At 74.5% G+C, this 57,062-nt stretch carries 29 protein-coding genes and 1 tRNA gene; 22 read left to right on the top strand and 8 right to left on the bottom strand.

Annotated elements, in window-relative coordinates:
- Positions 1-119 precede the first annotated feature (119 nt).
- The 5 genes from AWW66_RS11460 (at position 120) to AWW66_RS11440 (ending at position 4,295) form a co-directional block, all read left to right on the top strand.
- Entirely contained in the window at positions 120-830 is a 711-nt protein-coding gene (locus AWW66_RS11460; RefSeq protein ID WP_067364010.1) for a pseudouridine synthase, read from the top strand.
- A 166-nt stretch (positions 831-996) separates the two neighbouring features.
- Positions 997-1,677: a (d)CMP kinase gene (gene cmk / locus AWW66_RS11455; protein WP_067363986.1), complete on the top strand. Its 681-nt coding sequence runs from the start codon at positions 997-999 to the stop codon at positions 1,675-1,677.
- A gap of 112 nt (positions 1,678-1,789) precedes the next feature.
- Positions 1,790-3,193: a ribosome biogenesis GTPase Der gene (der, locus tag AWW66_RS11450; RefSeq protein ID WP_067363983.1), complete on the top strand. Its 1,404-nt coding sequence runs from the start codon at positions 1,790-1,792 to the stop codon at positions 3,191-3,193.
- Positions 3,194-3,396: 203 nt separating this feature from the next.
- A tRNA-Pro gene (locus tag AWW66_RS11445) sits at positions 3,397-3,470 on the top strand.
- A 441-nt stretch (positions 3,471-3,911) separates the two neighbouring features.
- The gene (locus tag AWW66_RS11440) at positions 3,912-4,295 is read left to right on the top strand and encodes a VOC family protein (protein ID WP_067363980.1); all 384 of its coding nucleotides are present in this window, start codon (positions 3,912-3,914) and stop codon (positions 4,293-4,295) included.
- 7 nt (positions 4,296-4,302) lie between these two features.
- On the opposite strand, the gene AWW66_RS11435 is transcribed toward AWW66_RS11440, so the two are convergent.
- Genes AWW66_RS11435 through AWW66_RS11425 form a run of 3 tightly spaced genes read right to left on the bottom strand, consistent with a single transcriptional unit; the run spans position 4,303 to position 7,096 of the window.
- Positions 4,303-5,031 (bottom strand): tryptophan 2,3-dioxygenase family protein, encoded by a 729-nt coding sequence (locus tag AWW66_RS11435; protein WP_067363977.1) that lies wholly within the window; start codon positions 5,029-5,031, stop codon positions 4,303-4,305.
- Positions 5,031-6,293, bottom strand: coding sequence for a pyridoxal phosphate-dependent aminotransferase (locus AWW66_RS11430; RefSeq protein WP_067363974.1), 1,263 nt, complete (start codon positions 6,291-6,293; stop codon positions 5,031-5,033). Before AWW66_RS11430 ends, AWW66_RS11435 begins: the two co-directional genes overlap by 1 nt.
- Before the next feature lie 41 nt (positions 6,294-6,334).
- Positions 6,335-7,096 (bottom strand): SDR family NAD(P)-dependent oxidoreductase, encoded by a 762-nt coding sequence (locus tag AWW66_RS11425; RefSeq protein ID WP_211271916.1) that lies wholly within the window; start codon positions 7,094-7,096, stop codon positions 6,335-6,337.
- A 303-nt stretch (positions 7,097-7,399) separates the two neighbouring features.
- On the opposite strand from AWW66_RS11425, the gene AWW66_RS11420 reads away from it, so the two are divergent.
- A complete protein-coding gene (locus AWW66_RS11420; RefSeq protein ID WP_067363971.1) occupies positions 7,400-8,614 on the top strand; it encodes a cytochrome P450 in 1,215 nt (404 codons plus the stop codon).
- A gap of 114 nt (positions 8,615-8,728) precedes the next feature.
- Here AWW66_RS11420 and AWW66_RS11415 read toward each other — a convergent pair whose 3' ends face one another.
- The gene (locus tag AWW66_RS11415) at positions 8,729-10,315 is read right to left on the bottom strand and encodes a (2,3-dihydroxybenzoyl)adenylate synthase (protein ID WP_067364004.1); all 1,587 of its coding nucleotides are present in this window, start codon (positions 10,313-10,315) and stop codon (positions 8,729-8,731) included.
- 240 nt (positions 10,316-10,555) lie between these two features.
- Between AWW66_RS11415 and AWW66_RS11410 the strand changes: the two genes are divergently transcribed.
- Positions 10,556-12,316, top strand: coding sequence for a non-ribosomal peptide synthetase (locus AWW66_RS11410; protein WP_067363968.1), 1,761 nt, complete (start codon positions 10,556-10,558; stop codon positions 12,314-12,316).
- Here the strand turns inward: AWW66_RS11410 and AWW66_RS11405 are convergent.
- A complete protein-coding gene (locus AWW66_RS11405; RefSeq protein ID WP_067363965.1) occupies positions 12,303-12,737 on the bottom strand; it encodes a VOC family protein in 435 nt (144 codons plus the stop codon). The two genes, AWW66_RS11410 and AWW66_RS11405, sit on opposite strands and share 14 nt — an antisense overlap.
- Positions 12,738-13,152: 415 nt before the next feature.
- Between AWW66_RS11405 and AWW66_RS11400 the strand changes: the two genes are divergently transcribed.
- The 15 genes from AWW66_RS11400 to AWW66_RS11330 all read left to right on the top strand — a co-directional run bounded on the left by AWW66_RS11400 (position 13,153) and on the right by AWW66_RS11330 (position 53,886).
- Complete coding sequence (locus AWW66_RS11400) at positions 13,153-14,946, top strand: non-ribosomal peptide synthetase (protein WP_169807095.1); 1,794 nt, start codon at positions 13,153-13,155, stop codon at positions 14,944-14,946.
- The gene (locus AWW66_RS11395; protein WP_067363959.1) at positions 14,943-25,157 is read left to right on the top strand and encodes a non-ribosomal peptide synthetase; all 10,215 of its coding nucleotides are present in this window, start codon (positions 14,943-14,945) and stop codon (positions 25,155-25,157) included. The genes AWW66_RS11400 and AWW66_RS11395 overlap by 4 nt, the downstream gene beginning before the upstream one ends.
- Positions 25,114-25,872 (top strand): FkbM family methyltransferase, encoded by a 759-nt coding sequence (locus AWW66_RS11390; RefSeq protein ID WP_067363956.1) that lies wholly within the window; start codon positions 25,114-25,116, stop codon positions 25,870-25,872. The genes AWW66_RS11395 and AWW66_RS11390 overlap by 44 nt, the downstream gene beginning before the upstream one ends.
- 99 nt (positions 25,873-25,971) lie before the next feature.
- Complete coding sequence (gene dpgC, locus AWW66_RS11385; protein ID WP_067363953.1) at positions 25,972-27,252, top strand: (3,5-dihydroxyphenyl)acetyl-CoA 1,2-dioxygenase DpgC; 1,281 nt, start codon at positions 25,972-25,974, stop codon at positions 27,250-27,252.
- A 162-nt stretch (positions 27,253-27,414) separates the two neighbouring features.
- Positions 27,415-29,892, top strand: coding sequence for an ATP-binding protein (locus AWW66_RS11380; RefSeq protein WP_157527385.1), 2,478 nt, complete (start codon positions 27,415-27,417; stop codon positions 29,890-29,892).
- A 108-nt stretch (positions 29,893-30,000) separates the two neighbouring features.
- The gene (locus AWW66_RS11375; RefSeq protein WP_067363947.1) at positions 30,001-31,047 is read left to right on the top strand and encodes an N-acetylneuraminate synthase family protein; all 1,047 of its coding nucleotides are present in this window, start codon (positions 30,001-30,003) and stop codon (positions 31,045-31,047) included.
- 13 nt (positions 31,048-31,060) lie between these two features.
- The gene (locus tag AWW66_RS11370) at positions 31,061-31,864 is read left to right on the top strand and encodes an SDR family oxidoreductase (protein WP_067363944.1); all 804 of its coding nucleotides are present in this window, start codon (positions 31,061-31,063) and stop codon (positions 31,862-31,864) included.
- Positions 31,865-31,887: 23 nt separating this feature from the next.
- Positions 31,888-33,834 carry a transketolase C-terminal domain-containing protein gene (locus AWW66_RS11365; protein ID WP_067364001.1) on the top strand — a complete coding sequence of 649 codons (1,947 nt, stop codon included), beginning with the start codon at positions 31,888-31,890 and terminating at the stop codon, positions 33,832-33,834.
- A gap of 4 nt (positions 33,835-33,838) precedes the next feature.
- Positions 33,839-34,513 carry an RraA family protein gene (locus AWW66_RS11360; protein ID WP_067363941.1) on the top strand — a complete coding sequence of 225 codons (675 nt, stop codon included), beginning with the start codon at positions 33,839-33,841 and terminating at the stop codon, positions 34,511-34,513.
- A complete protein-coding gene (gene ilvE / locus AWW66_RS11355; protein ID WP_211271915.1) occupies positions 34,510-35,493 on the top strand; it encodes a branched-chain-amino-acid transaminase in 984 nt (327 codons plus the stop codon). Before AWW66_RS11360 ends, ilvE begins: the two co-directional genes overlap by 4 nt.
- Positions 35,494-35,509: 16 nt before the next feature.
- Positions 35,510-36,478, top strand: coding sequence for a quinone oxidoreductase family protein (locus AWW66_RS11350; protein WP_067363938.1), 969 nt, complete (start codon positions 35,510-35,512; stop codon positions 36,476-36,478).
- A gap of 106 nt (positions 36,479-36,584) precedes the next feature.
- The gene (locus AWW66_RS11345) at positions 36,585-50,453 is read left to right on the top strand and encodes an amino acid adenylation domain-containing protein (protein ID WP_342671919.1); all 13,869 of its coding nucleotides are present in this window, start codon (positions 36,585-36,587) and stop codon (positions 50,451-50,453) included.
- Positions 50,454-50,526: 73 nt separating this feature from the next.
- Entirely contained in the window at positions 50,527-52,191 is a 1,665-nt protein-coding gene (locus AWW66_RS11340; RefSeq protein WP_067363932.1) for an AMP-binding protein, read from the top strand.
- Positions 52,188-53,228: a GSCFA domain-containing protein gene (locus tag AWW66_RS11335; RefSeq protein ID WP_211271914.1), complete on the top strand. Its 1,041-nt coding sequence runs from the start codon at positions 52,188-52,190 to the stop codon at positions 53,226-53,228. Before AWW66_RS11340 ends, AWW66_RS11335 begins: the two co-directional genes overlap by 4 nt.
- Positions 53,191-53,886, top strand: coding sequence for a hypothetical protein (locus AWW66_RS11330; RefSeq protein ID WP_211271913.1), 696 nt, complete (start codon positions 53,191-53,193; stop codon positions 53,884-53,886). Before AWW66_RS11335 ends, AWW66_RS11330 begins: the two co-directional genes overlap by 38 nt.
- A 76-nt stretch (positions 53,887-53,962) precedes the next feature.
- Here the strand turns inward: AWW66_RS11330 and AWW66_RS11325 are convergent, their stop codons facing one another.
- From AWW66_RS11325 to AWW66_RS11315, 3 genes are all read right to left on the bottom strand, one after another.
- Positions 53,963-54,484, bottom strand: a complete 522-nt coding sequence (locus tag AWW66_RS11325; protein ID WP_067363929.1) for a hypothetical protein — start codon at positions 54,482-54,484, stop codon at positions 53,963-53,965.
- A complete protein-coding gene (locus tag AWW66_RS11320) occupies positions 54,481-55,707 on the bottom strand; it encodes a cytochrome P450 (RefSeq protein WP_342671918.1) in 1,227 nt (408 codons plus the stop codon). Before AWW66_RS11320 ends, AWW66_RS11325 begins: the two co-directional genes overlap by 4 nt.
- The coding region (locus tag AWW66_RS11315; protein WP_157527382.1) for a non-ribosomal peptide synthetase at positions 55,704-57,062 on the bottom strand (1,359 nt) is incomplete at its 5' end. The genes AWW66_RS11315 and AWW66_RS11320, both read right to left, overlap by 4 nt.

Here is a 57,062-nt window from a genome sequence, read left to right as displayed (position 1 = left end):
GCCGGCCGGTCGGGCGCTCCGAGCGGCCGGTCCGCTCCGCCCTCGGCGTCGCCGGCCGCCCCGGCGCGGTCGAGCGGCGACCCGCCGAGCCGGTCGAGACCGCCGAGGGCGCGCAACGCCTGCAGAAGGTGCTCGCCGCCGCGGGGATCGGTTCCCGGCGGGCCTGCGAGGACCTGATCTTCCACCGGCGGGTCACCGTCGACGGGCGGGTGGCCCAGCTCGGGGACAAGGTCGACCCGACCACCGCCGTCATCTTCGTCGACGGCGAGCGCCTGGTCACCGACACCCGGCTGGTGTACCTGGCGATGAACAAGCCCCGGGGCGTGGTCTCCACGATGGCCGACGAGAAGGGGCGCACCGCGCTCGCCGACTTCCTCGACGGCCGGGTCGAGCAGCGGGTCTACCACGTCGGGCGGCTCGACGCGGAGAGCGAGGGTCTGCTGCTGCTCACCAACGACGGCACCCTCGCGCACCGGCTGATGCACCCGTCGTTCGGAGTGATGAAGACGTACCTGTGCGAGGTGCCCGGCCCGATCCCGCGCAACCTGGGCAGACGGCTCACCGCCGGCATCGAGCTGGAGGACGGCCCGGTGAAGGTTGACTCGTTCCGGGTGGTGGACACCCTGGGACGAACCGCCCAGGTGGAGATCACCCTGCACGAAGGACGCAAACACATCGTCCGGCGATTGCTGGAGGAGGTCGGGCACCCGGTGTCCCGGCTGGTGCGTACCTCGATCGGTCCGATCCGCCTCGGTGACCTGCGCCTCGGGCGGACCCGCCGGCTGACCCACGCGGAGGTCGCCGCTCTCTTCCGCGAGGTGGGTGACTGACCCACCGTTCGGGGGTACGGGTGCCGGTAGGCTTCCGTGCGGCCCGGACCCCGGGACGGCCCCGGGTCATCCCGCGCGGAGGACGGCGGGGACGCCGGGCATCATTGACGACGGACAACCGCTCGCGGGGACGTGACCCGTGGGATACGGGCTGAGGAGGAACACGGTGGTGGAGAACGTACCGACCGGGCGCTGTGTGGTCGCTGTGGATGGGCCGTCCGGTTCGGGTAAGTCCACCGTGTCCCGGCGGCTCGCCGTCGGGATCGGCGCGCGGTACCTGGACACCGGCGCGATGTACCGGGCGATGACCTGGGCGGTGCTGCGCTCCGGGGTCGACCCGGCCGACGCCGAGTCGGTGGCGAAGGTCGCCGGCGAGGCCGACCTGCGCATCGGCACCGACCCCCAGGGGTACGGCGTGACCGTCGACGGCACCTCCGTCGACGCCGAGATCCGGGGCCCCGAGGTGACCGCGGCGGTCTCCGCGGTGGCCGCCGTCGCGGCGGTACGGGCGCTGCTGGTCGCCCGGCAGCGGGACATGATCGCGAACGCCGGCCGGATCGTGGTCGAGGGCCGCGACATCGGCTCGGTGGTCGCCCCCGACGCGGACCTGAAGGTGTACCTGACCGCCTCCGAGGCGGCCCGTGCCGCGCGGCGCAGCGCCGAGGACGCCACCGACGTGGCGGCCACCGCCGCCGACCTGGCCCGGCGGGACCGGCTGGACTCGACCCGCAAGGCCGACCCGTTGCAGCAGTCCGCCGACGCGGTCGTGCTGGACACCACGGAACTGGGCATCGACGAGGTCGTCGACCGGCTGCGTGACCTGCTCGTCGAGCGGGGTGTGGCATGAGGTCGCGCCCGGCGCGGTCGCGGGCCGGCACACCACGCCCGCTGGCGGGGTACGACGTCGACCCGTGCCCGCCGGTCCGGTGGGGCGGCGACCTGCGCGGTGGGAGTACGGCATGAGCGACAACGGTGGGTGGGTCGAGCTGCGCGAGCCGGAGGTCGACGTCGACCAGCCGGCCGGCCCGATGCCCGTGGTGGCCGTCGTCGGTCGGCCCAACGTCGGCAAGTCGACCCTGGTGAACCGGATCATCGGCCGCCGCCAGGCGGTCGTGGAGGACGTGCCCGGGGTGACCCGGGACCGGATCCCCTACGACGCGCAGTGGTCCGGCCGGGCGTTCACCGTGGTCGACACCGGCGGCTGGGAGCCGGACGCCAAGGACCGGGCCGCCGCGATCGCGGCGCAGGCCGAGTCGGCGGTCGCCACCGCCGACGTGGTGCTCTTCGTGGTCGACGCGGTGGTCGGTTCGACCGATGTGGACGAGGCGGCGGTGAAGATGCTGCGCCGCAGCGCCAAGCCGGTGATCCTGGTGGCGAACAAGGCCGACAACGCCTCGATCGAGATGGAGGCGACCGCGCTGTGGTCGCTCGGTCTCGGCGAGCCGTACCCGGTCTCCGCGCTGCACGGCCGGGGCTCCGGCGAGCTGCTCGACGTGATCCTGGACGCGTTGCCGCAGGCTCCGGCGATCGTGGAGAACCGGCCGCGCGGCCCGCGCCGGGTGGCCCTGGTGGGTCGGCCCAACGTAGGCAAGTCCAGCCTGCTCAACCGCTTCTCGGGGGAGGAGCGGGCGGTCGTCGACTCGGTCGCCGGCACCACCGTCGACCCGGTGGACAGCCTGGTCAGCATCGGCGGCGAGACGTGGCAACTGGTGGACACCGCCGGCCTGCGCAAGCGGGTCGGCAAGGCCAGCGGCACGGAGTACTACGCCAGCCTGCGGACCGCCTCGGCGATCGAGGCGGCGGAGGTGGCGGTGGTGCTGCTGGACGCCAGCGAGGTGATCAGCGAGCAGGACCAGCGGATCCTGTCCATGGTCACCGACACCGGCCGGGCCCTGGTGATCGCCTTCAACAAGTGGGACCTGGTCGACGGCGACCGCCGGTACTACCTGGACAAGGAGATCGAGCGGGAGCTGCGCCGGATCCCGTGGGCGCTGCGGCTGAACCTGTCGGCGAAGACCGGGCGGGCGGTGGACAAGCTCGCCCCGGCGCTGCGCAGGGCCCTGGCAAGCTGGGAGAAGCGGATCCCGACCGCGCAGCTCAATGCCTGGCTCACCGCGCTGGTGCAGGCCACCCCGCACCCGGTCCGTGGCGGCCGGGCGCCGAAGATCCTCTTCGCCACCCAGGCGGGGGTGGCGCCGCCCCGGTTCGTGCTGTTCACTACGGGTCCGTTGGACGCCGGATACCAGCGGTTTGTCGAGCGCAAGCTCCGTGAGGAGTTCGGCTTCGAGGGCAGCCCGATCGAGATCTCGGTACGCCCGCGTAAGAAGCTCGGCCCGGGCGGTCGGGGCAAGGCCCACGGCTGACCGGCCGGGGCCGGATGGTGCCGCCCCACCACCCGGCCCCACCCCGCACCCCACCCTCCTAGGATGCTCTAGGCGGTGTGCGGAGCTGCACGATCCCGCGCCGGCCACGGCGCGCTCGGCACGGGGGAGGGGCCTGCGGCAGTCGGGAAGATCCTGCGCTAAGCTGTACCGGCTGCCGCAGGGGAAACCCGAGCGGTCAGCATCGGGACGTGGCGCAGCTTGGTAGCGCACTTGACTGGGGGTCAAGGGGTCGTCGGTTCGAATCCGGCCGTCCCGACAGTTGCTAAGGAAGCCGCTGACCAGGGCATATGCCCTGGTCAGCGGCTCTTTTCATGTCTCGACAACGGGCCGGGGCGTGCGCCTAGACCGCGCGTAGCTGGGGACCACCTGGGGGCCGGCGGACCTTCACGTGCGCGCTGAGATCGATACCAGTTACGACCAGGCCGCACGCTCGTTGCTCGCCGTCGAGGGGCCAAGCTCGATTCATCCGCCTGCCGCCCTGTCCCGCCCTCTGGTACGCCGTGACGATCACGAGGCTGGGGAGCGGTCAAGGTCCGTCGGTTCGCCTCCGGCGCACACCGTCGCAGGCCGGTTCGGCGGCACCGCGGTGGATATAGTCAGCACCGACGATCTCAACGACGCCGCGTCGGCCGGCTCGCTGTCCTTGTGGACGAGCGCCCGCCCGGACGACCCGTACCACGACGGTGGAAGGGACGCGATGAGCGACGACACGGCAGGCACGATCGCGGGCTTTGACCTGACCGTCCAGGACGCGAACGGTGTCCGCGACTTCTACGCGGACGTGGTCGGCTGGAAGCCGGAGCCGCTGAGCATGGGCGACTACGACGACTACATGATGCTCGCCCAGGACGGCAACCCGGTCGCCGGGATCTGCCACGCCAGGAGCGGCAACGCCGACCTGCCGCCGCAGTGGATCGTCTACGTCGCGGTCGACGACCTGCCAGCCAGCCTCGCGCGGGTGGTCGAGAAGGGCGGCGAGGTCGTGCGGCAGCCCACCGGCCCCGGCCCTGGCGGGTTCGCGTTGATCAAGGACCCCGCCGGTGCGGTCCTCGCGCTGATACAGAACTCCCGCACCGGCTGAGCCGACCTCACGGGATGCCAGTGGGCTGGTCTTCCGCCGTCGGCCCCTGGTGGACCTGCGCCCGGAGCTGCCGTAGCCGGGGGAACGGCAGGGTGACCCGGCGGGCCAGGTGGTCGACGCCGGTGCTGCCGCCGGTGCCGTCGCGGTTGCCCACCATCTTCGAGACCAGCGCCAGGTGGGTCACCTTCCACCGCCAGTAACCGTTGGCCACGTCGAGCAGGCTGTCGGCGAGGCGGTTGAGCACGCCGGCGCCGGGGCCGCGCGCGCAGACCTCGGCGACGCTGCTGCCGTGGTGCCCGGCCAGCCGTTCGAACGCCCGGTAGAGGCGGCCCTCCTGCCGGTTGCCGCCGAGCAGCCGCGCGAGGACCCGGAACTGCGCCGACTGCGCCCCGCTGGCCCCGTCCAGGAACGGGCGGAACTCGGCGAAGTGGCGCAGCGGCAGCTTCTCCAGCGCGACCACCTGTTCGTGCAGCACCCGGAGCAGGTCGGTGGTGCGCTGGAGGAACTCCAGCGCCAGTTCGTCGTCCTCGGGCCCGTAGGGCGGCGTCATGGCCTGCGCGGCGGCGTCCAGGTCGACCGTGATCTGCTTGAGCCACAGCTCGCTGGCCTGGTGGGTGACGATGAAGAAGTGCTCGGCCAGGACCACGGACCGGCTCGCGGTGTCCGGGGTGCGGGGCTCCTGTAGGGACAGCAGCGTCTCGACGTGCAGGTAGTCGGCGTAGGTCAGGGTCGTCATCAGGCGGCTCCACGGCCGTTCCGGGCGAAATCGAGCAGCTCGCGTACGCCGTCGCGGAGCACCTGCGGCGCCACGCACATGGCGATGCGGATCAGGTGCCGGGACCAGGGCGCCGGTTCGGCCGAGGTGACCCGTCCCCGGGCGTCCAGGCGGGGCATCAGGGCGAACCCGGTGCCGGGTACCACCGCGACGTTCCTGGTGGCCAGCAGGCCGGCGGCGAACTCCTCGGCGGACAGGCCGGTCGGGGCGACGTCGAGCACGGCGTACCAGCCGCCGGCCGGCAGCTCGGGCAGCAGGCCGGCGTCGTGGACGGCGGGCAGCACCTCGTCGCGGTTGGCGCGCACCATCGCGTGGTTCTGCCGCACCACGTGTCCCCACCGCAGTGCCTCCAGGCCCGCGTACTGCACGGGGGTCGACATCGCGATGAGGTTGGCCTCCTGCACGATCCGGACGGCCCGGGCGGCGCGGTCGGTGGCGGTGGCGAGGTATCCCAGCCGGTAGCCGGTCATCGCGAGGCTCTTCGAGAAGGAGTAGGAGCTGTGCACGATCCGCTCGGGGACCGGCACGTCGCGTTCCAGTGACGCGGTGGAGACGTGTTCGCCGTCGAAGACGAAGTGCTCGTACGCCTCGTCGCTGATGATCTGCCAGCCCCGGGCGCGTGCCATGTCGATCAACGCGCGCAGGGTCGGGGTGTCGAGGACGGCTCCCGTGGGGTTGGCGGGTGAGTTGATCAGCAGCACCCTGGTGTTCGCGGTCGCGGCGGCCAGCACCGACTCGGGGTCGGTGCGGTAGTCGCGCCCGAGTGGGTAGAACACCGGGCGGAGGCCGGCGAGCAGGGCCTGCTGCAGGTGGATGGGCCAGTGCAGCTCCGGCAGCAGGATCTCCGCGCCGGGTTCGGCCACGGCCTGCATCAGGGCGGCCAGGCCCTGGCAGGAGCCGGGCGTGACGAACAGCCGGGAGACGTCGGTGTCCACACCGTTCTCGTCGGCGAGTTTGCGCACCAGGTGTTCGCGGAGTTCCAGCAGGCCCTCGACCGCGGTGTACTCGGTGCGCCCGGTGGTCACCGCCCGCGCGAGGGCCTGTGCGACCTCGGGCGGCGGAGTGAAGTGGGGCTCGCCGACGTGCAGTTTGGTCACCGGGACACCGCTGACGCGCTCGCGGTCGTCGGCGTCGCGGAAGACGCGGTGCAGTTGGGAGGAGGGGATCGTCGATGCGACCGGGGCGCCGTCCAGCAGGTGGGGTTGAGGGCTCGGCAGGGGCATGACCTCTCCGTTTCGGTCGTGGTGGCGGCGTGCGGAGGGCATCAGGAGGTGCGACCGCCGTCGACGGGAATCAACGCTCCGGTGATCCAGCCGGAGAATTCCGGGTCGAGCAGGCCACACACCCAGCCGGCGACCTCGGCGGGCTGGCCGAAGCGGCCCAGGGGCGTCGCCGCGAGCAACGACGAGCGCAGCGCGGCGGACGCTGCGGTGTCCAGGCCCATGTCGTCCCACATCGGGGTGTCGACCGGTCCGGGGAGGACGGCGTTGACGCGGACGTCCGGGGCCAGTTCCCTGGCCAGTGATCGGGTGAGGCTGTTGAGGGCGGCCTTGCTGGCGCCGTAGAGGGACCGTCCCGGCATGGCCAGCACCCCGCCGACGGACGACACGTTCACCACGGCGCCCCGATGCTGACGCAGGTGGGGGAGCGCCGCGCGGATCAGTGCGGCGGGGGCGCGGACGTTGGTGGCCAGCAGACGGTCGAAGTCGTCGTCCGTGGCGGTGTCGAGCGCCGCGAAGCGGGCCAGGCCGGCGTTGTTGACCAGGCCGTGCACCGTACCGAAGCGGGCCGTGGCGGCGGCCACGATGTGCTCGGCCGCGCCCGGCCGGGTGATGTCGGTGGCGATCACCTCGACGCGGTGGTCACCGGCGGCGGTCAGCCGGCGCAACGCCGCCTCGCGGCGTCCGACCGCGACCACGGTCGCGTCGCGTGCCAGCAGGTGCTCGGCGATGGCGCGTCCCATTCCCGTGCCGGCGCCGGTGACGATCACGGTGCGGCCGGCGATGCCGTCGCCCGGCTCAGCCACGGCCGGTCACGCCCGCGCCGGGGTGGGGGACCGCGACGACGTGACCGGCCGGGGCGGCCGGGTGCTGCGGCGGGTGCGGCCGGGACGCGGGTCCGGTGACGCGATGAGCGGTAGCGAGCATGACCTCCGCCTCGACCGGGCTGGTGTGTGCGGTCCAATCTGTCGGCCGGCGGGCGGGTCGGCATCCGTTCCGACAGAACTGCGCCAGATGCGGACCGGCCGGCGCGGCGGCCGGTGACGATGCGGGGACGGTACGGCCTGTCGCTGCGCCGGTGTCCGGATCCAGGACGGAAGGTGTTGCCGATGAGTTCGCCCACGGCCGGCGCCACGGCGCTCGACCTCGCCGACCCGACGACGTTCGTGCGCAACGACCCGCTCGCGTTCTGGTCCGAGGTCCGTGACCGCAGTCCCGTGTACTGGCACGACGGCCGGGCGGGCCGCCCTGGGTTCTGGGTGGTGTCGCGGTACGCCGACGTGCTCGCCTCCTACGCGGACGCGGCGCGGCTGAGTTCGGCGCGCGGTACGGTGCTGGACGTCCTGCTGCGGGGTGACGACTCCGCCGGTGGTCGGATGCTGGCGGTCACCGACCGGCCGCGTCACCGCGAGCTGCGGAGCGTCATGCTGCGCGCGTTCTCTCCCCGGGTGCTCGGTGAGGTCGTCGGGCGGGTCGAGCGGCGCGCGGAGGAGCTGGTCCGGCGGGTCACCGGGGTCGGAGGTTTCGACTTCGCCACCGAGGTCGCCGAGCATCTTCCGATGGGCACGATCTGTGACCTGCTGTCCGTCCCGGCGGCGGATCGGGCGGACCTGTTGCGGTGGAACAAGAGCGCGCTGTCGTCCGACGAGGCCGACGTCGACCCGTACGCCGCGGTGGAGGCCCGTAACCAGATCCTGCTGTACTTCGTCGACCTCGCGGAGCGGCGGCGGGCCCGTCCCGGTGACGACGTGGTCAGCATGGTCGCCACCGTCACCGTCGGTGGGAAGTTGTTGTCCATCGAGGAGGTCGCGCTGAACTGCTACAGCCTGATTCTCGGTGGTGACGAGTCGTCGCGGGTGTCGGCGATCTGCGCGGTCAAGGCGTTCGCGGACTTCCCCGATCAGTGGCGGGCCGTGCGTGACGGGGCCGTCGCGGTCGACACCGCCGTCGAGGAGGTGGTGCGGTGGGCGACGCCGGCCATGCACTTCGCCCGGACCGCCACCACGGATCTCGAGCTGGGGGGTCGGCAGGTCCGCGCCGGTGACATCGTCACCTTGTGGAACCTGTCCGCGAACTTCGACGAGCGGGAGTTCGACCGGCCGGGCCGGTTCGCCGTGGCGCGTACGCCGAACAGGCACGTGTCGTTCGGCCACGGGCCGCACTTCTGTCTCGGGGCTCATCTCGGGCGGGCCGAGTTGCGGGCGCTGCTCACCGCGCTGGCCGGTGCCGTCCGTGGCATCGAGATGACCGGCTCGCCGCAGCGGGTCTACTCGAACTTCCTCAACGGCTACCGCACCCTCCCGGTCACCTTCGTGGGCCGCTGACCGGCACGGCGGCAGCGGGGCGGGCTGCGGGGGCGGCCCGGCCCGCCGACGCTCGACCGGTGCGTCGGCGGTCGGGTGCCAGCGTGGCCGGGGCGGTCTCCGGTGGCCCGGTCGCTACGCCGACGCCCGCAGCGCGACCTTGTCGACCTTGCCGACGGCCGTGCGCGGGAACTCGTCGAGCGGCACCACCCGGTCGGGGATCTTGTAGGTGGCCAGGCCGCGTTCGCGGAGGAACGACTTGACCGTCGCCGAGGTGACCGGTTCGTCCCGGAGGATGACGAAGGCGACGGTCTTCTCACCGAGCGTGGGGTCGGCCACGCCGACCACCGCCGCGTCCCGGATCGCGGCGTGGGTGAGCAGGTGCTCCTCGACCTCCTCGGCGGGCACCTTCTCCCCGCCCCGGTTGATGACGTCCTTGATGCGTCCGACGACGACGATGCTTCCGTCGGGCCGGCGGCGGACCAGGTCGCCGGTGCGGAAGTAGCCGTCGGGGGTGAACGAGCGACGGTTCTGCTCCTCGGCGCGGTAGTAGCCGCGGATGGTGTACGGGCCGCGTACCAGCAGTTCACCCTCGACGCCGTCGGGGACGGGCCGGTCGTCGGGGTCGACGACGAGGATCTCGTCGTGCGGGGCGAGGGGGCGTCCCTCGGTGGTGAGGACGATCTCCTCCGGGTCGTCCAGCCGGGTGTAGGTCAGCAGCCCTTCGCCGACGCCGAACCACTGCGTCAGCCCGGCGCCGAGGCTGGTGCGTACCTCGGCGGCGCGGGCGGGATCGAACTTGGCGCTGCCGACCTGGAGTGTCAGGTGCGGCAGCCGGGTACCGGACCGGCGGGCGGCGTCGATCCAGAGCCGTACCACGGGTGGCACGAGGGTCGTGAGGGTCACTCGTTCCCGTTGCACCAGGTCGAACACCTCGTCGGGGCGGACGCTGGAGGTGAGTACGGCGGTGCCGCCGACCAGCAGGGTGCCGAGGACGCCGGGGCAGCCGAGGGCGGAGTTGTGGCCGATCGGGTTGACGGCCAGGTAGACGCCGTGCTCGTCGAACCGCAGGGCCTGCGCCGTGGCGCGCATGTTGTAGGCGTAGTCGTCGTGGGTCCGGGGGATGAGCTTGGGCAGGCCGGTGGTGCCGCCGGAGAGCAGGAACAGCGCGGGTTCGCCGGGGTCGACGGCGGGCAGGTCCGGCCCCGGCCGGTGCAGGTCGGTCAGGGCGGTGAACTCCTCGGCGTCACCGCAGACCACGACGTGTTCCAGCGTGGGGACGTCGGCCCGTACCTGTCGGGCCAGTGCGCGGTGGTCGAAGCCCTTGACCTGGTCGGCGACGACCAGGGCGACGGCCTGCGAGTGGGCGCAGAGGTGGGTGAGCTCGACCCTGCGGTGTCCCGGCAGGGCCATGACGGGTATGGCGCCGATCCGCAGCAGCGCGTGGACCACCACGACGAACTCGGGCACGTTGGGCAGTTGGACGACGACCCGGTCCAACGGCGCGATGCCCAGGTTCGCCAGCCCGCCGGTGACGGCGCGGGCCTGCGCCGCCAGGTCGGCGTAGGTGATCCGCCGTTGGCCACACACGAGTGCGGTCCGGTCGGCGTGCCGGGCGCAGGCCTCGTCGAGCAGGTCCCCCAGCGGTCGTCCCTGCCAGTAGCCCTCGCGGCGGTAGCGGGTGGCGAGGTCCTCGGGCCAGGGCACACATCCATCGAGCATCGCGTCCACCCCACAGGGTCGGTGAGCTGACCAGCACGGCGTGTCGACGCCGACGCTCCAGCGTGGCCCGGGTCGTGACGCCGGTGCCGGCCCGGTGACAGGGACCGGAAAGGGATCGTCCAAGGGCGTCCGCCCTGTCGTGATCCTTTCGCCGTCGGGCACCGGCGCGTCGGCGGAGGCTAGCGTCGGTCGCCGGGCAGCGCCCGCGTACCCGGGGACCGCAGAGGACGGAGTGAGCAGGTGCCGACCGTTCCGGAGTTGTTCGAGTCCGTGGTGGCGCGCGCCGGGGACGACCCGGCGGTGATCTTCGGTGCCCGCGTGGTCACCTACGCCGAGCTCAACGCCCGCGCCAACCGGTTGGCGCGGGCGCTGGTCGAGCGGGGCGTCGGCGCCGACACCACGGTGGCGGTGGCGATGCCGAAGTGCGACGAGCTGATGGTGGTGCTGCTGGCCGTGCTCAAGGCCGGCGGCGCCTACCTCCCGCTGGACCCGCAGTATCCCGCCCGGCGGCTGGCGCACATGGTCGACGACGCCCGGCCGGTGTTGCTGGTCCGGTCGGCGGGGGTGTCGCTGGACCTCGGGGCGCCGGTGGCCGAGCTGGTGGTGGACGACCCGGACGCGGTGCGGGACATCGGGTCGCGGCGGGGCGACGACCTGACCGACGGGTGCCGGGCTGCTCCGCTGGACCCCCGGCACCTGATGTACGTCATCTACACGTCGGGTTCGACGGGGACGCCCAAGGGTGTCGCCGTGACCCACCAGGGCGTCGCCGACATCGTGGCCGCCCAGTCCGCGTCGATCGCGCCCGGACCGGGTGACCGGGTGCTCCAGTGGGCGTCGATCAGTTTCGACGCGGCGTTCTGGGACTGGTCGGCGGCGTTGCTGTCGGGGGCGGCGCTGGTCGTGGCCCCGGCCGAGGAACTGCTGCCCGGCGAACCGCTGCGCGCCACGCTGCGCCGTCACGCGGTCACCCACGCGGTGCTGCCGCCGGTCGCGCTGAGCGTCACCGACCCCGACGGCGTGCTGGTCGGCGGCACGCTGATGTCCACCGGTGACGCGTGCACGCCCGCCCTGGTGGCCAGGTGGTCGCCGGGGCGGCGGATGTTCAACGGGTACGGGCCGACCGAGACGACGGTCGGGTCGACCATCGCCGGTCCCGTCACCGTCGCCGACGAGATCACCATCGGGACGCCGTGGTCGGGCAACAGCGTGTACGTCCTCGACGAGCGGCTGCGTCCGGTCCCCGACGGCCGCGACGGTGAGCTGTACCTGGCCGGTAACGGTGTGGCGCGCGGATACCTGAACCGGCCGGGGCTGACCGCCGACCGTTTCGTGCCGGACCCGTTCGGGCCGCCGGGCAGTCGCATGTACCGCTCCGGTGACCGGGGCCACCGCCGCGCGGACGGGCAGGTGGTCTTCTCCAGCCGGGGCGACGGCCAGGTGAAGGTCCGTGGTTTCCGCGTCGAGCTGGGCGAGGTCGAGGCGCGGTTGGCGGCGCACCCGGCCGTGGACGTCGCCGCCGTGGTGGTGGTCGGCGACCTCGCGGGCGCGCGCCTCGCCGCCTACGTCAGCACCGTCGACGGCGTCGAGGTGCCGGCTGCCGAGCTGCGCGCCCACTCGGCGCAGACCCTGCCGGAGCACATGGTGCCGTCGTCGGTCCGGGTGCTGCGACGGCTCCCGGTCACCGCCAACGGCAAGATCGACCGTACGGCGTTGCGGGATCTCGCCGCGTCGGCGGCGTACCGGGCGGGGGAGCGCGGCGGTGAGGCGTCCGCGTCGGTGGAGCGCCGGCTGTGTGCGATGGTCGGGGAGCTGTTGGCGGTGCCGGAGGTCGGGCCGGGCGACAACTTCTTCACGCTGGGCGGTCACTCGGTGCTGGCGACCCGGTTGGCCGGTCGGATCCGCGACGAGTGGGGTGTGACCCTGCCGATGCGGACGGTGTTCGAGAAGGGCACCCTGGCCGAGCTCGCCTCGGCGGTGCGGGAGGCTACGGCAGGGTGACCGCGCCCCACTCGTGCGGGGGCACGTCCCGCAGGTGCCGGGTGAACTCCCACAGGTGGCCTTCGAGGTCGCGGACCAGGTACTGGCGCAGCCCCCACGGCTTGTCCGTCACGGGCGCGACGATGTCGGCGCCGGCTGCGGTGGCGCGGACGAAGTGCGCGTCGACGTCGGGCACCCAGACGATGACCTGTTTGCAGGTGTGCCCGCCGGTGCAGGCGCCGGTGTGCCGTCCGCCGGCCGACCGGACCATGACGATGCCACCGCCCGTGTCGAGGTCGGCATGGCGGATGGTCCCGGTGGCCGGCTGCCGGAGGAGCAGGCGGAATCCGAAGACGCCCACGAGCCAGTCGACGGCACGGTCGGGGTCGGCGTAGGCGAGTTCGACGACCACGTGGGGAAAGCCGCGAGCCGGGTCGTACACGGGGTCTCCTTCGTTGCGCGATTCCTTCCGGGAGGCTAGCCACCTCCGGTTGCCACCGGCGCGCGTGACGAAGCATCTGTGACAGACGGCTGGGAGAAGGGCCGGAGTCGCGGCCCGCGCCGAGCGGGAAGTGTGCGCCCCGGGTCGTCGTCATCCGCGGGGTGACGGCTGTAACGGTGGTGATTGCAGATGCCGCCGGTTCGGTCCGGATCCGAGCATTGGGCACCGAGACAGCCGTACCGCGAGATCCGTCAACGACCGTGAGTGGGGAAGACATGCGCACCATCGGCGGCCCCGAGATTGCCGACAGCACGCGGGAATGCGTCGCGACGTCGGTCGGTGCCACCGCCACGAGCTTGTGCGGGCGCGCCGGCCACGGGTGCCGCTGTCCCGTACCCGGCCCGGGCTGTCCCTCGTGACCACGCCCGGGGACGGCACGGCCCACGACACCTCGGTCCCGCCGCGTCTCGACGACGCCGGGTGTCGGCGGATGCTCGCCCTGGGGCACGGTGGCCCCGCCGTCGCAGCCCCGACCACGGTGCCCGAGATGTTCGCGGCCGTGGCGCGGCGTCTGCCCGGCGCGCTCGCCGTCGTCGACGGTGCGCGGGAGCTGACCTACGGCGACCTGGACCGCCGCGCCAACCGCTTCGCGCACCTGCTGGTCGACCGTGGCGTCGGTGCCGACGACGTCGTCGCGCTGCTGCTGCCCCGCTCGGTCGACCTCGTCGTCGCCGTCCTCGGCGTCCTGAAGGCCGGTGCCGCCTACCTGCCCGTCGACCCCGGTCACCCGGCGGCCCGGATCCAGCGGCTGCTCGCCGACGCGAGACCCGCGCTGGTCGTTGACGACGCGCGGACGGTGACCGGGGCCGGGGACCGGCCCGCGACCGCGCCGCAGGTCCGGCACCGGCCGGAGCAGGCCGCGTACGTCATCTTCACCTCCGGCTCGACCGGTGCGCCCAAGGGTGTGGTGGTCAGCCATCGCGGCATCGCCGACCTGGTGGCCGCCCAGCGCCGGCACCTCGGTCTGGGGGCGGGCAGCCGGGTCGCCCAGGTCTTCTCGCCGGCCTTCGACGCCTCGGTGTGGGAGATCCTCGGCGCGCTGCTCACCGGCGCCACGCTCGTCGTCGGGCCGGCAGACAACCCGTTCGGGGTGCTGACCGGCCCGGCGGCGCTCACCCATGCCACGGTCACGCCGTCGGTGCTCGCCGCGCTGCCCGTCGCCGCCGTCCGGGTGCCGACCCTGGTCGTCGCCGGGGAGGCGTGCCCGGTCGAGCTGGCCGCCGCCCTGTCCCCGGGCCGCCGCATGATCAACGCCTACGGTCCGACCGAGACGACGATCTGCGCCACGGTCAGCGACCCGTTGGCCGGCGCGGGCCCGGTGCCGATCGGCCGGCCGATCGCCGGCACCCGGGTGTACGTGCTGGACGACCGGCTCCGGCTCGTCCCGCCCGGCGTTCCGGGCGAGCTCTACGTGGCCGGCACCGGGGTGGCGCGCGGGTACCTGCGCCGCTTCGGGTTGACGGCGGGCCGGTTCGTGGCGGACCCGTTCGGTGCCGGGGAACGGATGTACCGCACCGGGGACGTGGTGCGGTGGTCGGCCGGCGGGCAGCTCGAGTTCGTCGGCCGCGCCGACGACCAGGTCAAGATCCGCGGGTTCCGGGTCGAACCCGGCGAGGTCGAGGCGGTCGTCGCGGCCTGCCCCGGGGTCCGCCGGGCCGCGGTGGTGGTGCGCGAGGACGGCCCGGGTGGCAAACGGCTGGTCGCGTACGTGGTCGGCGACGGGGCCGGGGTGCGGGACTTCGCCGCCGGGCGGCTGCCCGAGCACCTGGTCCCCGCCGCGGTGGTGGAGCTCGACGCGCTGCCGGTGACCGGCAACGGCAAACTCGACCGGGCCAGGCTGCCGGCGCCGGTCGACGCCCGGACCGCCCGCGCGGCGCCCACCCGCTACGAGACCGCCCTCTGCGCGATCTTCGCCGACGTGCTGGGCCTGCCCACGGTCGGCGGCACGGACGACTTCTTCGCCCTCGGCGGCCATCCGCAGCTCGCGATCCGCGTCGTCGGCCGGGTCCGCTCGACGCTCGGCCGCGAGGTGTCCCTGCAGTCCCTGTCCCGGAACCCGACCGCCGAGGGCCTCGCCCGCATCCTCGACTCGGCTCCCCAAGCCCGGCCCCGGCTGCGCCGGATGCCCCGTCCGGAGGATGCCTCGTGATCCCGTTGTCGTTCGCGCAGCGCCGGTTGTGGTTCCTGCACCAGATCGACGGTGGCAGCGCCTACAACAGCTCCATCGCGCTGCGGTTGACCGGTGACCTCGACGTGGCGGCGTTACGGGCCGCGCTGCGCGACGTCGTCGCCCGGCACGAGGTGTTGCGCACGGTGTTCCCGGCAGTGGACGGGGAGCCGCACCAGCAGGTGCTCGCCGTGCCGGACACGGTGGAGCTGACGCGGATCACCGTCGACGAGGTCGCCTCCGCCGCGGCGTACCCCTTCGATCTGGCGCGGGAGGCGCCGCTGCGGGCGTCGCTCGCGGTGGCCGGTGACCGGGAGCACGTGCTGGTGCTGGCGATGCACCACATCGCCGTGGACGGCTGGTCGATGGGTCCGCTGGCCCGGGACCTCGCCGTGGCCTACCGGGCGCGCCGCGCCGGCGAGCCGCCCGGCTGGGCACCGCTGCCGGTGCAGTACGTCGACTACACCCTCTGGCAGCGGGAGCTGCTCTCCTCCGGCGGGTTGCTCGACCAGCAGGTCGCCTACTGGCGGCGGGCCCTGGCGGGCCTGCCGGAGGAGCTGGCGCTGCCGGTCGACCGGCAGCGACCGGCGGTGGCGTCCTTCGCCGGTGGGGTGGTGGCGGTCGAGATCCCACCGGAGCTGCACGCCCGCCTGGCCGCGCTGGCCCGGTCGCACGGGGTGACCCTGTTCATGGTGGTCCAGGCGGCGGTGGCGGTGGTGCTGTCGCGGCTCGGCGGCGGGGACGACATCCCGTTGGGCACCCCGACCGCCGGACGGATGGACGAGGCGCTCGACGAACTGGTCGGCTTCTTCGTCAACACGCTGGTGGTGCGGACGGACCTGTCCGGCGATCCGACCTGCGCCGAGCTGCTGAGCCGGGTCCGGGAGACCGGCCTGCAGGCCCTCGACCATCAGGACGTGCCGTTCGAGCGGCTCGTGGAGGAGCTCGCGCCGGCCCGGTCCACGGCCCGGCACCCGCTCTTCCAGGTGATGGTCGCCGTGCAGACCACCGGCGTGTCCCCGGTCGAGCTCGGCGGGCTGCGGATGGAGCCGGTGCCCACCGGCCCGCCACCGGCCCGCTTCGATCTCAACCTGCAGCTCGTCGAGCGGCCCGGTGCCGGCGGGGTGCGCGGCGGCCTCACCTACGCCACCGACCTGTTCGACGAGTCCACCGTGCGGGGCATGGTGGACTGCCTGCTGCGGGTGCTGGCGGCGATGGCCGCGGATCCGTCCGCGCCGGTCGGCCGGATCGACGTGCTGGGGCCGGCGCGGCGGCGGGAGCTGCTGGCGGCGGGTGACGGTGGCGCCGCGGCGGTGCGGGACGTGTCGCTGGGGGAGCTGTTCGCGGAGCAGGTGGCGCGGACCCCGGACGCGGTCGCGGTGGTCGACGGCGAGCGGCGGCTGACGTACGCGCAGGTGGACGTCGCGGCGGGCCGGCTGGCGTCGTGGCTGCGGGGTCGGGGGGTGGGCCCGGAGTCGCTGGTGGGTCTGTGGCTGGACCGGTCGGCGGAGCTGACCGTGGCGATGCTGGCGGTGTGGAAGGCCGGTGGCGCGTACCTGCCGTTGGATCCGGACCATCCGGTGCGGCGGGTGCGGGACATGGTCGAGGACGCCCGGCCGGTGGTGGTGCTGTCGTCGCGGCCGGCGCCGGGGTGCGTGGTGCTGTCGGATGTCGAGCTGCCGGAGGCGGTCTGCGCCGGGGTCGGGGTGCGCGCGGAGCAGCCGGCGTTCGTGATCTACACGTCGGGGTCGACGGGCCGGCCGAAGGGTGTGGTGGTGCAGCACCGGGCCGTGGTCCACCGGCTGGCGGCGTTGCAGCGGGAGTTCGGGTTGTCGGCTGCGGACCGGGTGCTGGTGAAGACCCCGTCCGGGTTCGACGTGTCGTTCTTCGAGTACGTCTGGCCGTTGTTGCAGGGGGCGGTCCAGGTGGTGGGGCGGGCCGACGGGCACCGGGATCCCGACTACCTGGCCGAGGTGATCGTCGCCGAGCGGGTGACGGTGGTCCAGTTCGTGCCCTCGATGCTGCGGGTCTTCCTCCAGTCGTCGAAGGCGGCGGCGTGCACGGGCCTGCGGGTGGTGATCTGTGCCGGTGAGGCGTTGCCGCAGGACCTGGCCTGGGAGTCGGTGCGGGTGCTGGGCGTGCCGCTGGCCAACCTGTACGGGCCCTCCGAGGCGGTGCTGTACTGCACGTCGGCGCGGATCGACGCCGGTGACCCGGTGACGATCGGTGGGCCGATCGCGCACACCCACGCGTACGTGCTCGACGACCGGCTGCGGCTCGTCCCGCCCGGCGTCGCGGGTGAGCTCTACGTGACGGGTGCGGGGCTGGCGCGCGGGTACCTGCGCCGCTTCGGGTTGACGGCGGGTCGGTTCGTGGCGGACCCGTTCGGTGCCGGCGGGCGGATGTACCGCACCGGGGACGTGGTGCGGTGGTCGGCGGGTGGGGCGCTGGAGTTCGTCGGCCGCGCCGACGACCAGGTGAAGATCCGCGGGGTCCGGATCGAGCTGGGTGAGATCGAGGCGGTGGTCGCGGCCTGCCCCGGGGTGCGCCGGGCGGCGGTGGTGGTGCGCGAGGACGAGCCCGGTGAAAAGCGGCTGGTCGCGTACGTGGTCGGCGACGGCGACGGGGTGCGCGACTTCGTGGCCGAGCGCCTGCCGGAGAACATGGTGCCGGCCGCGACGGTGGAGCTGGAGTCGCTGCCGGTGTCGGTCAACGGCAAACTCGACCGCGCGGCGCTGCCCGCGCCCGTCTTCGACGCGACCGGGCGGGGGCCGCGGACCCTCCGGGAGGAGATCATCGGCGCGGAGTTCGCCGCCGTGCTGGGGCTGGCCTCGGTCGGTGTCACGGACAGCTTCTTCGACCTCGGCGGCCACTCGTTGCTGGTGGTCACGCTGGTCGAGCGGTTGCGGGCCCGCAACGTGGCGGTCGACGTGCGGACCCTCTTCGAGGCGCCCACCGTCGAGCGGCTGGCGGCGGTGGCCGGTCAGCCGGAGGTGACGGCTCCGGAGCCGGCGGTGCCGCCCGACGCCACCGTGCTCACCCCCGAGATGGTGCCGATGGCGGGGCTGCCGGCCGACGAGGTGGCGGCCGTCGGCGCCGCGACCTGCGGCGGCGTGGGCAACGTCGCCGACGTCTACCCCCTGGCGCCGCTGCAGGAGGGCCTGTTCTTCCACCACCGGCTCGGCGACGCGGCCGGGGGCGACCCGTACGAACTGCGGCTCGTCGTCCGGTTGGGCTCCGCCGCCGAGGTCGCCGACTTCCTCGCCGGCTGGCAGGCGGTGATCGACCGGCACGACATCCTGCGCACCGCCCTGGCCTGGGAGGGGCTGACCCATCCGGTGCAGGTCGTCCACCGGCACGCGACCCTGCCGGTCACCGAGCTCGGCCCGGACGACCTCACCCGCGTCGCCGACCCGGCCGACCGGGACCTGCCGCCGCTGGACCTGCGGCGGGCGCCCCTGATGGACGCGCACGTCGCCGGCGTCCGGGTGCTCCTGCGGGTGCACCACCTGATCCTCGACCACACCGCGCTGGGCGTGGTCCTCGACGAGGTGCGCGCGGTGATGCGGGGCGAGTCCGCCGACCTGCCGGCGCCGCTGCCCTACCGGACCTTCGTGGCCCAGGCGTTGTCCGGGGTCAGCCGGGCCGAGCACGTCGCGTACTTCCGGCGGCTGCTCGCCGACGTCACCGAGCCGACGGCGGCCTTCGGGGTGCTCGACGTGCGCGGGGACGGCCGGGGCGCCACCCACGCCCGGGCCGTCCTCGACGCGGGCGTGGCCGTCCGCGTCCGGGAGGCCGCCCGTCGTCGGGGGGTGACCCCGGCGACGTTCTTCCATGTGGTCTGGTCGCGGGCGCTCGCCGCCATGTCGGGCCGCGACGACGTCGTCTTCGGCACGATGGTCTTCGGCCGGCTCCGGGCCGGTGCCGGCGGTGACCGGGTACCGGGCCTGTTCCTCAACACCCTGCCCGTCCGCGCCCGGGTCGCCGGGGTGGCGGTGGCCGACGCGCTCGGCGCGATGCGTGCCCAGCTCGCCGAGGCGATGGTGCACGAGCACGCCCCGCTCGGGCTCGCCCAACCGGTCAGCGGCGTGACCGCGCCGACGCCGCTGTTCACCACCCTGCTCAACTACCGGTACGGCGGGGACGCCGCCCCCGTCTTCGACGTGGTCGCGGGCCGGGAACGCACGAACTATCCCCTGGACGTCTCGGTCGACGACCTCGGCGAGGCGGGCTTCCGGTTCAGTGTGCACGCCGTCGCGCCCATCGACCCGCAGGTGGTCTGCGCCGTGCTGCGCACGACGACGCTCGGTGTCGTCGAGGCGGTGGAGACCCTGCCCGGGCAGGACCTCGCCCTGGTGGACGTGGTGGCCGCCCCCGGCCCGGCCGACCCGGGCCGGCGGGGGCGGGCGGTGACCCTAGGGGAGGTGTTCGCCGCGCAGGTGGCGCGGTCGCCGGAGGCGGTGGCGGTGGTCGACGGCGAGCGGCGGCTGACGTACGCGCAGGTGGACGTCGCGGCGGGACGGCTGGCGTCGTGGCTGCGCGGTCGGGGGGTGGGCCCGGGGTCGCCGGTCGGCCTGTGGCTGGACCGGTCGGCGGACCTGGTCGTGGCGATGCTGGCGGTGTGGCGGGCCGGGGGCGCCTGCCTGCCGCTGGAGCCGGACGATCCGCACGGGCGGGTGCCCGACGTGGTCGCCGGGGCCCGGCCGGTGGTGGTGCTGTCGTCGCGCCCGGCGCCGGGCTGCACGCCGCTGTCCGAGGTGGACCTACCGGCGGTCGGACCCGTCGGGGCCGGGCGCCCCGGGGCCGGGGTGGCGGCGGAGCATCCGGCGTATCTCGGCCACCCGGCGACGCCGGGTGTGGCGCTGTCCCACCGGGCGGTGCTGAACCGGTCGGCGGCGTTGCAGGCCGGGTTCGGGCTGTCGGCCACCGACCGGGTGCTCGTGGCGACCCCGGTCGACCACGTCTGGCCGCTGCTGCACGGGGCGACCCTGGTGGTGGCCCGCGCCGGCGGCTCCCTGGCGGCGACGATCGCCGCGCAGCGGGTGACCGTGGCGCAGCTCCTGCCGCCGGCGCTGCGGACCCTCGCGCAGTCGCCGGACCCGGGCGCGTGCCCGGACCTGCGGGCGCTCGGGTGCCTCGGGGCGGGGGCGCCGCCCGAGGCCACCTGGCGGGGGGTGCCGGTCACCCCCGTGTACGACCCCACCGGCGCGACCCCGGTGGTGGCGGGACACCCCCCGGCGGACGCGGCCCTGCGGGTGCTCGACGGCCGGCTGCGGCCGATCCCTGCGGGCGTGGCGGGGGAGCTGTACGTGACGGGGGCGGGGCTGACACACGACTGGCGGGACCCGTCCGGGCCGACGGCGGGTCGGTTCGTGGCGGACCCGTTCGGTGCCGGTGGGCGGATGTACCGCACCGGGGACGTGGTGCGGTGGTCGGCGGGTGGGGCGCTGGAGTACGTCGGCCGCGCCGGGGACCGGGAGCGGGGGCCGGGGTCGCGGGCCGACGCCGACGCCCCGGCCGGCTGGGCGCCGCCGGAGGGTCCCGACGAGCAGACGATCGCGGCGGTCTGGTCCGAGCTGCTCGGCGTCGACGGCGTCGGCCGGTACGACGACTTCTTCGCCCTGGGTGGGCACTCGCTGCTGGCCCTCACGATGGTCGAGCGGCTGCGCACGCGGGGGCTCGACCGCACCGTGCGGATGGTCTTCGACCACCCGACCGTGGCCGGGCTGGCGGCCGGGCTGCCCGGCGGGCCGGTCGTCGCCGAGCTGCCGCCCTTCGCCGGGCTGACCCCGCAGGAGGTCGACGGCATCGCGGCCGGCCACGCGGGCGACCTGCAGGACGTCCATCCCCTCATCCCGTTGCAGGAGGGCATCCTCTACCACCATCTGCTGGCCCCGGAGACCGACGGTTACGTGCTCTCCCAGCTGCTCGCGGTGGACAACCGGGAGCGGCTGGACGCCTTCCTGGCCGCGCTGAACGCCGTCGTGCAGCGGCACGACATCCTGCGGACGTCGTTCCACTGGGCGGGCCTGCGGCACCCGGTGCAGGCGGTGTGGCGGCACGCGACCGTGGCCGTCGAGGAGGTCGAGCCCGCCCGGCTGACCGGGCCGGTGCGGATGGACCCCTCGCGCCCACCGCTGCTGCGGGTGCTGCTGGCGCGGGACGGGGACGGGCCGCAGTGGCTGGCGCGGGTGCTGCTGCACCACCTGGTCGGCGACCACACCTCGATGGCGGTCGTCCACTCCGAGGTCGCGGCCATCCTGGCCGGCCGGGAGCTGCCCCGGCCGGTGCCGTACCGGGAGGCGGTGGCCCAGGTGCTCGCCGGCGGCCGGGCGGAGGACCACGACCGGTTCTTCACCGAGCTGCTGGCCGGCGTGTCGGAGCCCTGCGCCCCGTACGGGATCCTGGACGTGCGCGGCGACGGTACGGCGCTGACCGAGGCGCGTGGCGTCGCCGACGGCCGGGCGGTCCGGGAGCTGGCCCGGCGCTGCGGGGTCCCCACCGCGGCGGTGGTGCACCTGGCGTGGGCGCTGGTGCTGGGCCGGTTGACCGGCCGCGACGACGTCGTCTTCGGGACGGTGCTCTCCGGCCGCATGCACGTCGGCGGGAGCGCCGAGCGGGCCCTGGGCCTGTTCGTCAACACGCTGCCGATCCGCGTCGACGCCGCCGGGCACACCGTGGGCAGCGGGTTGCGGGAGGTCCAGCGCCTGGTGGCCGGGTTGATCCGGCACGAGCAGGCACCCCTGGCGCAGGCGCAACGGTGCAGCGCGGTGCCCGCCGGGACGCCGCTGTTCACCAGCCTGCTCAACGTCCGGCGGCACGACCCGCAGGCCGCCGGTCCGCAGCGGAGCTGGACGGGCATCACCACGCTCGGCGGCGCGGGCGGCACGAACTACCCGCTCGTCGCCTCGGTGGACGACGGCGGCGACGACCTCGTCGTGACCGTGCAGGCCCGGTCCCCGATCGACCCGGAGCAGGTGTGCGCGCTGCTGGGCCGGGCCCTGTCGGCGCTGACCGGCGGAGACGACGTGGCGCTGGACCGGCTGGAGATCGTGCCGGCGGTGCCGAGCCCGCCCGGGCCGACCGGCGGCGGCGAGAGCGTGCCCGAGGCGTTCGCCCGGCAGGCGCGGGCGACCCCGGACGCGGTGGCGGTGCAGCACGGCGACCGCAGCGTCACCTACGCCGAGCTGGCGGCGGCCGCCGACCGGATCGCCGCCGGCCTGGTCCGGGCCGGCGTCCGGCGCGGCTCGCGGGTGGCCGTCAGCGCCGGCCGGGGCGTGGACCTGGTCGCCGGGCTGCTCGGCATCCTGCGGGCCGGGGCGGTGTACGTGCCGCTGGACCCGGCGGATCCGCCGGCGCGGCGACAGTGGGCGCTGGCCGACGCCGACCCGGTCCTGCTGCTCGACGAGGCGACGCTGGCCGAGCTGCTGCGCGCCGGGACGCCGGCGGCGTCGCCGGGGGTGCCGGTGGGCGGCGCCGACGCGGCGTACGTCATGTACACGTCGGGTTCGACCGGGGTGCCGAAGGGGGTCGTGGTCGAGCACCGCAACATCGTGTCGCTGGTACGGGACAACGGTTTCTTGGGGCTCGGGCCCGACGACGCGGTCGCCTTCGCGGCGAACCCGGCGTTCGACGCGGCGACCTGGGAGCTGTGGGCGCCGCTGCTCCACGGGGCCCGGGTGGTGGTCGTCGACGAGCCGGACGTGCTGGCCGCCGACCGGTTCGCGGCGCTGCTCACCGCGGCGCGGGTGACGGTGCTGTGGCTGACCGCCGGGCTCTTCCACCAGTACCGCGAGCAGCTCGGTGACGTCTTCGCCGGTCTGCGGTGCCTGATCGCCGGTGGGGACACCCTCGACCCGGCGAGCGTGCGGCGGGTGCTGCGCTCCGGTGCCCCGCAGGTGTTCCTCAACGGGTACGGGCCCACCGAGAGCACCACCTTCGCGCTGGTCCACCGGATCGGGGCGGGGGAGTGGGACAGCGTGCCGATCGGCCGGCCGGTCGCCGGACGGCACGTGCACCTGCTGGACTCCCGGGGGCGTCAGGTGCCGCCCGGCGTGGTCGGTGAGCTGTATCTCGGCGGCACCGGGCTCGCCCAGGGGTACCTGGGCCGGCCCGCGCTCACCGCCGCCCGCTTCGTCGCGGACCCGTACGCCGCCGACGGCTCCCGGCTCTACCGCACCGGGGACCTCGGCCGGTGGCTGCCGGACGGCACCGTGGAGTTCCTGGGCCGCAACGACGTCCAGCTCAAGGTGCGTGGTTTCCGGGCCGAACCCGGCGAGGTGGAGGCCCGGCTGGGCGAGCACCCCTCCATCGCCGCGTGTGTCGTCGTCGTCGCGGGGGACCGGCTCGTCGCCTACTGCGTGCCGGCGGGGGAGCACGGGATCGACCCGGTGGCGCTGCGCGGTCATGTGGCCGCCCAGGTGCCGGCCTTCCTGGTGCCGGCGGCGTTCGTGGCGCTGGACGCGCTGCCGCTGACCCGCAACGGCAAGGTCGACCGGGCGGCCCTGCCCGACCTCGACGCCGGGGCCGTCGCGCGCGCCGACTACGAGCCCCCGCAGGCTGGAGTCGAGCGGCTGATCGCCGACATCTGGGCCGAGACGCTCGGCGTCGCCCGGGTCGGCCGCCACGACAACTTCTACGCGCTCGGCGGTCACTCGCTGCTCGCGGTGCGGGTCGCCGAACAGATCCGCGCGGGTGGGCTGGAGTGCGACGTCCGCATGGTGGCGGCCACGCCGACCCTGGCGGACCTCGCGGCGGCGGCGAGCCGGGAGGCGCGGACGAGCGCGCCGCCGCGCTCCGGCGGACCGGTCGCCGGCCGCCGCTACGACCTGACCTGGGGTCAGCGGGGCATCTACGAACACTTTCGGCGCAACGGGTTCGCGATGGAGGCGGGCATCGTGCCGGTGCACTGGGCGCTCCCGCGACCGTGCCCGCCCGAGGCGGTGCGTCGCGCCCTGGACCATCTGGTGCACCGGCACGAGTGCCTGCGCACGGTCTACCTCGACGACACCGGGACACCGGTCGGGCCGGGGAATCCCGCGCCGGTGGGGCGGGTCCGCCAGCGGATCGACCCCGCCGGCCCGGTCCCGGTGGCGCTGACCGACCGTGCTCCGGCGGAGGTGCTGGACGCGGCGGCCACCCTCGATCCGTTCGCCGCCTCGGCGTTGCAGGTGCAGCTGATCGGTACCGGCGCGGGGGTGGTCGCCGTCGCGGGCGGGATCTCGCACATGGCGGTGGACACCTTCGGTCTCACCACCCTGGAGGCGGAGTTCCGGCACTGCCTGCGTGCGGCTCTCGACGGTGTGCCCGTCGACGGTCTGCCGCCGGTGCGGCAACCCCGGGAACTGGCCGTGGAGGAGGCGACCCCGACCGCGGCGGCGGCCGGCGCGGAGGCGATGCGGTACCTGCGGTCGCTGCTGCAGCGGGCGCCCCGGGTGTACCTCACGGCGGGGCAGCCACGGTCACAGCTGCGGGTGTCCCAGGTGCGTGGCATCTCGTGGCGCCTGCAGCAGGCGGTCGACCAGGTGGCGAAGGAGTGCTCGGCGGCGGTGCCGGCGGTGCTGGAGACGCTGGTGGCGGCCCTGCTGGCCGCGCACACCGGTGAGCCCCGGGTGCTGCTGCGGACGCTGCACGCCCGGCGGCACTGGTTCTCCGGCGTCTCCTACGTCGCCCCGCAGTCGCTGCCGTCGCACATCCTGCTCGACGTGCCCGCCGGCTGCTCGTTCGAGGAGGTGCTCGAACGGGCCCGCGCGGCGCGGGCGGAGGCCGCCGCGCGCACTGACTTCGACGTCTGCGACATGCTCGACCTGCATGCCGAGATCGGTGCCGGCATCGGCCGGTTCCCGGACGGTTTCGTGCTCTTCAACTGCTGGGACGCGGAGCCGGCGGTGCCGGACGCGGAGCCGGCCGGCACGCGGCCCGCGCAGGTCGAGGTCCGGCCCGAGACGAGCATGCTGCTGGACATGCAGGCCGAGATCGCCTGCGGCACGCACGCCGTGCCGGGCGGCATGTGGATCAAGTTCGGCTTCAGTGAAGCACTCATCGGCACCACCGCGCAGACCTTCCTGCACCGCCTCGAGCTGTTCGCCGAAGCGGTGTCGGCCGGTCCCGGCGCGCCCCTCCCCACCCTGACAAGCCTAGGAGTGAGCCATGCAGAACCCCACCGTCAGCAGGGACCTGCTCGTCCTGGGTGAGGAACTCGAGATGTACGCGCCCAGCGAGCACGAGGCGGACTTCCAGTACCAGGAGATCTTCCGGCACGAGTGCTACGACCGGTTCACCCTGCGGGCCGAGCCGGCCATCGTGGACGTGGGTGCGAACATCGGCCTTTTCACGGTCTTCGCCAAGCGGCGCTGGCCGCAGGCGCGGATCCTCGCCTTCGAACCGGTGCCGGCCACGGCGGCGTACCTGCGCCGCAACATCGCGCTGCACGGCCTGCGCGACGTGACCGTCGTGCGGGAGGCGCTGGGCGAGACCGACGGCACCGAGATCACGATGGTCAACTACCCGAACCTGCCGGGCAACTCGACCCGTTATCCACAGGACAAGCAGCTCCAGATCGACGCGGTGGCCCGCCGTCACCCGGACTGGGACCTCGTCGAGCAGTACCGGGCCGAGCGGGTGACGGTGCCGCTGAGCCGACTGTCGTCACACCTGTCCGGGCTGCCGCACGTCGATCTGTTGAAGGTGGACGCCGAGGGCGCCGAGCTGGAGATCCTGCGGGGGATCGCGCCGGAGCACTGGCCGGGCATCGACAACGTGGTGGCGGAGGTGCAGGACCTGCACTCCCGGCTGGAGGCGACCCGGGCACTGCTCACCGAGCGCGGGTTCCGCTGCGAGGTCGAGCCGTCCCCGATGGTCTACCCCGAGATCCGGACCTATCTCGTCACCGCCCGCCGGCCGGTCTGAGGGCGGCGTGCCGGCGATCCGGGGCAGCGTCAGTGTTTGCCCCCGTTACGGATCGTATCCCTGCGCTGACGCGGTGCGCCGGGGATAGCTTTGCGACTCATGGATGTTGCACCCGTGCTGTGCGGCGACTTCACCCTGGACCGCCGCGCAGCGGAGAGCTACCTGCAACGGAAGGACGCGCAGCTGGCGGCGCTTCCGCGCCGGCCTGACCGGACCGCGCACGAGCAGGCCCGGGCCGAGGCGGTGCACGCCGACGCCCGCCGGTTCCGGTCCGACTTCCTCAGCCTGCACGCCGAGTCGGTGTACGACGACCTGACCGCCCGCCGCACCACGACGCCCCGCCTCGGTGAGCTCGCCCACCGGGCGGGGGTCGCCTTTCCCGGGCTGGCGCCGACCGCCGCGCAGTTGGCCGAGGAGGCGGGCCGGCCGCAGGCCCTCAAGGAGGGGCGCGAGATCGACCAGGGGATTCTCTTCCACGCGCTGCTGTCCGCGCCGGTCGCGGGTGCGCACCTGGTCGAGGCGATGTTGCGGCCGACCGCGCGGGCGGTCGGGCTGCGGGAGCGCTACGAGAGGACGGGCCGGGTCGAGCTCGAGGCGGCCCGGGTGGAGCGGCGGGGTGCCGCCGGGCACGTGACGATCACGAACGTCGGCTGCCTCAACGCCGAGGACAACCTGCACGTGGCCGACGTGGAGACGGCCGTCGACCTGGTGCTGCTGGATCCGGCGACCCGGGTGGGCGTGCTGCGGGGTGGCCCGATGACCCATCCCCGCTACGCCGGCCGGCGGGTCTTCAGCGCCGGGATCAACCTCAAGCACCTGCGCTCGGGTGAGATCTCGTTCATCGACTTCCTGCTGCGCCGCGAGCTCGGTTACCTCAGCAAGATCGTACGCGGGGTCGCCGGGGTGCGGCCCCGGACGGTGCAGAAGCCCTGGCTGGCGGTGGTCGACACGTTCGCCATCGGAGGCGGCGCCCAGATCCTGTTAACCTGTGACCGAGTGATTGCCGTCCGTGATTCCTGGATCAGCCTGCCCGCCGCCCGGGAGGGCATCGTGCCCGGCGTGGCCAACCTCCGGCTGACCCGCTTCGTGGGCTCCCGGGCGGCCCGCCGCCTGATCCTCGGTGGGGCGCGGATCCGGGCCGGCGAGCCGGAGGGCGGCCTCTTCTTCGACGAGGTGGTCGACGAGTCGGCGGTGGACGCCGCGATCGACGACGCCGTCGCGGATCTGGCCACCCCGGCCGTGGCCACCAACCGTCGGATGCTCAACCTCGCCGAGGAGCCCGTCGACGGCTTCCGTCACTACCTCGCCGAGTACGCCCTGGAGCAGGCGGTGCGCGCCTACAGCCCCGACGTCCTCGACAAGGTGGCCGCATTCCACTGACCGGTGCCCCAGGGGCAGCATTTACCCCATCGCGGGGCAAACATCGACAAACTTCTTGCCGGTGCGCTGATTCCGCCGCAATGATTGGCGGCAGCGAGCGAGACGCTCCCGGCTGTGATCGAGGCTCGAGCACGGGCGCTCGACTGGGGGGAAGGCTAGGTCGTGACCCAATCCATCGTGGCCTGTGAGACGTGCCGGACGCAGATCGACCGATCGAGCGCCGTCACATCGAGCACCTCGGCCCGGTACTGCTCGAACGCCTGCCGGCAGCGCGCCTACCGGTTGCGCCGCAAGGTCGGCGGTGCCACGGTCGCCGGTTCCGGCCCACGGTCGACGCACCTGAGCAGTTTCGTCGGTCGCGTCGACGAGCTGGTCGAGTTGCGCAGGCTGCTGCGGACCACCCGGATGCTGACCCTGACCGGTCCGGCGGGGGTGGGCAAGTCCCGACTGGCGGTGGAGCTCGCCGACCAGGAACGCCGGGGCAGCCGCTGCGACGTGGTCGTCGTCGAGCTGGGTGACCTCTGCGCACCGGCCGACATCGCGGAGCGGCTCGCCGAGGCGATGGGGGTTCCCGTCGACGAGGCGGAGCCGGGCCCGCCCGAGCCCGGCCCGGACACCCGGGACCGGCTGCTGGTGCTCAACGACTGCGAGCACGTGCTGGACGCGTGCGCGCCGATGCTGACCACCCTGCTCGTGCGCCTGCCGGTCCTGCGGGTGGTGGCCACGACCCGGGAGGCGTTCCGGCTGCCGGGGGAGCTGGTCTGCCCGGTGCCGCCGCTGAGCCTGCCCGACCCGGAGGCGAGCGGCGCGGCCACCCTCGAACCCCGGTCGGACGCGGTCCGGCTCTTCGTCGACCGGGCCCGCGCGGTCACCTGCGGGTTCGAGCTGACCGAGGAGAACGCCGCCCACGTCACCAGCATCTGCGCCCGGCTCGACGGTTTGCCGCTGGCCATCGAGCTGGCGGCCCGGCTCGTCCGGTCCTTCCCGCCCGCCGAGATCCACGCCCGGCTCGACGACCGGCTGGCCCTGCTCACCGCCGGCTGGCGGACGGCCGACAAGCGGCACAGCGGCATGCGCGCGGCCTTCGACTGGGGGTACGAGCTGCTCACCTCCGTGCAGCAGGCCCTGTTCCGCCGGTTGTCGGTGCTGTCCGGGCACTTCTCGCCGGAGGCGGTCACCGCCGTGGCGGCCGGCCCGGACGTCCCGGCGGCGGCGGTGCCCGAGCTGCTGGCCGACCTGGAGGCCAAGTCGCTGATCGTCTCCTGTGCCGACCGGGAGGGCCGGGCCCGGTTCCGGATGCTGGAGTCGATCCGCGTCTACGCCCGCGAGTTGCTGGTGGTCCGCGACGACGTCCGGGCCGTCCAGGAACGCCTGATCGGCTGGCTGGCCGGCCTGGCGGCCCCGCTCTGCGACACCGCGGTGGTCCCCGCCGCGGCGCTGGCGGCGATCGTGGCGGAGAGCGACAACTTCGCCGCCGCGCTGGGCATGTTCGCGGACCCGACCGACGACCGGCAGCTGCTGCTGGCGGCGGCCCTGGCCTGCACCGAGGCCTGGGGTGGCCTGCGGACCGACGCCGACCGGTTGTTGCCCGAGACCCTGCGACGGGTCAGTCCCCGGTCCCGGTACCGCAGCGTCGCCGTCGGCGCAGCCGCTGTCCTCGCGGCGCGCAACGACGACGCGGAGACCGCTCTGCGCCTCGCCCACGACGCGGTCCAGGTGGAACGTGACGGCCCCGCCCGGCCCGCGCTGCTGAGCCGGCTGCTGCTGGTGCGGTCGGTGCTGCTGGCCGAGGCCGGTGAACCCGCGCGGGCGCTCGCCGACCTGAGCGAGTGCCTCGGCATCAGCCGGGCCCGCACCGACGCGCTGATGACCGGCGCCGGGCAGAGCGCCCTCGCGCGGGTCCTGCTGCAGACCGGTGACGTGACGCGGGCCGCGGACGTCCTGGCCAACGCCCGACCGTACCTGGAGGGCGACGGCGTGCCCCGGTGGCTGCGCGAACACCTGCACACCACGGCGGGCCTGATCGCCCTGGAGGACGGTCAGCTCGGCGCCGCGCAGGCCGCCTTCACCAGCTCGTTGCAGTCCTTCCAGGAACGGTCCGTCGACGCGGGCGTGACCATCGAGGGGCTGGCCGTCGTCGCCGTCCGGTCGGGCCGCTACGAGCTCGGGCTGCACCTGTTCGCCGTCGCCCGGCGGCTCGGCGCACCGTACGCCCCGGCGTGGTGGCGCGACCGGGTGACCGCCGCGACCGCGGAGGCGATCCGGAAGGTGCCCGCCGCCCGCGCCAAGGCCGCCCTCATGTCCGGCCGGGACCTGCCGCGGCACCAGATCGCCACGCGGACCCTCGGACTGCTGACCTCGTCGGGCGGGGACCCGGCGGGTACCCCGGAGGTGACCGGCGGCGCGTCGTTGAGCCGCCGGGAGTGGGAGGTGGTCGCCCTGGTCGTGGAGGGACGGACCAACCGGCAGATCGCCGCCCGCCTCTTCCTGTCGGTGCGCACCGTCGAGACCCACCTCAGCCACATCCGGGCCACCCTGGGCCTGCGGTCGCGCAGCCACCTCGCCGCGTGGGGCGCCCAGCACCAGTCCTGCGCCGCCGCCGCGGGCACCGCGCCGTCGCCGTCGTTGCGATCCGCGTGACCGCCGTAACGGTGGCGAATGCAGATGTCCCCGGCCCGGACCGGCCAGCAGTATCGGGCACGGGGCCACCGCACCGGGGGATCCGTCAACGACTCTGAGTGGGGGGCGATGCGCACTCTAACCATCGGCGACCGCGAGATCTCCGACACGACGGACGCCTATGTGATCGCAGAGATCGGCCACAACCACGAGGGTGATCTCGCCACCGCCGAGAAACTCGTCCGGGCCGCCGCCCGGGCCGGGGCCACCGCCGCGAAACTCCAGAAACGCGACAACCGCAACCTGTACGTGCCGAGCATGTACGACATGCCCTACCCGGGGGTGAACAGCTACGGCGCGACCTACGGCGAGCACCGGACCGCCCTGGAACTGGGGCTGGAGGAGTACACGCACCTGGCCAAGGTCGCCGCCGCCGTCGGTATCGACTTCATCGCGACGGCGTTCGACGCCGCGAGCGTGGACTTCCTGGCCCAGGTGGGCGTGCCCGCCATCAAGATCGCCTCGGCGGACCTGACCAACACCCCGTTGCTGGCCTACGCCGCGAAGGTCGGCGTACCGCTGATCGTCAGCACCGGCGCGGCCGACCTGGCCGACGTCGTCCGCGCGGTCGAGACGATCGTGCCGATCAACGCGAACCTCGCCCTGCTGCAGTGCACCGCGATCTACCCGGCCGTACCGGCGGAGCTGCACCTGGCCGTCATCACCACGCTGCGGGAGACGTTCCCCGACCTGGTCATCGGATTCTCCGGCCACGACACCGGCACGGCGGCGAGCACCATCGCCTACGCGCTGGGCGCCCGGGTGGTGGAGAAACACTTCACCCTCGACCGCCGTGGGCCCGGCAGCGACCAGCACTTCTCCCTGGAGCCGCCGGACCTCGAACGCCTGGTGCGGGACCTGCGCGTCACCCGCGAGTCGCTGGGCACGGGGGAGAAACGCCGGCTCCCGGCGGAGCTGCCCGCGCTGCACAAGATGGGCAAGAAGCTGGTGGCGGCCCGTGACCTGCCGGCCGGGCACCTGCTCACCGGCGCGGACATCGCCATCAAGTCGCCGGGCGACGGGCTGCCGCCCTACCTGCTGGGTGACCTCGTCGGGCGCCGGGTGCGCGCCCCGATGGCCGCCGACGAGAGCTTCCGGTCCGACTCGACCCGCTGAACGGAGCCGTGCCATGCACATCGACCTCACCGGCGAGGTCGCGGTCGTCACCGGCGTCCTCGGCCGGCTCGGGCCGGTCTGGGCGCGGGCGCTGCTCGACGCCGGCGCCCGGGTGGTCGGGCTGGACCTGGCCGAGACCGCCTCCCGGCGGCTCGAGGAGGCGCTGGCGGGTGGGGACCGCGAGCGGTTCACCCTGGTCGGCGCCGACATCACCGACCGTGGCGCGCTCGACGGGGCGCTGCGGCGGTGCGTGTCGGTGGCGGGAGCACCGACGATCCTGGTCAACAACGCGGGCATCGACCAGCCGCCCTCCGCCGACGGGCAGAGCCGGCTCTTCGGCGACCTGCCCGACGCGCCCAGCGCCGAGGTGCTGGAGGTCAACGCGCTCGGGACCCTCCGGGTCTGCCAGGTGTTCGGGTCGCACATGGCCAGCCGTGGCAGGGGGTCGATCGTCAACATCGGCTCCCTCTACGGGGGGCTGGCCCCCGACCCCCGGCTCTACGCGCACCTGCCGATGGACCCACCGTTCCTCAAACCGCCCGCCTACGGGATGTCGAAGGCGGGGGTGGCGGCGCTCAGCCGCTACCTGGCCGCCCTGTGGGGGCCGCACGGCGTACGGGTCAACACCCTGTCACCCGGCGGGGTCCTCGGTGAGCAGGACGAGATCTTCCGGGAGCGGTTCAGCGCCCGGACGCCGCTGGGCCGGATGGCCCTGCGGGGCGACCTCACCGGCCCGCTGCTGTTCCTGGCCTCGGGCATGAGCGCCTACGTGACCGGCACCGAGCTGCTCGTCGACGGCGGATACGGCTGCTGGTGACCGGCGACCGGGAGGAGTTGCCGATGGGACCGTACCCGGGCTGGCTGCCCACCTCCGAGTTCACCCGCGTGCTCGCCGGGATCGGCGGGACCGGGGACCGGTGCGCCGCCTTCGCCGCGATGTGCCGGGTGAACACCCTCTACGCGGTGATGCGCGCGGGCTCCGGCCACCTGGGGTCGAGCTTCAGCGCGGCCGACATCGTCAGCAGGCTCCTGCTGGCCGAGCTGCGCCGGCCGTTCACCGCCGACGGCGACCTGTACTTCTCCTCCAAGGGCCACGACGTCCCCGGGCTCTACGCCGCCATGATCGGCCTCGGCGTGCTCGACGAGGGCCTGCTGCACCGGCTGCGCCGCCTCGGTGGGCTGCCCGGGCACCCCGACGTGCGCACCCCGTGGATGCCGTTCAACACGGGGTCGCTGGGCATGGGGGTCTCGAAGGCGAAGGGGCTGATCCTGGGCGACCGGATCCGGGGCCGGTCCCGGCGGGTCTTCGTGCTCACCGGCGACGGCGAGCTGCAGGAGGGCCAGAACTGGGAGGCCCTCGCGGGCGCGGCCCACGCCGGCCTGCACGAGCTCACCGTGCTGGTCGACCACAACAAGCTGCAGTCCGACACCTGGGTCCGGGACGTCTCGGACCTCGGTGACCTGGTCGCCAAGTTCCGGGCCTTCGGCTGGGGGGTGCTGCGCTGCGACGGCAACGACAGCGCCGAGGTCGGCGGCGCGCTGCGGGAGCGGGCCGACCGTTTCGGTGCCGGGCCCGCCGTGATCATCGCCGACACGGTCAAGGGCGCGGGGTGCGCCCTGTTCGCCGCGACCTCGATGCCCGAGGGCGAGTGGCGGTACCGCTACCACAGCGGAGCCCCGGCCCTGTCGGAGTACCTGATCGCCCACGAGCAGCTCGTCACCGCCGCCGACGAGGTGCTCGCGCGGCACGGCCTGGATCCGCTCCGGCCGGTCGGCACCGACCTGCCACGGCGTGCGGCGGGCACCGCCCCACGCCTTCCCCAGGTGTACGGCGAGGCCCTCACCGCGCTCGCCGCGACCGACGAGCGGATCGTCGCCCTGGACGCCGACCTGCTCCTGGACACCGGCCTGATCCCGTTCGCCGAGGCCTTCCCGCAGCGGCTCGTCGAATGCGGCATCGCCGAGCAGGACATGGTGTCGATGGCGGGTGGGATCGCCTCCGCCGGTCTGCTCCCCTTCGTCCACTCGTTCTCCTGCTTCCTGCACGCGCGGCCGAACGAGCACATCTACAACAACGCCACCGAGGGCCGCCGGATCGTCTACGTGGGGTCACTCGCCGGGGTGCTGCCCGCCGGTCCGGGCCACTCACACCAGGCGGTACGCGACGTGGCGGCCGTCGGCGCCGTGCCGGGCCTGCTGGTGCTCGCCCCCGCCGGCCCCGCGCAGGTGCGCGCCGCCGTCGGGTTCTGCGCGACCGCCGAGCAGAGCGTCTACCTGCGGCTGGAGAGTACGCCCGTCCCTGCGGAGGTCGCCGCGCTGCGCCACCCGGTGCCGGCACCGGGCCACGGTGTCGTCCTGCGCCCCGGCGGCCGGACCGTCGCGCTCGGCGCCGGCCCGCTCGTGCTCGGCCAACTGCTGCGCGCCGCCGACGTGCTGGCGGCGGAGGGCGTCGACCTCACCGTCGTCGACCTGCCCTGGCTGAACACGGTCGATCCGGGCTGGCTGGGGAGGCTGGCCGGGGAGGCCGACCGGATCCTGGTGGTGGAGAACCACCTCGGGCACGGCGGCCACGCCGACACCGTGGCCCGTGCCCTGCTCGAACTCGACCTCCCCGAGCCGCCGCGACTGCGGGGTCTGGGCGTCACCGGGGTGCCGGTCTGCGGCACCGACGACGAGGCGCTGCACGCGCACGGGCTGCACGCCGAGCAGCTCGCCGCGGCGGTCCGGGCCTGGCCGTCCTCCCCGGCTGCCGATCGGCAGCCGTCCCGCCCCACCCGAAGGAGCTGAGCACGTGCACACCGCGCGCCACGAACTCATCCGTCCCCCGGCCGCGCACGTCGACGGCTTCCGGCGGGTGCTGGCCGAGTACAGCCCGAGCTGCCTGGTCGTCGACGCCCGCGCCCGCGACGGCGGCATCGGCGGGCTGGTCCCGGTCACCGACACCCACCGCATCGCCGGGCCCGCGTTGACCGTGAACCTGTCGATCGACGACCTGGTGGACTGCATGCCGGTGCTGGCGCTGGCCCAGCCGGGCGACGTCGTGGTGCTGGCCGCCCGGCAGTCGCGCACGACCGCGATGTGGGGGGCCCTGATGTCCACGCTGTCGCAGAAGGCGGGGGTCGCGGGCAGCATCGTCGACGGCGCGATCCGCGACGTCGACGAGATCCGCGACCTCGGCTTCCCGGTCTGGTACCGGTCGACGGTGCCCCGGGCCTCGCCGTCGGCGGTGCACGGACGCACGGAGCCGGTGCAGGTCAACGTGCCGGTCGTGGTCGGCGGCGAGGTGATCCACCCGGGGGACATCGTCGTCGCCGACGTCAACGGGGTGGCGGTGGTCCCGGCGGGCGACGCGGAGGCGGTGCTCGAGGCGACCCACGCCCAGATCGACAAGGAACGCATCGTCCGCGAGAAGATCGCCTCCGGCATGTCCCTGCCCGAGCTGCTGGCCGAGTTCGGACACCTGTGACCACGGTGGAGGGTCACCGACCCGGCGGGGCGCTGGGTTCCTTCGCGGACCCCTCGGCGGCGCCCGCGACCTGGATCTGGCGCGACGGGGCGCTGGTGCCCTGGCGGGAGGCGACCGTGCACGTCACCTCCGTCGGGCACGCCTCGGTCGCCGCCGTCTTCGAGGGGATCAAGGCGTACCGCGCCGTGGACGGGGACCGGCTGCTGGTGTTCCGCCTCGACGACCACCTCGACCGGTTGTACGAGTCGGCGCGGTTGTGCCGCATCGTCATCCCGTTCTCACCGGACGAGTTGCGGACGGCGGTGCTGGAGACCCTGCGGGCCAACGGGTACCGCGACGACACGTACGTGCGGCCGTGGGCCTTCCCGCGCGGCCTGGTCCGGGAGCAGATGGTGCCGGCGGGGGTGGAGTGCGAGGTGGTCATCGACACCTGGCCGTTCACCAGTCACCTCTTCCGGGAGCGGGCCTGCCGGGCCGGGGTGAGCACCTGGACGAGACCGGGTGACTCCCAGTTGCCGGCCCGGGTGAAGGCCTTCTCGAACTACCACAACGGGCGGCTCGCGGTGATGGAGGCCCGGGTCAACGGGCACGACTGGCCGGTGCTGCTCAACGACCGGGGCCAGGTGTCCGAGGGCGCCGGCGCCTGCGTCGCGCTGGTCCGCCGGGGGACCGTCGTCACCCCCTCGCTGACCAGCGCGCTGCTCGCCGGCATCACCCGGTCGACGGCGCTGGACCTGCTGCGTGACCTCGGTGTCCCGGTCGAGGAGCGGGAGGTGGACCGCACCGAGCTGGCCCTGGCCGACGAGGTGTTCTTCGTGGGGACCGGGTGGGAGGTGCTGCCGGTCGGGACGATCGACGGGCTCGTCGTCGGCGACGGCGGCACCGGGCCGGTGACGGCCCGCCTGGAACGCGCCTACGCGGACACCGTCCGGGGGGTGCTGCCCGCCCGGCCGGGCTGGCTCACCGAGGTGCCCCGGTGACGGGGGTGGGACGTCCATGCGGGTCGTGACCGCGCGGGAGCACGGCGGCAGCGAGGTGCTCCGGACGGAGATCCGGCCCGATCCGGTGCCGGGCCCCGGTGAGGTGGCGGTCGCGGTGCGGGCGTGCGGCGTCAACTTCCACGACGTGTACGTGCGGTCGGGGCTCTACCCGGGGCCGCTGCCGGTCGTGCCCGGCCTCGACGGCGCGGGAGTCGTCGAGGCCGTCGGCGCCGGGGTCACCGAGGTCGGCGCGGGTGACCGGGTGGCCTGGGTCGACGGCACCGGCGGCAGCTACGCCGAGCGGGTGGTGCTGCCCGCCGCCCGGACGGTGCCCGTACCGGACGGGGTGTCCTTGGAGCAGGCGGCGGGGGTCGTCCTGCAGGGCATGACCGCGCACTACCTGACGCACGACACCTACCGGATCGCGCGGGGTGACACCGTCGTCGTGCACGCCGCGGCGGGGGGTGTGGGACTGCTCCTGGTGCAGGTGGCCAAGCTGCGGGGGGCGAGCGTCGTCGCCGTGGCCTCCACACCGGACAAGATGCGGCTGGCCGCGGCGGCCGGGGCCGACCACGTGCTGCACCCGGGCGAGGACCTGGCCGCCCGGGTGCGGGGGCTCACCTCGGGGGCGGGGGCGGCGGCCGTCTACGACGGGGTCGGCCGGGCCACCTTCGACGCGAGCCTCGCCAGCCTGCGCCCCCGGGGCACGCTGGCGCTCTTCGGCCAGTCCAGCGGATTCGTCGCGCCGGTGGCGCCGCAGCGGCTCAACGAGGCCGGTTCGGTCTACCTGACCCGGCCCAACCTCGTCCACTACACCGCCGATCGGGCCGAACTGCTCGGCCGGGCGGGGCAGGTGCTGCGGTGGCTCGCCGACGGTGTCATCGACCTGCGGATCGGTGGCCGGTACGCCCTCGGGGCGGCGGCGTCCGCGCACGCCGCCCTCGAGTCGCGGCGCACGAGCGGGAAGCTGCTGCTGATCCCGTGACCCGCCGGTCCGGCGTCACGGCGTAACGGCGGGATTCGCCGTTGTTCGCTCCGGGCGGCGGCGCGAAGCATCACAGACAGGTCAGGCCCCGGACACTACGCCAGGAGTGCATCGCGTGACTGTTGCTCGTGAGCGAACCCTTCGGTTGACCGATGCGCAGGAGGGCATGTGGTTCGTCCACCGGCTCCGTCGGGACGGCGTCGAGTACTGGCGCGGTGAGGTCGTCGAGATCCACGGCCCGGTCGACGTCCCGCTGTTCCGCCGGGCCGCCGAGCTGCTGATCGCCGAGGACGAGACGACCCGGCTGCGGATCGTCGAGACCCCGGACGGTCCCCGGCAGTTCCTCGGTGCCGCCGCCCCGGTGCGGACGCTCGACGTCAGCGGCGAGGCCGACCCGTGGCAGGCCGTCCTGCGGCACACCCGCGACGAGGTCGGCCGGCCCGTGGACCTGGCGACCGGCCCCAACGTCACGACGACCCTCTTCCAGGCCGGCGGCGACCGCTTCTACTGGGCCAGGGTCGGGCACCGCTGCGTGCAGGACGGCCCCGGCGCCCTGGTCACCGTGCGCCGGCTGGCCGCGCTCTACACCGCGCTGGTCACCGGCGGTGACCCCGGCGCCCCGCTGCCCGGCCTGGGCGCTCTGCTGACCGCGCAGGAGGCCTACCACCGCAGCGCCCGGTTCGCAGAGGACCGGCGCTACTGGCGCGACCGGCTCGCCGGCCTCGCGGAGCCGGTCACCCTCGCCGGCCGGATGGCCTCGGCGGGCGGTGTACGCCTGCGGCACGTCCGAAAGTTGTCGGTCGCGCACACGGACCGGCTGTTCGAGGGCGCCCACCGGCACGGCGTCCGGTGGTCCGCCGTCGTGCTCGCGGCGACCGCCCTCTACCTGGCGCGCAGCACCGGCGCCCGGGAGGTCGTGCTCGGCGTGCCGGTGCCGGTCCGGTACGGCGACGAGGTGGCGGCCACCGCCGGCGCGGTCTCGACCGTGCTGCCGGTCCGGCTCACCGTCGACCCCGCAGGGTCCGTCGCCGGGCTGCTGCGGCACACCGGCGACCGGCTCGCCGAGGCGCTGCGCCACCAGCGGTACGGGATCGAGCGGATGAGCCGCGACCGGGGCGCGGTACACCCCGACCGTCGGCTCTACGGGCCGCTGGTCGACGTGGTGCCGGACTCGGACGGGATCGCCTTCGCAGGAGCGCGGGCCACCGTCCGGAGCATCACCGACGGGCCGGTCGACGACGTGTCGTTCGTCGTCCAGGACCGGCGTGGGGTCGGTGCGGGGCTGCGCCTCGACCTGGCGGCGAATCCCGCGCTCTACACCGGGGCCGCGCTCGCGGCGCACGCCGAGGGGTTCGTGGGTGTGCTGGACCGGTTGGCCGCCGCCGAGCCGCAGGCCCCGCAGGCCGCGATCGTCGCGGCGGTCCCGGCCGGGACGCCGCCGGTCGTCGACGGACGCACCGACACCGGGCGTCCCGGGGAGAGCCTGCGGCCGGTCGACGGCGCGCAGGAGCGCCCGGCCGGGCCGGCGCCGGGGTCCGGGACCGCCGGCTCTGGCCCGTCGTCGCCGCTGGAGGAGGTGCTGTGCGCGCTCGTCGGCCAGGTGCTCGGACGGGCGTCGGTCGGCACGACGGACAGCTTCTTCGACCTGGGTGGTGACTCGCCGCTGGCGGCGCGGCTGGTGGGCGACGTGCGCTCGGCGCTCGGTGTCGAGGTGCCGTTGCGGGTGGTCTTCGACCACCCGACGGTCGCCGCGCTGGCGGCCTGGGCCGGCGCCGGTGGGCGGACCCGGCCGAGGATCGTGCCGCTGTCGTTCGCGCAGCGGCGGTTGTGGTTCCTCGGCGAGCTGACCGGGTCGGACGGCCTGTACGACATCCCGAGCGCGGTGCGGCTGGTCGGCGAGCTGGACGTGGCGGCGCTCCGAGCCGCCCTGCGGGACGTGATCGACCGGCACGAGGCGCTGCGCACGGTGTACCCGGTGGTGGCCGGTGAGCCCTACCAGCGGGTCGTCGAGACGCCGCCGGACCCCTTCGACGGGGCGGGGGACCTGCCGCTGCGGGCCACCCTGACCCCGGTGGGCGACCGGGAGCACGTGCTGGCGCTGACGGTGCGGCACATCGCCGGGGACGGCTGGTCGATGGGGCTGCTGTGGCGGGACCTGTCGACGGCGTACGCGGCACGGCGGCAGGGGCGCGAGCCGGGTTGGACGCCGCTGCCGGTGCAGTACGTCGACTACACCCTGTGGCAGCGGGAGCTGCTGTCCGGGGACCTGTACGCCCGGCAGGTCGCCTACTGGCGCGACGCCCTGGCGGATCTTCCCGAGGAGGTGCCGCTGCCCGTCGACCGGCCCCGCCCGGCGGTGCCGTCACACCGGGGTGGGCTGGTCCCGATCGACGTGCCGGCCGGCCTGCACGCGAGACTGACCGCGCTGGCCGGATCGCACGGCGTGACGATGTTCATGGTGCTGCACGCGGCGGTCGCCGTGCTGCTGGCCCGGCTCGGCGCGGGCCCGGACCTGCCGATCGGCACCCCGGTCGCCGGGCGCACCGACCCCGCCCTCGACGACCTCGTCGGATCGTTCGTCAACACCCTCGTGCTGCGCACCGACCTCGCCGGCAACCCGTCCTTCGCGGAGGTCCTCGGCCGGGTCCGGGAGGCCGGGCTGGGCGCGTTCGAGCACCAGGACCTGCCGTTCGAGCGGCTCGTCGAGGAGCTGTCGCCGGTACGGTCGCTGGCCCGGCACCCGCTGTTCCAGGTCATGGTGGTGCTCCAGAGCGCCCCCGAGGTGCTGCCCGACCTCACCGGCCTCCGGGTTGAGGCCCTGCCCCCGGGCGACCTGGGGGCCAAGTTCGACCTCAGCTTCCAGTTCGACGAGAAGGGCGGGCTGGGCGGCGGGCTGCTCTACGCGGCCGACCTGTTCGACCGGCACACCGCGCAGGGGATCGTCACCCGGCTCGTGCGGGTGCTGGACGCGGTCAGCGCCGACCCGTCACGGCCGGTCGGCCGGATCGACCTGCTCGACGCGGCCGAACGCCACGAGCTGCTGGTACGACGCAACCGGACGGCCCGCGTCGTGCCCGCCACCACCGTGACCGAGCTCTTCGCCGACCAAGTGACACGGACCCCGACGGCCGTCGCCGTGACCGACCGCCGGGGCGCGCTGACCTACACCGAGCTGGACGCGCGGGCCAACCAGGTGGCCCGGTTGCTGGTCGACCGGGGCGTCGGCCCGGAGTCCCTGGTGGCGGTGTGGATGGAGCGGGGCCGCGACCTCGTGGCCGCCCTGCTGGGGGTGTTCAAGGCCGGCGGGACGCTGCTGCCGCTGGACCCCGGCCACCCGGAACAGCGGGTCCTGGACACCATCGCGGACGCCGCACCGGCCGTGGTGTTCAGCGACCGTCCGGTCCCGGGTGGCGTCGGCCCCACCGACCTGGCGGGACTGGGCACCGGCCCGGTCGGTGACCGGGGTCTGCGCCCGGCGCACGCCGCCTACGTCATCTACACCTCCGGGTCCACCGGCCGACCCAAGGGCGTCGTCGTCGAGCACCGCAACCTCGCCGCCTACCTGTGCCGGGCCCGGACCGTCTACCCCGGGGTGGACGGCACCGCGCTGGTGCACTCCTCGGTCGCCTTCGACCTCACCGTCACCGCCCTCTACACGCCGCTGATCTCCGGTGGGACGGTGCACCTGGCGGAGCTGCACGACGACGACGCGCGCACGGCGGGCGCCGACTTCATGAAGGTCACCCCGTCGCACCTGGCCCTGCTCGGCACCCTGCCCGAGCAGGTCTCGCCGCGTCGTGCCCTGCTCGTCGGTGGTGAGGCGCTGACCGGTGAGGCCCTGGCCGGCTGGCGGGAGCGGCACCCGGACGTGCTGGTCGTCAACGCGTACGGCCCGACCGAGCTGACCGTGAACTGCCTCGACCACCGGCTGGAACCCGGCGAGCCGGTCCCGGCCGGGCCGGTGCCGATCGGGCTGCCCTTCTGGAACACCCGGGTCTACGTGCTGGACGGGATGCTCCAGCCGGTTCCGCCGGGGGTGCCCGGTGAGCTGTACGTGGCGGGTACCGGGGTGGCGCGGGGCTACCGGGGCCGCGCCGGGCTGACCGCGCAGCGGTTCGTCGCCGACCCGTACGCGGTGGGGGAGCGGATGTACCGCACCGGTGACCGGGTGCGGTGGACCGCGGCGGGGGTCCTGGAGTTCGTCGGGCGCGCCGACGAGCAGGTGAAGATCCGGGGCTTCCGGATCGAACCCGCCGAGGTCGAGGCCGCCGTCGCGGCCTGCCCGGGGGTGACGAGGGCGGCGGTCGTCGTCCGGGAGGACACGCCGGGGGACAAACGCCTGGTGGCGTACGTGGTGGGCGGCGGCGTCGGGGTGCGCGCGGAGCTGGCGCGGCGGCTGCCGGACTACCTGGTCCCGTCGGCGGTGGTGGCCCTCGACGCGCTGCCGTTGACGGTGAGCGGGAAGCTGGACCGGCGGGCGCTGCCGGCGCCGGTCTACGAGACGTCCGGGGGCCGCCCGTCGACGCCGCGCGAGGAGATCATCTGTGCCGTCTTCGCCGAGGTGCTGGGCCTGCCGTCGGTCGGCGTCACCGACGACTTCTTCCACCTGGGCGGGCACTCGCTGCTGGCGGTGACGCTGGTCGAACGGCTGCGGTCCCGGGACGTGCCGGTCGACGTGCGGACGCTGTTCGAGGCGCCGACGCCGCAGCGCCTGGCGGCGGTCGCCGGTGGCCGAAAGGTGGCGGTCGCCGAGGCGTTCGTCCCGCCGGACGCCTCCGAGGTCCTGCCCACGATGGTTCCCCTGGCCGGGCTGTCCCGGGACGAGTTGGCCACGGTGGTCGCCGGGGTCGACGGTGGTGCCGCCGCCGTCGCGGACGTCTACCCGCTGGGGCCGTTGCAGGAAGGGCTCTTCTTCCACCACCGGCTCGCCGACGCGACCGCGGGCACGACCGACCCGTACGTCGTGCGGCTCGTCCTCGGGTTCGGCTCACCCGGGGAGGTGGCCGCCTTCCTCGCCGCCCTGCAGGTCGTCATCGACCGGCACGACATCCTGCGGACCACGCTGGAGTGGGAGGGCATCGCCCACCCCGTCCAGGTCGTCCACCGCCGCGCGGTCCTTCCGGTGACCGTGGTCGACGACCTGGCCGGCGTCGACCTGGTGGACGCGGAGCTGCCGCCGCTGGACCTGCGTCGCGCGCCGCTGATGGCCGCCCACGTGCACGGCACCCACGTGCTGCTGCGGATGCACCACCTCACCCAGGACCACACCACCCTGGAGGTGATGCTGACCGAGGCCCGCGCCGTCCTCGACGGCCGCGCCGCCGACCTGCCGGAGCCGCTGCCCTACCGGGCCTTCGTGGCGCAGGCGCTGCTCGGGGTCAGCCGCGAGGAGCACACCGCCTACTTCACCCGGCTGCTCGGCGACGTCACCGAGCCGACGGCACCCTTCGGCGTGCTCGACGTGCGCGGCGACGGCCGGGACGTCCGGCACACCAGGGCGGTGCTCGACGACGGCCTGGCCGCCCGGATGCGGGCGGCGGCCCGGGCGCTGGGCGTCACCCCGGCGACGGTGTTCCACGTGGTGTGGTCGCGGGCCCTCGCCGCCCTGTCCGGTCGGGGTGACGTCGTGTTCGGCACCGTCCTCTTCGGCCGGATGCAGGCCGGGACGGGCGGCGACCGGGTCCCCGGCCTGTTCATCAACACCGTCCCGGTGCGCGCCCGGGTCGCCGGAGTCGGCGTCGGTGACGCCGTCCGGGCGATGCGGTCCCAGCTCGCCGAGACCCTCGGGCACGAACACGCCCCGCTGGGCCTGGCGCAGCGCGCCAGCGGCGTGCCGGCGCCCGCGCCGCTGTTCACCGCGCTGTTCAACTACCGCTACAACGAGACGTTCCTGACCGGCACCGGGGTCGGCTTCGAGCTGGTCGCGGTCCGCGAGCGCACGAACTACCCGCTGGACGTGTCGGTCGAGGACCTGGGCACCGGCTTCGGGTTCACCGTGCACGCCGTACCCCCGATCGACCCGGAGGTCGTCGTCGCCGTGCTGCGCGCCACGACCGCCGCGGTCGTCCGGGCGCTCGAGACCGAACCCGGCCGGGACCTCGGCTCGGTCGACGTGCTCGACGGTGACCTGCGGCACGAGCTGGTGACCCGGCGCAACGACACCGCCCGGGACGTCCCCGAGGTGACCATCGCCGAGCTCTTCGCCGAGCAGGTCGCCCGCGCCCCGGACGCCGTCGCGGTCGTCGACGGTGACCGGCGGCTGACCTACGCCGCGCTGGATGCCGACGCGAACCGGCTGGCGTGGCTGCTGCGGGACCGGGGCGTCGTTCCCGACGCGCTGGTCGCCGTGCTGCTGCCGCGCAGCGCGGAGCTGGTCGTGACGCTGCTGGCCGTGCTGAAAGCCGGCGGCGCGTACCTGCCGCTGGATCCCGACCATCCCGAGCAGCACCTGCGGTCCCTGCTCGCGGCGGCCGGGCCGGTGTTGACCCTCACCGCCGCCGACCTGGCCGCCCTGCCGGACGACGGCCCCCGGACCTGCCCGCCCGGCACGGCGGTCCCGGACAACCTGGCGCACGTCATGTTCACCTCCGGTTCGACGGGCACGCCCAAGGGCATCGCGATCACCCAGCGGGCGGTGGTGAACTTCGCCCGCGACCGGTGCTGGCCCGCCGGCGACGCGCTGCGGCTGCCGCTGCGGTCGCGGCAGTCGTTCGACGGGGCGACCCTGGAGATCTGGGTGCCGCTGCTCACCGGCGGGCAGGTCGTGGTCGCGCCGGGCGACCGGTTCGACGCGGCCGTCCTGCGCGCGCTGGTCGCCGGGCAGGGGGTCGACGTGGTCAACCTCAACGCCGGCCTGTTCCGGGTCCTCGCCGAGGAGGACCCGACGGTCTTCGCCGGGGTGCGGGAGGTCCTCGTCGGCGGGGACGTCGTCCCGGCCCGTGCGGTGCGGGCCGTCCTCGACACCGTGCCGGGGATCACCGTCCGGCACCTGTACGGTCCGACCGAGGTGACCGTGACGACCAGTCAGCTCGCCTTCACCGATCCCGCCGGGGTCGGTGCGGTCCTGCCGATCGGCCGGCCGCTGGACAACACCCGCGTCCACGTGCTGGACGACCGGCTGCGGCTCGTGCCGCCGGGGGTGACGGGCGAGCTGTACGTGTCCGGCACGGGGGTGGCCCGGGGCTACCTGGGTCAGGTGGGGCTGACCGCGCAGCGGTTCGTCGCCGACCCGTTCGTCGCGGGCGGGCGGATGTACCGGACCGGCGACGTGGTGCGCTGGTCGCCGGACGGGGTGCTGGAGTTCGTGGGCCGGGCCGACGACCAGGTGAAGATCCGGGGCTTCCGGATCGAGCCGGCCGAGGTGGCGGCGGTCGTCGCCGAGCAGCCCGGGGTCACGCAGGCCGCGGTCGTCGTCCGCGAGGACAGCCCCGGCGAGAAGCGCCTGGTGGCCTACGTGGTGGGCAGCGCCGCCGGGGTGCGGGAGCGGGTGGCGCAGCGGCTGCCGGAGTACCTGGTGCCGGCCGCCGTGGTGGAGCTCGACGCGCTGCCGCTGTCGGTGAACGGGAAGCTGGACCGGGCGGCGTTGCCCGCGCCGGTGTACGCCGGCGCCGACCGGCTGGACCCGTCGTCACCCCGGGAGGAGCTGCTGTGCGGCGTCTTCGCGGACCTGCTCGGGCTCGCGGCGGTCGGGGTGACGGACAACTTCTTCGACCTGGGCGGTCATTCGTTGCTCGCGATGCGGCTGGTCGCCCGGATCCGGTCGGTGCTCGGTGTGGAGGTGCCGCTGCGGGTGGTGTTCGAGTCGCCGACGGTCGCGGGCCTGGCCCGGTGGTCCGCCGCTGGCCAGCCGGCCCGGCCCGGGGTCCGGCCGGTGTCCCGGCCCGACGTCGTCCCGCTGTCGTTCGCGCAGCGGCGGCTGTGGTTCCTGGGTGAGCTGACCGAACAGCGACGGCTGTACGAGATCACGGTCGCGGTCCGGGTCACCGGTGACCTGGACGAGCCGGCGCTGCGGGCGGCGCTGCGGGACGTGGTCGAGCGGCACGAGGTGCTGCGGACGGTCTACCCGGCGGTGGCCGGTGAGCCGCGTCAGGTGGTGCTGGAGCCGCCGTCGACCGGGGACCTTCCCGAGGAGTACCCGGTGCGGATGACCGTGGCCCCCGTGACGGGCGGGGCGCGGCTGGTGACGCTGACGGTGCACCACATCGCGGCGGACGGCTGGTCGATGCGGCCGTTGTGGCGGGACCTGTCGGTGGCGTACGCGGCGCGCCGGGAGGGCAGCGCGCCGGGGTGGTCGCCGTTGCCGGTGCAGTACGTGGACTACACGCTGTGGCAGCGGGACCTGTTGGACTCGGGTGGTCTGCTCCAGCGGCAGGTGGACCACTGGCGGGCCGCGTTGGCGGGCGCACCGGAGGAGGTGACGCTGCCGGTCGACCGGCCCCGGCCCGCCGTGGCGTCGTACGCCGGGGGCAGGGTGGACATCGCGATCCCGGCGGACCTGCACGCGGCTGTGGTGGCGCTGGCGCGGTCGCGGGGCGTGACGGTCTTCATGGTCCTGCAGGCGGCGGTGGCGGTGCTGGTGTCGCGGCTCGGCGCCGGTGACGACATCGTGCTGGGCACGCCGGTGGCCGGGCGGACCGACGACGCGCTGGACGACCTGGTGGGGCTCTTCGTCAACACGCTGGTCCTGCGGACGGACCTGTCGGGTGATCCGACGTTCGCGCAGGTGTTGGGTCGGGTCCGGGAGGTGGGTCTGGCCGCGTTCGAGCATCAGGACGTGCCGTTCGAGCGGCTGGTGGAGGAGTTGGCGCCGGCCCGGTCGATGGCCCGGCACCCGCTCTTCCAGGTCTTCGTGGCGTTGCAGAACACCGCCGAACCCGTCCTCGAACTCGCCGGCACCAGCGTCGAACGGGTCCCCGCCGGCCCGGTGACCGCCAAGTTCGACCTCGACTTCCAGCTCCTCGAACGTGTTGGCCCCGACGGCGGCGCTGCGGGCCTGACCGGCTGGGCGGTCTACGCCACCGACCTCTTCGACCACACCACCGTCGTCACGCTGGTCGAGCGGCTCGTCCGCGTCCTGCGCACCGTCACCACGGACCCGGCGACCCCGGTCCGCGCGATCGACCTCCTCGACGACGCCGAGCGCCACCGGCTGCTGGTCGAGTGGAACGACACCGCACGCCACGTGCCCACCGGTACCGTGCACGGCCTCTTCGCGGCGCAGGCCGCGCGGACCCCGGACGCGGTCGCCACCGTCGACGCCCGGGGCGCCCTGACCTACGCCGAGCTCGACGCCCGCGCCAACCGTCTCGCGCACCGGCTCGTCGAGCGTGGTGTCGGGCCCGACTCGCTGGTCGCCGTGCTGATGGACCGCTGCACCGACCTCGTCGCCACCCTGCTGGCCGTGCTCAAGGCCGGTGGCGCCTACCTGCCCCTCGACGCCAAGGCCCCACCGGCCCGGATGCGTACCGTGCTGGGCAACCACGACGTGGTGACCCTGCTGGCCGACCGGCACTGGGCGGACGTCGCCCGCGACGTCACCACCGGCGACCTCCTGATCGTCGACGACGACTCCTTCGCCGCCGGGCCGGCGTCCGCCCCGGTCACCGCCACCACCGACGGCAACCTCGGGTACGTCATGTTCACCTCCGGCTCGACCGGCGTCCCCAAGGGCATCGCCACCACCCACCGCGACCTCGTCCAGCTCGCCACCGACAGCTGCTGGGACTTCACCTTCCCGGCCCGCAGCCTGCTGGTCTCGCCGTACTCCTTCGACGCCACCGCCTACGAACTCTGGGCGCCGCTGCTGGCCGGCGGCCGGGTGGTGGTCCCGCCAAAGGGGCAGCTCGACACGGCTACCCTGCGGGCCCTGATCGCCGAGCACGGGCTGTCCCACATGCTGCTCACCGCGGGCCTGTTCCGGGTGATCGCCGAGGAGGACCCGGGCGTCTTCGCCGGTGTCCACGAGGTGCTCACCGGCGGTGACGTGGTCTCCGCGCGCGCGGTGCGCCGGGTCCTGGAGACCCTGCCCGGCCTGCGGGTCCGTCAGCTCTACGCTCCCACCGAGATCACCCTGTGCGGCGTGCAGCTGGAGTTCACCGACCCCGCCCAGGTCGGTGCGGTCCTGCCGATCGGCCGGCCGATGGACAACACCCGGGTGTACGTCCTCGACGACCTGCTGCGGCCCGTCCCGCCGGGCGTCCGGGGCGAGCTGTACGTCGCCGGTGCCGGAGTCGCCCGTGGCTACCTGGACCGCCCGGCGTTGACCTCGGAACGGTTCGTCGCCGACCCGTTCACCGGCGTCGGCGAGCGGATGTACCGCACCGGTGACGTGGCCTCCTGGTCGGCCGCCGGGGTGCTGGAGTTCGTCGGCCGGGCCGACGACCAGGTGAAGATCCGGGGCTTCCGGATCGAGCCGGCCGAGGTCGAGGCGGTCGTCGCCGGGCAGCCCGGCGTCGACCAGGCGGCGGTGGTCGTCCGCGAGGACGAGCCCGGGGAGAAACGCCTGGTGGCCTACGTGGTGGGCAGCGGCGTCGGGGTGCGCGAGCACGTGGCGCGGCAGCTGCCGGAGTACATGGTGCCGGCCGCGGTCGTCGTCGTCGACGCGCTCCCGGTGACGGCGAACAACAAGCTCGACCGGGCCGCCCTGCCCGCCCCGGTGTACGAGACCGCGAGCCGTGCGCCGTCGACGCTGCGGCAGGAGCTGCTCGGCACGCTCTTCGCCGAGGTGCTGGGGCTGCCGGCGGTCGGGGTGACGGACAACTTCTTCGACCTGGGCGGTCATTCGTTGCTCGCGATGCGGCTGGTCGCCCGGATCCGGTCGGTGCTCGGCGTCGAGGTGCCGCTGCGGGTGGTGTTCGAGTCGCCGTCGGTGGCGGGCCTGGCCGAGTGGGCCTCCGGCGGAGAGGAGGTCCGGCCCCGGGTCCGGCCGGTGGCCCGCCCCGACCGGGTGCCGTTGTCGTACGCGCAGGTGCGGCTGTGGCTGCTCAACCAGATCGACGGGGGCAGCGCCTACAACAGTTCGTTCGTGTTGCGGCTGACCGGCGACCTGGACGTCGCGGCGTTGCGGGCGGCCCTGCGCGACGTGGTCGACCGGCACGAGGTGCTGCGGACCGTGTTCCCCGCCGTGGACGGCGAGCCCCACCAGGCGGTGCTCGACGACCCGCCGGCCGCGCTGACCGAGATCGGGGCCGAGGAGATCACGGCGGCGGCGGAGCATGCGTTCGACCTGGCCACGGAGGCGCCGCTGCGGGCGTCGCTCGCCGCGACCGGCGAGCGGGAGCACGTGCTGGTACTGGCGATGCACCACATCGCGGGGGACGGCTGGTCGATGGGTCCGCTGTGGCGGGATCTCTCCACGGCCTACCGGGCCCGGCGGCAGGGGAGCGCGCCGGGGTGGTCGCCGTTGCCGGTGCAGTACGTGGACTACACGCTGTGGCAGCGGGACCTGTTGGACTCGGGTGGTCTGCTCCAGCGGCAGGTGGACCACTGGCGGAGGGTGTTGGCGGGCGCGCCGCAGGAGCTGACGCTGCCGTTCGACCGGCCCCGGCCCGCCGTGGCGTCGTACGCCGGTGGGGTGACCCCCGTGGAGATTCCCGCGGACCTGCACGCGGCGCTGGCCGGGCTGGCCAGGTCGCAGGGCGTGACGATGTTCATGGTTCTGCAGGCGGCGGTGGCGGTGCTGCTGTCGCGGCTCGGCGCGGGCGACGACATCGTGCTGGGCACGCCGGTGGCCGGGCGTACCGACGACGCGCTGGACGACCTGGTCGGCTTCTTCGTCAACACGCTGGTCCTGCGGACGGACCTGTCGGGTGATCCGACGTTCGCGCAGGTGTTGGGTCGGGTCCGGGAGGTGGGTCTGGCCGCGTTCGAGCATCAGGACGTGCCGTTCGAGCGGCTCGTGGAGGAGTTGGCGCCGGCCCGGTCGATGGCCCGGCACCCGCTCTTCCAGGTCGTCCTCGCCCTGCACAACAACGCCGAACCGGTCCTCGACCTGCCGGGACTGCGGATCGACCCGCTCACCCCCGGCGGCCGGTCGGCGAAACTGGACCTCAACGTTCAGCTCACCGAACGCTTCGACCAGGCCGGTGCACCCGCCGGCCTGACCGGCGGGATCGTCTACGCCGCCGAACTGTTCGACGGCTCCACCGTGGACATGATCGTCGCCGGCCTGCTGCGCGTGCTGCGGACGGTCGTCGCCGATCCGGACCGGCACGCCGGCCGGATCGACCTGCTCGACGACGCCCAGCGGAACCGGCTTCTCGACCGTGGACGCGGCCCCACCCGCGACGTCCCGCCGGCCACCGTGCCGGAGCTGTTCGGCGGTCATGCCCGGCGCACCCCGGACGCCGTCGCCGTCGTGCAGGGCCCGGAGCAGCTCACCTACGACGAACTCGACCGCCGCGCCAACCGTTTCGCGCACCTGCTCGCCGACTGCGGTGTCGGCCTCGACGACCTCGTCGCCCTGGTCCTGCCCCGCTCGATCGACCTCGTCGTCGCCGTCCTCGGGGCGATGAAGGCCGGCGCCGCCTACGTACCCGTCGATCCGGGCTATCCGGCCGAGCGGATCGACCGGCTGCTCACCGGCCTGAAACCCGCCATGGTCGTCGACGACCGCCGGACGGTCACCCGCACCGGCGACTACCCGGACACCGCGCCGGCGGTGGGTCTGCTGCCGGAGCACGCCGCCTACGTCATCTTCACCTCCGGCTCGACCGGCGCGCCCAAGGGTGTCGTGGTCAGCCACCGTGGCATCGCCGACCTGGTCGCGGCCCAGGTCGACCACCTCGGCATCGACGGCGGCAGCCGGGTCGCGCAGGTCTTCTCGCCCAGCTTCGACGCGTCGGTGTGGGAGATGTGCGGTGCGCTGCTCACCGGGGCGACCCTGGTCCTCGGGCCGCCCGACAGCCCGTACGAGGTGCTGACGGACGGGGCCGCGGGGATCACCCACGCGACCGTCACCCCGTCGGCGCTGGCCGCCCTGCCCGCCGACACCGTGCGGGTGCCCACGCTCGTCGTCGCGGGCGAGGCCTGCCCCGCCGAGCTGGTCGCCGCCCGGTCGCCGGGCCGGCGGATGATCAACGCCTACGGCCCCACCGAGACCACCGTCTGCGCGACCATCAGCGACCCGCTGCACGGCGACGGGCCGGTGCCGATCGGCCGGCCGATCACCGGTACCCGCGTCTACGTGCTGGACGACCGGCTGCGGCTCGTCCCGCCCGGGGTCGCCGGTGAGCTGTACGTCTCGGGGGCGGGTCTGGCCCGTGGTTACCTGGGCCAGGCGGCGCTGACCACGCTCCGGTTCGTCGCGGACCCGTACACGCCGGGCGGCCGGATGTACCGCACCGGGGACGTGGTGCGGTGGACGCCCGGCGAGGTTCTCGAGTTCGTCGGGCGCTCCGACGACCAGGTCAAGATCCGCGGGTTCCGGGTGGAGCCGGCCGAGGTTGAGGCCGTCGTCGCCGAACACGTCGGCGTCACGCGGGCGGCGGTGGTCGCGCGGGAGGACGCCGCGGCGGGCACCCGCCTGGTGGCGTACGTGGTCGGCAGCGCGGCCGGGGTGCGGGACTTCGTGGCGCGGCGGCTGCCGGACCACATGGTGCCGTCGGCCGTGGTGGAGCTGGACGCCTTCCCGTTGACGGCGAACGGGAAGATCGACCGGGAGGCGCTGCCCGCCCCCGGCTTCACGGCCACCGGCCGGGGCCCGTCGTCACCGCGCGAGGAGGCCCTCTGCGCGATCTTCGCCGAGGTCCTGGGCCTGCCCGCCGTCGGCGTCGAGGACAGCTTCTTCGACCTGGGCGGCCACTCGTTGCTGGCGATGCGGGTGGCCAGCAGGGTCCGCTCGACGCTGGGCGTGGAGATGCCCATCCGGACGCTGTTCCAGAGCCCGACCGTCGAGCGGCTGGCGGCCGACCTCGGCTCGGCTCCCCGCGCCCGGCCCGCGCTGCGGCGGATGCGCCGTCCGGAGGAGGCGTCGTGATCGGGCTGTCGGTCGCGGGGACGTGCCCGGGGTTCCGCCACCGGGCCGGCGGCGGTGGCGCGGCGGGGCGCTCGTGACCGGCTCCGTGTCGGGGGGTCTCGCCACGCGGGTACTGGCCCGCAGCCGCCGTCACCCCGACGCCCTCGCGGTCGTGGACGGTGACCGGCAGCTCGACTACGCGGCGCTCGCGGACTGCGCGGCGGCGGTCGCCCTCGGGCTCTGGCGACTCGGGGTGCGGCGGGGTCAGGCGGTCGCCGTCTGCCTGCCCCGGTCCTGGCAGTTGGTCGGCACCATGCTCGGCATCCTGCGCGTGGGTGGGGTCGTCGTCCCGCTCGACGCGCAGAATCCCGCCGAGCGCAGCCACCACATCCTGACCGACGCCGGCTGCACGATGGTCGTGCACGACGGCACCGTCCCGGCCGGGTTGCCCCACCGGGTCACCTGCGCCGCCGCGGACGATCTCCTCGCGACCGAGACCGGCCCGACGCCCGACAGCACCCCGGCCGACTGCTCGTTCCTCTTCTACACGTCGGGCACCGCCGGTCGGCCGCAGGGAGTGCAGGTGCGCGACGGCGGCATCCTCCGGCTGGCGGAGCCCGGCTACCTGGAGTTCGGTGCCGGCCGGCGGTTCGCCTGCCTGGCCGACCCGGCGGTCGACGCGCTCAGCTTCGAGGTGTGGGTGCCGTTGCTGACCGGCGGCTGCTGCGTCATCGTCGCCGACCCGGTCGCGCGGACGCCACGCCTGCTGCGCGCCGCGCTGCTGCGGGAGCGGATCGACACGGTCCTCGTCACCACCGTGCTGTTCGCCGCGGTCGTCGCCGAGGAGCCGGCCTGCTTCGCGGCGACCGACCAGGTGCTGGTGGGCGGCGAGCAGCTCGACGTGTCGCTGGTGCGCCGCTGGTACCGCGACAACCCGGACAGCACCACCCGGCTGCACCACGTCTACGGCCGCACCGAGTGCACCACCCTGGCGCTGAGCCATCCGATCGACCGCGAGGTCACCGGGGAGGTGGTCCCGATCGGGCTCGCCCTGCCCGGCACCGAGGCCCTCGCGGTGGCCGGCGACCGGCCGGCGGTGCCGGGCGAGCAGGCCGAGCTCTACCTCGGTGGGGAGGGTGTGGCGGCGGGCTACCGCAATCTGCCCGAGGAGACGGCCTGCCGTTTCGTCCGGCTCGCCTGGCGGGCGGGCCGGCGCTACTACCGGACCGGGGACCTGGTGCGGCTCGACGAGGACGGCACGATGGTGGTCGTCGGCCGGGTCGACCGGCAGGTGACGGTGTGCGGCTGCCGGGTCGAACCCGGTGAGGTGGAGCGGCAGATCCTGACCCACCCGGGCGTCCTGCTGGCGCATGTCTGCGCCCGCCGTGATCCGGTGGCCGGGGGCACCGAACTGCTCGCCTACGTCGTGCTGCGCCACGAGGTGCCGTACGGCGACTACGACCGGCACCTGGCCCACACCCTGCCGCCGGCGCTGCGCCCGCGCCGCACCTACCGGGTCGACGCGTTGCCGGTGACCGACGACGGCACGGTCGACGAGGCCGCGCTCCTCGCCGCCGTCGGCCCGCCGTCGCGCGGGGAGGGGGACGGCGTGGTCGTCACCGCCTGGCGGCGGCTGGGGGAGGAGCACCGGCCGGGGCTGGTCGGCGCGGTGCCGGGGCCCGACCGCGACGCCGCCGTCGGGCCGCCGCACGGGGGCGAGGCACCGACCGCGATCAATCAGGACGGGGGTACGCCGTGAACCCGTACGAGTCGATGCCGGCACGGGCGTTCTGGCGGGCGGCGGTCGTCGAGCCGGGGATGGCCGGGATCAGCGACCTGTGGCGGCCGGCGTTCGCGATCGGCCAGGACGACGCGGTGATCACCGCCGGGTCCTGTTTCGCCGCGAACCTGGGCCGGGCCCTGCTCGAGCGCGGCTGGAACTGGTGGGACGCCGAGCCGGCGCCACCGGGGCTGACCGGTCCGGAGCGTCGGGCCAGGGGTTACGGGGCCTTCTCCTTCCGCACCGGCAACATCTACACCGCCGCCGTCGCGCGGCAGTGGCTCGCCTGGGCTCTCGGCCGGGCCGAACCGCCCACCGAGGCGTGGGCCGGGGACGGCCGGTTCTTCGACCCGTTCCGGCCGTCGATCGAGCCGGCCGGGTTCGCCAGCGCCGAGGAGATGCTCGAGTCCCGGCGCACCACCCTCGCGGCCATCCGCCGCGCGGTCACCGGGGCGAGCGTGCTCATCTTCACCGTGGGGCTGACCGAGTCGTGGCGCGACGCGGCCAGTGGCGACACCTATCCCGTCTGCCCCGGCACCGTCCGTGGGGAGTTCGACCCCGAGCGGCACGTGTTCCACGAGTTCACCTTCGCCGAGGTGTACGAGGACCTGGTGGCGGTCGTGGACCTGTGTCGCGCCGCCAATCCCGACCTGCGCGTGGTGCTGACCGTGTCGCCGGTGCCGTTGACGGCGACCGCGACGGGCGGGCACGTGCTGACCGCCACCGTGCACGCGAAGTCGGTGCTGCGTGCCGCCGTCGGTCAGGTGGCCGGGGAGCGCGACGACGTCGACTACTTCCCGTCGTACGAGATCGTCGCGGGCTTCCCGGCCCGGGCCGCGTTCTTCGAGCCCAACCTGCGCACCGTCACCCCGGACGGCGTGGACTTCGTCGTGCGGCACTTCGTCGGCGCGCTCGCCGGCCGCCCCGCCGCCCGGCCCTGCCGCACCGGCACCGCCACTCAGATCGGAGGGGATCCCTGTGACGACGCCGTCCTCGACTACTACCGCCCCCGCTAGGTTCCTGCTGCTGGGCGACTCGCACGCGGGACCGATCGGGCGGGCGGCCCAGGCTGCGGGGATCGGCCTCGCCGGTGGGCCGCTCGATATCAGCCGCCGGTACCCGGAGTCCTTCTACGACCTGGGCGACGGTGATGTCGTCTTCCGTAAACCGGCCACCGAGCAGCACTACCGGGAGTTCCTGGCCGTGCTCGGGGTGGCCCGGATGGCCGACCTGCGCGTCCCGGTGGTCTCGACCCTCGGGTTCGGCGTCCACGTCGTCGCGGCCGTCGAGAACTGGCGGATCTACCGCGACGACACCGGCGGCTTTCCGCCCGGGTTCATCGGCGGTGGTCTCTTCGACGAGATCATCACGACGTACTACGGGCAGACGCTCGACCTCTACCGGCACATCCGGGGGATGGGCGTCCGGGTCCTCGGGGTGATGCCGCCGCAGCGGGTGCCGCCGGAGGCGGACCCCGAGGTCTTCTTCGCCGCGCAGCAGTGCATCCGCCGCGAGCTGCTCCGGCTCGGTGTGGAGGTGCCCGACCTGCGGTCCCGGGTCACCGACGAGACCGGTTTCCAGCGCCCGGAGCTGTGCGATCCGGACGACTTCGTGCACGGGAACCTGGCGTTCGGCCGGCTGGTCCTGGCCGATCTCCTCGACCGTGGCCTCTGAGCCGGCCGACGAGCGGGTGGCCGGCCGCCCCGACGGGGAGGGCGGCGGCCGGTCCGCCGCAGACCGTTCGGGCGGGTCACGCTGCCCGGGTCAGGCTCCGGGCCAGTCCGTCCGCGAGGCGCGGGCCGGCCTCCGCGCCGGCGGCACGCAGGTAGGCGTTGGCGCGGGCGTAGGGGTGGCTGGCCGCGTGGGCGACGGCGTCCCCGGCGGCGTACGCGGCGGCGACCGCGACCGCGTTCACCCGGGCGTTGACCCCCGCGAACGACTCGGCGTGGGCGGCGACGTAGTGCTCGGCGTACTGGCCGGCCTGGGCGGCCGCCTCCGCCGCGGGGGCGCCCCGGGAGGTGAGGTAGCCGTACGCCGTCGCGTAGCTGGTGGCGCGCGCCTCGGCGGCGGCGTACGCGCGCCGGTAGACCTCAACCAGCCAGGGTTCGAGCGCCGCGACCCAGTCCTGCGCGGTGCCGAGGTCGCCGTGCAGCGCGGCGGTGTGCAGGCGGCTCAGCTCGGCACTGTCCGGCACGGCCAGCAGGGGGATGACCGTGCTGCGGTGCCAGTCGTGCACCGCCGTGAGCGGGACGGTGGACCAGTTCGGTGTCACGGGCGATCCTTCCGGGGGACGAGGGTGACCGGGACCGAGTCGTAGCCGCGGACGAGGTTCGAGCGGGTGCGGACGACCGGGCCTGCGGGCTCGACGCGCTCCACCCGGCGCAGCACCTCGCCGATCATCGCGGTGAGTTCCGTCGTGGCGAGCGCGGCGCCCAGGCAGTAGTGCGTGCCGGAGGCGAAGGCGAGGTGCGGGTTCGGCGCGCGCGTGACGTCGAAGGTTGCGGCATCGGCGAAGACGGCCTCGTCCCGGTTTCCCGACGCCAGCCACGCGGCGACCCGTTCGCCCGGCCGGACCAGGTGCCCGCCCACCCGGGCCGGCACCACCGCCGTCCGTACCACATGGGTGGCCGGGCTGGTGAACCGGAGCACCTCCTGCACCGCCGGGGCGAGCAGGGCCGGGTCACGCCGGAGCCTCGACCACTGCCCGGGTGCGGCGGCCAGGGCGAGCAGCCCGCCGGCGGTGGCGTGCCGGGTGGTCTCGTTGCCGCCGGAGAGCAGCCCGTCGCAGTTGAGCAGGATCTCCTCGTCGGTGAGCGGCACGTCGCGGATCCGCGCCGCGATCAGTGTGCTGATCAGGTCCTCGCGGGGGTCGCGCCGGCGCCGGGCCAGCAGCTCCTCGAAGTAGAGCAGGATCTCCGCGTGGGCCTCGGCCACCGTGAGGGTCTCCGCGCGGCCACCGGTGGGCCCGAAGGCCACGGTCGTCCGCTCGACCATGAAGTCCCAGTCCTCGGCGGGTACGCCCAGCATGTCGCAGATGACCGAGGCGGGCAGGCGGGCGGCGACCCGGACGAGGTCGCAGCCGCCGTCGCGCAGCGCCTCGTCGACGATCCGGGCGGCGGTCGCGCGCATGGTGCGCTCCAGCCGGGCGACGACCCGTGGGGTGAACGCGGAGTTCACCACCCGCCGGATCTCACCGTGCCGGGGTGGGTCGCTGACGATCAGCATCTTCCCGGCGGCGGTGGCGGTGGCCTCGGGGTTGTCGTCGAGGCGCATCCCGCGCTCGGAGGTGAACCGGGTGTGGTCGCGGAGCACGCGCAGGATCTCCGCGTGGGTGACGACCGCCCAGAACCAGTCGCGGTCGCGCTCCACCCGGTGGATCGGGCCCTGTGCGCGCAGCCGGGCCCAGAGCGTCTCGGGGTCGCCGTCGCGGGCGAGGTCCGGGTCGGCCAGCATGCCGTCCGTGGTGATCCGGTCCGGGCCGGGGGCGGCCGTCACTGGTCGACCATTCTGCGCAGCGGCTTGCGGGCGGGCGTGGACATCTCGCCCAGGCGACGGGCGAGGTCGGCGACCGTGGGGGAGAGGAACAGGGTCCGGATGGGGATCTCCACCCCCAGTTCCGCCCGTGCCCGCGCGATCAGTCGGGTGGCCGACAGCGAGTGCCCGCCGAGGGCGAAGAAGTCGTCGTCGACCCCGACCCGGTCGACGCCGAGCACCGCGCCGAAGAGTCGGCACAACGTCGCCTCCTGGCCGGTGGTCGGGGCGCGGTACCCGTCGCCGCCGGGCGTGGGGGCCGGCAGGGCCGCGCGGTCCAGCTTCCCGTTCGGGGTCAGGGGCAGCTCCGGCAGCACGACGACTGCGGCCGGGACCATGTACGCGGGCAGCAGTTCGGCGACGTGGGCCCGTACCTGGCGGGTGGTCGGCGGCGCCGCCCCGGGTTCCGGTACCAGGTAGGCCACGAGCTGCGGTTCGCCCGGCCGGTCCTCGCGGGCGACGACGGTGGCGTGGCGGACGGCGGCGTGGCGGGTCAGGGTCCGCTCGATCTCGGCCGGTTCGATGCGGAAGCCGCGCAGTTTGATCTGGTGGTCGGTGCGGCCCAGGTACTCGACCTCACCGGTGGCGGTCCAGCGGGCGAGGTCGCCGCTGCGGTACATCCGCGCACCGGGGCCGCCGAAGGGGTTGGCGACGAACCGTTCGGCGGTCAGCGCCGGTTGGTGGGCGTAGCCGCGGGCGAGGCCCTGCCCGGCGATCCAGAGTTCACCGGTCACCCCGGGCGGTACGGGGCGCAGCGTCCGGTCCAGGATCAGGATCTGGTAGTTGACCAGCGGACGGCCGACGGACGGCGGCATGCCGGCGTTCCCGGGACCGAGGTGGGTGGCGGTGGTGTAGAAGGTCTCGGTGGGGCCGTAGGCGTTGGTGACCCGGGCGGTGTGCGCGCACAGCGCCTCCGCCACGGTGGCGGGCAGGGCCTCGCCGGTGCTGACCACACGGAGCCCGCTCAACCGGTCCGGGGCGTGGGCGGCGAGGACCCGCCAGAGCGCGGGGGTGGCCTGCATGACGGTGATCCCCGTCCGCTCGGCGAGGTCGAGCAGGGCCGGTGTGTCGACGATGTCGTCCCGGTCGGCCAGCACCACCCGGCCTCCGGCGAGCAGGGGGAGGAAGAGTTCGAGCGCGGCGATGTCGAAGGCGACGGTGGCGATCGCCAGGAGCCGGTCCGCCGTGGTCAGGGCGAGCAGGCGCTGCATTCCGGCCAGCGAGTTGACCAGTGCGCCGTGCTCGACGACCACGCCTTTCGGGCGGCCGGTCGAGCCGGACGTGTAGATCGTGTAGGCGGCGTGCCGGGTGGTGACCGG

This window comes from Micromonospora rosaria (assembly GCF_001567585.1).
Taxonomy (GTDB): domain Bacteria; phylum Actinomycetota; class Actinomycetes; order Mycobacteriales; family Micromonosporaceae; genus Micromonospora; species Micromonospora rosaria.
This window is presented reverse-complemented; position numbering and strand designations above follow the sequence as displayed.

What these genes read in the sequence shown, in the direction of transcription:
- AWW66_RS11435 (WP_067363977.1), bottom strand. Translation starts at nt 5,031, where the DNA reads ATGACGACCCTGACCTACGCCGACTACCTGCACGTCGAGACGCTGCTG.
- der (WP_067363983.1), top strand. Translation starts at nt 1,790, where the DNA reads ATGAGCGACAACGGTGGGTGGGTCGAGCTGCGCGAGCCGGAGGTCGAC.
- AWW66_RS11430 (WP_067363974.1), bottom strand. Translation starts at nt 6,293, where the DNA reads ATGCCCCTGCCGAGCCCTCAACCCCACCTGCTGGACGGCGCCCCGGTC.
- AWW66_RS11365 (WP_067364001.1), top strand. Translation starts at nt 31,888, where the DNA reads ATGGGACCGTACCCGGGCTGGCTGCCCACCTCCGAGTTCACCCGCGTG.
- AWW66_RS11370 (WP_067363944.1), top strand. Translation starts at nt 31,061, where the DNA reads ATGCACATCGACCTCACCGGCGAGGTCGCGGTCGTCACCGGCGTCCTC.
- AWW66_RS11350 (WP_067363938.1), top strand. Translation starts at nt 35,510, where the DNA reads ATGCGGGTCGTGACCGCGCGGGAGCACGGCGGCAGCGAGGTGCTCCGG.
- AWW66_RS11390 (WP_067363956.1), top strand. Translation starts at nt 25,114, where the DNA reads ATGCAGAACCCCACCGTCAGCAGGGACCTGCTCGTCCTGGGTGAGGAA.
- AWW66_RS11415 (WP_067364004.1), bottom strand. Translation starts at nt 10,315, where the DNA reads ATGCTCGATGGATGTGTGCCCTGGCCCGAGGACCTCGCCACCCGCTAC.
- AWW66_RS11440 (WP_067363980.1), top strand. Translation starts at nt 3,912, where the DNA reads ATGAGCGACGACACGGCAGGCACGATCGCGGGCTTTGACCTGACCGTC.
- AWW66_RS11375 (WP_067363947.1), top strand. Translation starts at nt 30,001, where the DNA reads ATGCGCACTCTAACCATCGGCGACCGCGAGATCTCCGACACGACGGAC.
- dpgC (WP_067363953.1), top strand. Translation starts at nt 25,972, where the DNA reads ATGGATGTTGCACCCGTGCTGTGCGGCGACTTCACCCTGGACCGCCGC.
- AWW66_RS11420 (WP_067363971.1), top strand. Translation starts at nt 7,400, where the DNA reads ATGAGTTCGCCCACGGCCGGCGCCACGGCGCTCGACCTCGCCGACCCG.